The 55,618-nt window shown below is 52.6% G+C and carries 65 protein-coding genes and 4 tRNA genes (2 of these 69 cut by a window edge); 21 read left to right on the top strand and 48 right to left on the bottom strand.

The features are described from left to right. The 4 genes from AV656_RS11750 to AV656_RS11765 form a co-directional block, all read right to left on the bottom strand. Positions 1-238, bottom strand: partial view of a GNAT family N-acetyltransferase gene (locus AV656_RS11750; protein ID WP_063182186.1) — the beginning only. Its footprint begins 272 nt before the window's first position; only the first 238 of its 510 coding nucleotides appear in the window; its start codon is at positions 236-238; the stop codon falls past the left edge of the window. 102 nt (positions 239-340) lie between these two features. Then, a complete protein-coding gene (locus tag AV656_RS11755) occupies positions 341-1,192 on the bottom strand; it encodes an MBL fold metallo-hydrolase (protein WP_063182188.1) in 852 nt (283 codons plus the stop codon). 160 nt (positions 1,193-1,352) lie between these two features. Then, positions 1,353-1,892, bottom strand: coding sequence for a GNAT family N-acetyltransferase (locus AV656_RS11760; protein WP_063182190.1), 540 nt, complete (start codon positions 1,890-1,892; stop codon positions 1,353-1,355). A 183-nt stretch (positions 1,893-2,075) separates the two neighbouring features. Continuing rightward, positions 2,076-2,321, bottom strand: a complete 246-nt coding sequence (locus AV656_RS11765) for a hypothetical protein (RefSeq protein WP_063182192.1) — start codon at positions 2,319-2,321, stop codon at positions 2,076-2,078. A gap of 131 nt (positions 2,322-2,452) precedes the next feature. Here AV656_RS11765 and AV656_RS11770 point away from each other — a divergent pair, with 131 nt between their 5' ends. Next, positions 2,453-2,773, top strand: coding sequence for a hypothetical protein (locus AV656_RS11770; RefSeq protein ID WP_063182194.1), 321 nt, complete (start codon positions 2,453-2,455; stop codon positions 2,771-2,773). Between the two features lie 425 nt (positions 2,774-3,198). Here the strand turns inward: AV656_RS11770 and AV656_RS11775 are convergent, their stop codons facing one another. Beyond that, the gene (locus AV656_RS11775) at positions 3,199-3,516 is read right to left on the bottom strand and encodes a hypothetical protein (RefSeq protein WP_063182196.1); all 318 of its coding nucleotides are present in this window, start codon (positions 3,514-3,516) and stop codon (positions 3,199-3,201) included. Positions 3,517-3,814: 298 nt separating this feature from the next. On the opposite strand from AV656_RS11775, the gene AV656_RS11780 reads away from it, so the two are divergent. Next, positions 3,815-4,192, top strand: a complete 378-nt coding sequence (locus AV656_RS11780) for a VOC family protein (RefSeq protein ID WP_231877277.1) — start codon at positions 3,815-3,817, stop codon at positions 4,190-4,192. 91 nt (positions 4,193-4,283) lie between these two features. Continuing rightward, positions 4,284-4,643 (top strand): VOC family protein, encoded by a 360-nt coding sequence (locus AV656_RS11785; RefSeq protein WP_063182200.1) that lies wholly within the window; start codon positions 4,284-4,286, stop codon positions 4,641-4,643. Positions 4,644-4,748: 105 nt separating this feature from the next. On the opposite strand, the gene AV656_RS11790 is transcribed toward AV656_RS11785, so the two are convergent. The 3 genes from AV656_RS11790 to AV656_RS11800 all read right to left on the bottom strand — a co-directional run bounded on the left by AV656_RS11790 (position 4,749) and on the right by AV656_RS11800 (position 7,956). Then, on the bottom strand, positions 4,749-5,591 hold the full coding sequence (locus tag AV656_RS11790; protein WP_231877279.1) for an alpha/beta fold hydrolase: 843 nt from the start codon (positions 5,589-5,591) through the stop codon (positions 4,749-4,751). A 74-nt stretch (positions 5,592-5,665) separates the two neighbouring features. Then, complete coding sequence (locus tag AV656_RS11795) at positions 5,666-6,691, bottom strand: catechol 2,3-dioxygenase (protein WP_063182202.1); 1,026 nt, start codon at positions 6,689-6,691, stop codon at positions 5,666-5,668. A 59-nt stretch (positions 6,692-6,750) separates the two neighbouring features. Beyond that, positions 6,751-7,956, bottom strand: coding sequence for an acyl-CoA dehydrogenase (locus AV656_RS11800; RefSeq protein ID WP_063182203.1), 1,206 nt, complete (start codon positions 7,954-7,956; stop codon positions 6,751-6,753). A 222-nt stretch (positions 7,957-8,178) separates the two neighbouring features. On the opposite strand from AV656_RS11800, the gene AV656_RS11805 reads away from it, so the two are divergent. Continuing rightward, the gene (locus tag AV656_RS11805; protein ID WP_063182205.1) at positions 8,179-8,745 is read left to right on the top strand and encodes a hypothetical protein; all 567 of its coding nucleotides are present in this window, start codon (positions 8,179-8,181) and stop codon (positions 8,743-8,745) included. A gap of 202 nt (positions 8,746-8,947) precedes the next feature. Here the strand turns inward: AV656_RS11805 and AV656_RS16165 are convergent, their stop codons facing one another. After that, positions 8,948-9,058: a YjcZ family sporulation protein gene (locus AV656_RS16165; RefSeq protein WP_082818730.1), complete on the bottom strand. Its 111-nt coding sequence runs from the start codon at positions 9,056-9,058 to the stop codon at positions 8,948-8,950. A 299-nt stretch (positions 9,059-9,357) separates the two neighbouring features. Between AV656_RS16165 and AV656_RS11810 the strand changes: the two genes are divergently transcribed. Further along, positions 9,358-9,747 carry a DUF1259 domain-containing protein gene (locus AV656_RS11810; RefSeq protein WP_231877281.1) on the top strand — a complete coding sequence of 130 codons (390 nt, stop codon included), beginning with the start codon at positions 9,358-9,360 and terminating at the stop codon, positions 9,745-9,747. 45 nt (positions 9,748-9,792) lie between these two features. Here the strand turns inward: AV656_RS11810 and AV656_RS11815 are convergent, their stop codons facing one another. The 4 genes from AV656_RS11815 to AV656_RS11830 are packed head-to-tail and all read right to left on the bottom strand — an operon-like array spanning position 9,793 to position 11,563. Next, a complete protein-coding gene (locus AV656_RS11815; RefSeq protein ID WP_063182209.1) occupies positions 9,793-10,275 on the bottom strand; it encodes a DinB family protein in 483 nt (160 codons plus the stop codon). A 57-nt stretch (positions 10,276-10,332) separates the two neighbouring features. After that, positions 10,333-10,542, bottom strand: a complete 210-nt coding sequence (locus AV656_RS11820; protein ID WP_063182211.1) for a helix-turn-helix domain-containing protein — start codon at positions 10,540-10,542, stop codon at positions 10,333-10,335. A 14-nt stretch (positions 10,543-10,556) separates the two neighbouring features. Next, on the bottom strand, positions 10,557-11,048 hold the full coding sequence (locus tag AV656_RS11825; RefSeq protein WP_063182213.1) for a DUF2975 domain-containing protein: 492 nt from the start codon (positions 11,046-11,048) through the stop codon (positions 10,557-10,559). 35 nt (positions 11,049-11,083) lie between these two features. Further along, the gene (locus AV656_RS11830; RefSeq protein ID WP_063182215.1) at positions 11,084-11,563 is read right to left on the bottom strand and encodes a DUF2975 domain-containing protein; all 480 of its coding nucleotides are present in this window, start codon (positions 11,561-11,563) and stop codon (positions 11,084-11,086) included. Positions 11,564-11,890: 327 nt separating this feature from the next. Between AV656_RS11830 and AV656_RS11835 the strand changes: the two genes are divergently transcribed. The 5 genes from AV656_RS11835 (at position 11,891) to AV656_RS11860 (ending at position 15,734) form a co-directional block, all read left to right on the top strand. Next, positions 11,891-13,099, top strand: coding sequence for an MFS transporter (locus AV656_RS11835; RefSeq protein ID WP_063182217.1), 1,209 nt, complete (start codon positions 11,891-11,893; stop codon positions 13,097-13,099). Positions 13,100-13,132: 33 nt separating this feature from the next. Further along, positions 13,133-13,570, top strand: coding sequence for a GNAT family N-acetyltransferase (locus AV656_RS11840; protein WP_063182218.1), 438 nt, complete (start codon positions 13,133-13,135; stop codon positions 13,568-13,570). Positions 13,571-13,589: 19 nt separating this feature from the next. Next, positions 13,590-14,342, top strand: coding sequence for a class I SAM-dependent methyltransferase (locus AV656_RS11845; RefSeq protein ID WP_063182220.1), 753 nt, complete (start codon positions 13,590-13,592; stop codon positions 14,340-14,342). Continuing rightward, a complete protein-coding gene (locus AV656_RS11850; protein ID WP_063182222.1) occupies positions 14,339-14,707 on the top strand; it encodes a hypothetical protein in 369 nt (122 codons plus the stop codon). The genes AV656_RS11845 and AV656_RS11850 overlap by 4 nt, the downstream gene beginning before the upstream one ends. 787 nt (positions 14,708-15,494) lie before the next feature. Beyond that, positions 15,495-15,734 (top strand): hypothetical protein, encoded by a 240-nt coding sequence (locus tag AV656_RS11860; protein ID WP_063182227.1) that lies wholly within the window; start codon positions 15,495-15,497, stop codon positions 15,732-15,734. A gap of 79 nt (positions 15,735-15,813) precedes the next feature. Here the strand turns inward: AV656_RS11860 and AV656_RS11865 are convergent, their stop codons facing one another. The 3 genes from AV656_RS11865 to AV656_RS11875 form a co-directional block, all read right to left on the bottom strand. Continuing rightward, positions 15,814-16,557 carry a class I SAM-dependent methyltransferase gene (locus AV656_RS11865; protein WP_063182229.1) on the bottom strand — a complete coding sequence of 248 codons (744 nt, stop codon included), beginning with the start codon at positions 16,555-16,557 and terminating at the stop codon, positions 15,814-15,816. Between the two features lie 134 nt (positions 16,558-16,691). Then, a complete protein-coding gene (uvsE, locus tag AV656_RS11870; RefSeq protein ID WP_063182231.1) occupies positions 16,692-17,591 on the bottom strand; it encodes a UV DNA damage repair endonuclease UvsE in 900 nt (299 codons plus the stop codon). Positions 17,592-17,737: 146 nt separating this feature from the next. Further along, positions 17,738-18,130, bottom strand: coding sequence for a DUF5412 domain-containing protein (locus tag AV656_RS11875; protein ID WP_063182234.1), 393 nt, complete (start codon positions 18,128-18,130; stop codon positions 17,738-17,740). 356 nt (positions 18,131-18,486) lie between these two features. Here AV656_RS11875 and AV656_RS11880 point away from each other — a divergent pair, with 356 nt between their 5' ends. Together AV656_RS11880 and AV656_RS11885 are read left to right on the top strand one after the other, a co-directional pair. Then, positions 18,487-18,927: a YtoQ family protein gene (locus tag AV656_RS11880; protein ID WP_063182236.1), complete on the top strand. Its 441-nt coding sequence runs from the start codon at positions 18,487-18,489 to the stop codon at positions 18,925-18,927. Between the two features lie 140 nt (positions 18,928-19,067). Then, positions 19,068-19,565 carry a GNAT family N-acetyltransferase gene (locus AV656_RS11885; protein WP_063182239.1) on the top strand — a complete coding sequence of 166 codons (498 nt, stop codon included), beginning with the start codon at positions 19,068-19,070 and terminating at the stop codon, positions 19,563-19,565. A gap of 215 nt (positions 19,566-19,780) precedes the next feature. Here AV656_RS11885 and AV656_RS11890 read toward each other — a convergent pair whose 3' ends face one another. Continuing rightward, positions 19,781-21,388: an L-lactate permease gene (locus AV656_RS11890; protein ID WP_063182241.1), complete on the bottom strand. Its 1,608-nt coding sequence runs from the start codon at positions 21,386-21,388 to the stop codon at positions 19,781-19,783. A 30-nt stretch (positions 21,389-21,418) separates the two neighbouring features. Then, a complete protein-coding gene (gene ggt, locus AV656_RS11895; RefSeq protein ID WP_063182243.1) occupies positions 21,419-23,068 on the bottom strand; it encodes a gamma-glutamyltransferase in 1,650 nt (549 codons plus the stop codon). 226 nt (positions 23,069-23,294) lie between these two features. On the opposite strand from ggt, the gene AV656_RS16695 reads away from it, so the two are divergent. Then, a complete protein-coding gene (locus AV656_RS16695; RefSeq protein ID WP_269447389.1) occupies positions 23,295-23,417 on the top strand; it encodes a hypothetical protein in 123 nt (40 codons plus the stop codon). 48 nt (positions 23,418-23,465) lie between these two features. Here AV656_RS16695 and AV656_RS11900 read toward each other — a convergent pair whose 3' ends face one another. Together AV656_RS11900 and AV656_RS11905 are read right to left on the bottom strand one after the other, a co-directional pair. Continuing rightward, positions 23,466-23,993, bottom strand: coding sequence for a GNAT family N-acetyltransferase (locus AV656_RS11900; RefSeq protein ID WP_063182244.1), 528 nt, complete (start codon positions 23,991-23,993; stop codon positions 23,466-23,468). Next, positions 23,990-24,400, bottom strand: a complete 411-nt coding sequence (locus AV656_RS11905) for an HIT family protein (RefSeq protein ID WP_063182245.1) — start codon at positions 24,398-24,400, stop codon at positions 23,990-23,992. Before AV656_RS11905 ends, AV656_RS11900 begins: the two co-directional genes overlap by 4 nt. 226 nt (positions 24,401-24,626) lie before the next feature. Between AV656_RS11905 and AV656_RS11910 the strand changes: the two genes are divergently transcribed. Further along, positions 24,627-25,067 carry a hypothetical protein gene (locus AV656_RS11910; RefSeq protein ID WP_063182246.1) on the top strand — a complete coding sequence of 147 codons (441 nt, stop codon included), beginning with the start codon at positions 24,627-24,629 and terminating at the stop codon, positions 25,065-25,067. A gap of 4 nt (positions 25,068-25,071) precedes the next feature. Here the strand turns inward: AV656_RS11910 and AV656_RS11915 are convergent, their stop codons facing one another. Genes AV656_RS11915 through AV656_RS11925 form a run of 3 tightly spaced genes read right to left on the bottom strand, consistent with a single transcriptional unit; the run spans position 25,072 to position 27,432 of the window. Next, on the bottom strand, positions 25,072-25,902 hold the full coding sequence (locus AV656_RS11915; protein ID WP_063182247.1) for a GNAT family N-acetyltransferase: 831 nt from the start codon (positions 25,900-25,902) through the stop codon (positions 25,072-25,074). A 29-nt stretch (positions 25,903-25,931) separates the two neighbouring features. Continuing rightward, the gene (locus AV656_RS11920; protein ID WP_063182249.1) at positions 25,932-26,552 is read right to left on the bottom strand and encodes an HAD family hydrolase; all 621 of its coding nucleotides are present in this window, start codon (positions 26,550-26,552) and stop codon (positions 25,932-25,934) included. Between the two features lie 13 nt (positions 26,553-26,565). Then, positions 26,566-27,432 (bottom strand): hypothetical protein, encoded by an 867-nt coding sequence (locus AV656_RS11925; RefSeq protein ID WP_063182251.1) that lies wholly within the window; start codon positions 27,430-27,432, stop codon positions 26,566-26,568. A gap of 137 nt (positions 27,433-27,569) precedes the next feature. On the opposite strand from AV656_RS11925, the gene AV656_RS11930 reads away from it, so the two are divergent. Continuing rightward, entirely contained in the window at positions 27,570-28,037 is a 468-nt protein-coding gene (locus AV656_RS11930) for a hypothetical protein (protein WP_063182253.1), read from the top strand. Here AV656_RS11930 and AV656_RS11935 read toward each other — a convergent pair. From AV656_RS11935 to cdaA, 8 genes are all read right to left on the bottom strand, one after another. After that, positions 27,999-28,415, bottom strand: a complete 417-nt coding sequence (locus AV656_RS11935) for a VOC family protein (RefSeq protein WP_063182255.1) — start codon at positions 28,413-28,415, stop codon at positions 27,999-28,001. The genes AV656_RS11930 and AV656_RS11935 overlap by 39 nt on opposite strands. 107 nt (positions 28,416-28,522) lie before the next feature. After that, a complete protein-coding gene (locus AV656_RS11940; RefSeq protein WP_063182991.1) occupies positions 28,523-31,615 on the bottom strand; it encodes an MMPL family transporter in 3,093 nt (1,030 codons plus the stop codon). A gap of 98 nt (positions 31,616-31,713) precedes the next feature. Beyond that, positions 31,714-32,280, bottom strand: coding sequence for a TetR/AcrR family transcriptional regulator (locus AV656_RS11945; RefSeq protein WP_063182257.1), 567 nt, complete (start codon positions 32,278-32,280; stop codon positions 31,714-31,716). A 148-nt stretch (positions 32,281-32,428) separates the two neighbouring features. Further along, on the bottom strand, positions 32,429-33,346 hold the full coding sequence (locus AV656_RS11950; protein ID WP_063182259.1) for a pseudouridine-5'-phosphate glycosidase: 918 nt from the start codon (positions 33,344-33,346) through the stop codon (positions 32,429-32,431). Beyond that, complete coding sequence (locus AV656_RS11955) at positions 33,343-34,437, bottom strand: carbohydrate kinase (RefSeq protein WP_063182261.1); 1,095 nt, start codon at positions 34,435-34,437, stop codon at positions 33,343-33,345. The genes AV656_RS11950 and AV656_RS11955 overlap by 4 nt, the downstream gene beginning before the upstream one ends. Positions 34,438-34,730: 293 nt before the next feature. Continuing rightward, positions 34,731-36,083 (bottom strand): phosphoglucosamine mutase, encoded by a 1,353-nt coding sequence (gene glmM, locus AV656_RS11960; RefSeq protein WP_063182263.1) that lies wholly within the window; start codon positions 36,081-36,083, stop codon positions 34,731-34,733. Between the two features lie 38 nt (positions 36,084-36,121). Beyond that, a complete protein-coding gene (locus AV656_RS11965) occupies positions 36,122-37,519 on the bottom strand; it encodes a YbbR-like domain-containing protein (RefSeq protein WP_082818733.1) in 1,398 nt (465 codons plus the stop codon). Next, complete coding sequence (cdaA, locus tag AV656_RS11970) at positions 37,512-38,348, bottom strand: diadenylate cyclase CdaA (RefSeq protein WP_063182993.1); 837 nt, start codon at positions 38,346-38,348, stop codon at positions 37,512-37,514. The genes AV656_RS11965 and cdaA overlap by 8 nt, the downstream gene beginning before the upstream one ends. 325 nt (positions 38,349-38,673) lie before the next feature. On the opposite strand from cdaA, the gene AV656_RS11975 reads away from it, so the two are divergent. Beyond that, positions 38,674-40,260, top strand: coding sequence for a SulP family inorganic anion transporter (locus AV656_RS11975; protein WP_063182265.1), 1,587 nt, complete (start codon positions 38,674-38,676; stop codon positions 40,258-40,260). Positions 40,261-40,405: 145 nt separating this feature from the next. Here the strand turns inward: AV656_RS11975 and AV656_RS11980 are convergent, their stop codons facing one another. From AV656_RS11980 to rocF, 5 genes are all read right to left on the bottom strand, one after another. Further along, complete coding sequence (locus AV656_RS11980; protein ID WP_063182267.1) at positions 40,406-40,795, bottom strand: hypothetical protein; 390 nt, start codon at positions 40,793-40,795, stop codon at positions 40,406-40,408. Between the two features lie 90 nt (positions 40,796-40,885). Beyond that, positions 40,886-41,293 carry a hypothetical protein gene (locus tag AV656_RS11985; protein WP_063182269.1) on the bottom strand — a complete coding sequence of 136 codons (408 nt, stop codon included), beginning with the start codon at positions 41,291-41,293 and terminating at the stop codon, positions 40,886-40,888. A gap of 246 nt (positions 41,294-41,539) precedes the next feature. Then, positions 41,540-42,181, bottom strand: coding sequence for an anti-sigma factor family protein (locus AV656_RS11990; protein WP_063182270.1), 642 nt, complete (start codon positions 42,179-42,181; stop codon positions 41,540-41,542). A gap of 12 nt (positions 42,182-42,193) precedes the next feature. Further along, positions 42,194-42,757 (bottom strand): RNA polymerase sigma factor SigW, encoded by a 564-nt coding sequence (sigW, locus tag AV656_RS11995; protein ID WP_063182271.1) that lies wholly within the window; start codon positions 42,755-42,757, stop codon positions 42,194-42,196. A gap of 217 nt (positions 42,758-42,974) precedes the next feature. Further along, entirely contained in the window at positions 42,975-43,880 is a 906-nt protein-coding gene (rocF, locus tag AV656_RS12000; RefSeq protein WP_063182272.1) for an arginase, read from the bottom strand. Between the two features lie 155 nt (positions 43,881-44,035). On the opposite strand from rocF, the gene AV656_RS12005 reads away from it, so the two are divergent. Then, the gene (locus AV656_RS12005) at positions 44,036-44,491 is read left to right on the top strand and encodes a VOC family protein (RefSeq protein WP_063182273.1); all 456 of its coding nucleotides are present in this window, start codon (positions 44,036-44,038) and stop codon (positions 44,489-44,491) included. Positions 44,492-44,547: 56 nt separating this feature from the next. On the opposite strand, the gene AV656_RS12010 is transcribed toward AV656_RS12005, so the two are convergent. Continuing rightward, a complete protein-coding gene (locus AV656_RS12010; protein WP_063182274.1) occupies positions 44,548-45,255 on the bottom strand; it encodes a DNA alkylation repair protein in 708 nt (235 codons plus the stop codon). A gap of 107 nt (positions 45,256-45,362) precedes the next feature. Here AV656_RS12010 and AV656_RS16400 point away from each other — a divergent pair, with 107 nt between their 5' ends. After that, positions 45,363-45,518 (top strand): hypothetical protein, encoded by a 156-nt coding sequence (locus AV656_RS16400; protein ID WP_156484859.1) that lies wholly within the window; start codon positions 45,363-45,365, stop codon positions 45,516-45,518. Between the two features lie 45 nt (positions 45,519-45,563). Here AV656_RS16400 and AV656_RS12015 read toward each other — a convergent pair whose 3' ends face one another. Both AV656_RS12015 and codA read right to left on the bottom strand, forming a co-directional pair. After that, entirely contained in the window at positions 45,564-46,139 is a 576-nt protein-coding gene (locus tag AV656_RS12015) for a GNAT family N-acetyltransferase (protein WP_231877283.1), read from the bottom strand. A 27-nt stretch (positions 46,140-46,166) separates the two neighbouring features. After that, positions 46,167-47,426: a cytosine deaminase gene (codA, locus tag AV656_RS12020; RefSeq protein WP_063182276.1), complete on the bottom strand. Its 1,260-nt coding sequence runs from the start codon at positions 47,424-47,426 to the stop codon at positions 46,167-46,169. 167 nt (positions 47,427-47,593) lie between these two features. Here codA and AV656_RS12025 point away from each other — a divergent pair, with 167 nt between their 5' ends. Then, complete coding sequence (locus tag AV656_RS12025; RefSeq protein ID WP_063182278.1) at positions 47,594-48,268, top strand: hypothetical protein; 675 nt, start codon at positions 47,594-47,596, stop codon at positions 48,266-48,268. A 61-nt stretch (positions 48,269-48,329) separates the two neighbouring features. Here the strand turns inward: AV656_RS12025 and AV656_RS12030 are convergent. From AV656_RS12030 to AV656_RS12045, 4 genes are all read right to left on the bottom strand, one after another. Further along, positions 48,330-48,402: transfer RNA gene (locus AV656_RS12030), tRNA-Lys, on the bottom strand. Between the two features lie 15 nt (positions 48,403-48,417). Next, positions 48,418-48,492 (bottom strand) — tRNA-Gln (locus tag AV656_RS12035). A gap of 60 nt (positions 48,493-48,552) precedes the next feature. Next, positions 48,553-48,636: transfer RNA gene (locus tag AV656_RS12040), tRNA-Tyr, on the bottom strand. An 8-nt stretch (positions 48,637-48,644) separates the two neighbouring features. Then, positions 48,645-48,716 (bottom strand) — tRNA-Glu (locus AV656_RS12045). Between the two features lie 346 nt (positions 48,717-49,062). On the opposite strand from AV656_RS12045, the gene AV656_RS12050 reads away from it, so the two are divergent. Both AV656_RS12050 and AV656_RS12055 read left to right on the top strand, forming a co-directional pair. Continuing rightward, entirely contained in the window at positions 49,063-49,665 is a 603-nt protein-coding gene (locus tag AV656_RS12050) for an HD domain-containing protein (RefSeq protein WP_063182280.1), read from the top strand. 53 nt (positions 49,666-49,718) lie between these two features. Further along, positions 49,719-51,467 carry a PD-(D/E)XK nuclease family protein gene (locus tag AV656_RS12055; protein WP_063182282.1) on the top strand — a complete coding sequence of 583 codons (1,749 nt, stop codon included), beginning with the start codon at positions 49,719-49,721 and terminating at the stop codon, positions 51,465-51,467. Positions 51,468-51,632: 165 nt separating this feature from the next. On the opposite strand, the gene AV656_RS12060 is transcribed toward AV656_RS12055, so the two are convergent. From AV656_RS12060 to AV656_RS12080, 5 genes are all read right to left on the bottom strand, one after another. Continuing rightward, positions 51,633-52,445 carry a protein phosphatase 2C domain-containing protein gene (locus tag AV656_RS12060; protein WP_063182284.1) on the bottom strand — a complete coding sequence of 271 codons (813 nt, stop codon included), beginning with the start codon at positions 52,443-52,445 and terminating at the stop codon, positions 51,633-51,635. After that, entirely contained in the window at positions 52,442-52,891 is a 450-nt protein-coding gene (locus AV656_RS12065) for an HIT family protein (RefSeq protein WP_063182286.1), read from the bottom strand. Before AV656_RS12065 ends, AV656_RS12060 begins: the two co-directional genes overlap by 4 nt. Before the next feature lie 237 nt (positions 52,892-53,128). Beyond that, on the bottom strand, positions 53,129-53,794 hold the full coding sequence (locus AV656_RS12070; protein WP_063182288.1) for a methionine ABC transporter permease: 666 nt from the start codon (positions 53,792-53,794) through the stop codon (positions 53,129-53,131). 2 nt (positions 53,795-53,796) lie between these two features. Next, positions 53,797-54,846: a methionine ABC transporter ATP-binding protein gene (locus tag AV656_RS12075; RefSeq protein ID WP_063182290.1), complete on the bottom strand. Its 1,050-nt coding sequence runs from the start codon at positions 54,844-54,846 to the stop codon at positions 53,797-53,799. Positions 54,847-54,857: 11 nt separating this feature from the next. Beyond that, positions 54,858-55,618, bottom strand: the 3' portion of a protein-coding gene (locus tag AV656_RS12080; RefSeq protein WP_063182293.1) for a MetQ/NlpA family ABC transporter substrate-binding protein. 55 nt of this gene lie beyond the right edge of the window; 761 of the gene's 816 nt are visible here — the last part of the coding sequence; its start codon lies off the right edge, out of view — the gene reads right to left on this strand; the stop codon is at positions 54,858-54,860.

The following is a 55,618-nucleotide window of genomic DNA, read 5'->3' on the forward strand; positions in this document are numbered from 1 at the left end:
CTTGACACAATGTAAAGGTACCCACAACCTCTCGATCCCTTCTGACGATGAAGGTTTCTTTTCTCTGGATCGCTTGTCTGATTTCTTCGTCTTCCCCTCCGCCAGCCAGGAACCCCCATTGGTCAACCTTCTGTTCCTGAAGCCATTTCGCAACATCTTTCAATAGACCTATGATTTGGTCTGATTTTCTACTGGTTGCCAGAGAGACTTCATAACCGTTTAAAATAGAGCTTTTCATTTTCTTCACCCCCATTATCAGTTTGTAAAGAGATCATAAGCGCATTAAAAGCCACCCCATTTGTACTTTTAATGAGATGGCTACCTGGATGTCTTATCAAGTTTATAATGATTGGATCATTTGGTCGTTTATGAAAGCTTTTATAAAAAATCGTTCATGATCGTTAGGCTCCCTATTGTGTTTTGCCTTAAAGGACTCTAACGAATCTTTCAGTGAAGTGGACGTTACAACTTCGCTTGCTGTTGTTAACTCTTCCCAATAGATATTCATTTCCTTTAAATCGCATATAGATTCATGGCCAAGCAGGAACGCTTCCGCATCATATTTTTGAATGTCTTTAATCATGAGCATTAGCATGGATTGGTTGTAGTGAAATAAGGAATCCGTAGTGGTTCCATAAGCACCATCACCCAAAAACACAACCTTTTCATCGGGGATATAAATGATTGTGGAGTCATCTGTATGCGTACTATTCATCCTATCCAGGATGCAAACCTTATCCCCCAGATCAATCGTTAAGGTGCGTTCAAAGATGACGTCTGGAGATTTCAACTGAAAACTTTCCCTGTTCGGCACTTCAGTTTGTATGATCTTCATGCACATAGGACTCATCTGATGGGCATTCACATACTTCTGTAGTGAACGATCGTCAAAGGAAAAACGTTGCCACTCTTTAATGATGTCGTTTGTTTGATGATTCACGATGACCGTTGCATCAACAAATTCATTTATTCCCAGGATATGATCCCAATGTGCATGAGTAATGACCACATATTTAACAGGCGGGACATTTAAGTTCTCAACTTCCAATAAAAAGTCCTGGGCATGCTGAGGAGAATTCCCAGAATCGATTACCAGACTACACCGGTTACCACATACCAATCCTAGTGTTGGCCGTTCCCGATCATCTTCATGAGGTAAATAATAAATGGCATCACTATATCTATTTAACATGTTGAATTTCCTCTCTGATTTTACTCATTTCATGGAAGAGAAAATCTACATGTACATTGTCAGACTTTCTCTATTATTATTTCTTCACCATTGGATTGTACCTCCTTGTCGCTTTGGATAAGTTCAACAAATAGAACGTTGTTAGATTTTCATCTTAGCTTTATAATCCAAGTCTGGCACCTACTTCTGCATACTCTATATCTTTTCTTTCTGCATTCCAATTACCCCCTGTTTGTCCGTCCCATATCGCTCCTGTTTCAACGAAACCGACAGACGCAAACAACTTTCGGACGGCTTCGTTTACCATCCAATATGATGTAGCAACTGCATCAGCTTTTCCTTGTGGAAACGACTTTATGTAATCAATTACTTTCATCATTGCTTGTTTGCCAAATCCTTTGCCTTGATGCTTTTTATCAATCATAAATCGATTAAGTCCATAAGTAGATTTATCTCCATATTTTTCACGTAAAAGTGAACCTTCCACCAGTTCGTAAAATCCAATATCGACATATCCTATGACTTCATCATTGTTGCATATAGCGAAGATCATAGGAGGTTTTTCGTCGTTGAGTATCTTTACATAGGCTTTAGCCAAACAATATATGCTGGAATCCACATTTCCTTTCTGCTCGTCTGTTATGCTTAACTTCAACACTGCCTCAAAATTATCATGGGTAATCTTTCTTAATTCAATCATTTTTCTTCCCTACTTTCGAAAATATAGTTTTGTGATGTATAGCTAGTTTTAGTAGTCTTTAATGTATTTTTTCATTGTGCTGTATTGCTTGATGACGTGGCATCACGCTGTGTGTAGGAATCATAGAAATCGTAGACAGCGACACACTGAAAAAGAAAAATAAGACGCTGGAATCCCGAGATTTTATTGTTTAGATTCCTCTTCTTTTTTCCACTTTCTGTACAAATACACTAAATCAACAAGAACGACCAGAGTGGCTATGAGTGGCAGCCACACTTTCATAAACACAGTGTCAAAGATAGGTCGCTCTGACGGAAGCGAAATCGCCCAGTACAGAAACGCCAAAGCTAAAGGGTGGCCCCAAAGAGAGCGGATAAACTTCCCTCTCGCATCCAGCTCCCAATAGAAAATTTTGTACTCCTTCTTCAAGACATCGCCCCCCAAACAAATTTTACCACAATTCAAACAATTTTAATTTGAATTCCCATAAAACTGGATTGGAACATGGATAAATATGTTACGATTAACAGGCGGTTGGAAGCGGAAGGAGGAGGGGAATCGTGAGTGTCACGTTCTTGGTGATCAACTTAGTCGCCGTGTTTCTCGTATCGGCCATGATGGCATATATATTTAGAGGATCGGAAAAAGTGGATCAAGGCCCAGAGTTCTTTTATGCGAAATTAACCTACAGAAGGAAAATGATCCGAACCCTGACCCTCCTTCCGATCTTCATTCTGTTCATGATTGCGGCTTATTATTTTTTCGAATGGAGAGAGGAACCCAGTACACACTTTGGACTTTTCCTCCTTACCCTCCCGTTGATTCAGTTTTTCTACGAATATTATATGTGGAGGAAACATGAATACGAAAAGAAATCATGATCTCATCAGGCATAGGCTTCTCCAACTTTTAAGGGGGAATGATGTTGTCTGATCAAAAGAAGAGACTTTTTAACATTGGCTATTTAGTCTACCTAATCGGGCTGGTCATTGCCTATTTCACCGTTGACCCAAGAAATATCTACGCACCCTTATTCATCCTGACCCTCCTGTTTGGCGCGTTTAATGTGTATCTGTTTTTCAGGAAAGAAAGAGACTAAATTTTATTTATGTCCTACAAAAGACTGCTATTTTGCCGACTTTTTTGCTTCTACTGGTATCCTCTTACTAGTCCTTGATTTGGGGTTATGCCAGCGCCATGAAGGCGTCACTCATCGTGACGAGTTGGAAAACAAGAAAAGTGCTGACGTTGAAAAGAAGTGCATTTTAAAAGAACCCAAATACGGGTTCTTTTTCGTTGATCGGTTTCAGTTAATTCGTTCCACACCTGTTTTTTCTTTATCCGACCAGGAGTAGAGAATCTGCGTTCCATCCTTAAGGTTCACCGCAATATCGTAGTTGAATGGAGGAGTGCCTGCCTTGGACTCAAGAACGATAAATTCCTCGATATCTTCGTCTCGGATTGAATCGTCCGCTCCTACCTCATGCACGACCGCATTCATAAGTTTTCCCTGTTCTATCGCAATCTGTTCGGACTGATTGTTGTAGTGTTGAGCAACACCGACTCCACCGATTGCCAGCAATAATCCTGTGAAGCCGACCATCAGATAGGATTTCTTCACCATCACGCCACCTCCACCCTGAATATTGAAAGCCGGTACAGTTCAGACCGGCTTTCCTTTTAAAAACCCTTTGGATCAAAATTATAGATTAGCTGCCAACAGAAGTCATACTGTTCTTCTTTCACGGATTCTCTAACTGGCCCTCCTCTCCTGAAGGATTACCTATTTACTATAAGCAGGTTTGGTCTCCTTTAGATGTTGCAAAGAGCTGATCTCCCCCAAAAGAGGACTCTATATTGTTGGTATCGAATGATTTTAATATCAACTAACAAAGGTGGTCTAAAATGTGAATAGGGTTTGTGTGATCAGTATCTACGTTCCAGATTTAAACCAAGCAATTGACTTCTACACCAATACTTTAGGCTTTGAAGTGAACAGGCGGTATGGCCCTAAAATTGCATCGCTGATACACGGACAGATTCCCATCATTTTAGAAGAGAATGATCAGACCACCCATAATCAAAATATAAAAACCTCGAGAGTTGTATTAGGTTTGCAAACAGAAAACATTTTTGAAACGGTTAATGCCTTAAAAGAAAAAGATGTAACATTCATAGTAGAAGAACCCACAGATTGTCCTCCAGGGAAATACATTAGTTTCAGTGATCCCTTCGGGAATATTTTAGAATACCTCCAGTTTAGAAATACGGAGCAAGCCAAAGTTCAACAAGAGATTTAACAAAGGCTCCGGCCTAAGCAAGAGAGTCCCACTCCTCTGCCGGCCTAACCTGAGGCTGAAATGACTAGTTGAAACGGAGGCCAATTTTGTTGTGTGGAAACAGATAGAGTGTATCGCCATCTATACAGAGGACATTGAGAAGTCGATTGATTTCTACCAATCACTGGGCTTGACCAAGTCATGGGAAACTTATCAAGATGAACAAGAACAATGGCGTCTTGTAGGGATGACATTTCCTGATGGTAATTCAGAGCTGGTGTTAAAAAACAACCCTGATTTAAACTTTGCCGAAACCGAAATTGTCGTTGAGGATGTCAGGGAGACCTATAAAGCATTAAAAGAAAATCCTGAAGTTCATTGGATTCGCACCCCATTCCCCAACTCATTAGGAGGGCATGTGGCCGTAATGGAAGCCCCTGATCGAAATGTTTTTGTTTTAGTCGGTAAATAATACGGAAGAGCATCACGCCAGGGTCACTGTAATCACCATCTTTTCCGAAAAAAAGACTGCAGACAAGGAGGAAGCCCTCACTTTGTCTGCAGTCTTTATTGTTCCTTATTTACCGTTCACAAACGCCAGAATGTGATTAATGAACGGGTCGGTTTTCTCGATCTGCGTCCAGTGGCCGCACTCGTTGAAGAGGTGGAGTTCGGCGTGAGGCAACAGTTGCACGAGTTTGTAGCTGGTGTCTTCGAACAGGATGACCTGATCGTTCAGCCCGTGGAACAGCAAAGTCTCGGTCTTGATGTTCTTGAGGTCCTCATCCGAGAGTGCGAGCTCATCCACCCGCTGTTGCTGATTCTCATAGAACATGGCGTGGAAGGCTTCTTTTGTTTCCGGCTCCATGCTCGCTTCATAGCGCAGCCGGACGAGTTCTTCGTTCTTTGCCGCGGCCTCGTCATAGGAGAACAGTTCGATCAGATGGCGCATATTTTCGATGCTCGGGTCATATCCCCATACTTTGCTGAGGCCGTAGGAGAGCTTGTGCTTCACCCCCACGGAGCCCATCAGGATCAGTTTTTTGACGAGGTCCGGGCGTCTGTGGGCGATATGAAGCGCCATCGCCCCGCCGAATGAGTTCCCGACAAGATATACGGGACCGTCTGCCACTTCCTCGATAAACCCGATCAGGTGGTTGACCCAGTTATCGAGGGAATACTGGTCCTTCTCCAGCTTACCGGTTTTGCCGAATCCGACGACGTCAGGAGCGAAGACATGCAGGGATTCGCTTAAGCGGGGGATGACCAGCCGCCAGTTGGCATAGGCGGAGACCCCGGGGCCGGAGCCGTGAATGAGAATCATCGTTTCCGTACCCGAGCCCGCTTTGAGATAGTTCGTCTCGATGCCATTGACCTTCATGCGTTTTTCAGTTGCTTTCAGTTCATCAGTTTTGACCAACGAGAACATCCTCCTTCTGCTTTTGTTGCTATGGTTAGTCCACGTTCCTTAGAATTGTGCCTCTTTTAAACCGTTTAGGCGCGGATGTCTTCCGTTTCCTCCTCGATCGGTGCCTGTCCTGCCATGGCCGCCACTTTCTCTTCGCGTACAGGTGTCCCATAGCGGAAGAAGTCAGCAGGCAGCTCTGACGCACCGTGCCAGATGATGGCTTTCTGGAGGTCTTCGCCTTTCCACTCGACTGTTTTCCAGTCAGGGTCGAAGATGAGATAGCCAGCATCGCCGAACAGTTCCACCCGGTTGCCGCCCGGTTCACAGACGTAGAGGCAGGAAGCTTGGGAGACGCCGTGCTTGAGAGGGCCCACTTCGATCTCGAATCCGCGTTCGATGAGCAGGTCTGAGACGTCCGTCAGCGACTGCGGATAGCCGTACCAGTAGCAGATGTGGTGGAGGCGGCCTTTTTCGCCGAGCGCATCCCCCATCACCGCGATGTCATGTGCGAGGTTTGTGACACTCGTCCATGCCGCGATGTCGTTATTGTCTTCATCGAGGATCCGCTCGTTGACTTTGAAGCCGAGCAGCGCTTCCAGGAATTCAACGGTTTCGCGCGGGTTGCTGGCCAGCAGGTTGATGTGGTCCAGCCGGCGGACCGGCACGCCGATGTTCGGGCGGCGCTGCGGACGGTTCAAGAGCTTTGTCTTCTCTTCTTCAGGCGCTTCATAGTATTCCACTTCATAGAAGATCTCCATAAGGTGGCCGTCCGGCGACTTGAACTGGTAGGCCGGCCCGTGGCCGATGTCCCCGTCAATCCAGCCGATGCCATATCCCTTCTCTTCGAGTTCCTTCACCCGGCGCTCCAGCGCATTCGGTGAAGTCGCACGTAAGGACAGGTGGCCAAGGCCTGCTTCGTGGTGGTCCGTGATCTTCAGCGTGTTGTGGTAGTGATCCTCGTAGGCACGCATGTAGACGGACTTCCCTTCGCGCGCCGCCACGCTCATCCCGAGAATCTCTCTGAAGAACACCACGGACTCCTCGATTTTCGGGCTGTAGATCTCCAGGTGCGCCAGTTGCGCGACATCAAACAATGGTTCTTCTCGCTTCATGTGAACTCCCCCTATTTTGGTTGATTGGATTCTGATCAGGATGTTGCTGAAGTTGCGAATTACCACATCGGGTGGCCGTCAAAGCCGAGAATCGTCTTGCCGTAGCCGACCATGGCATCTTCATACAGGTGGGTCGGATGGGCGGCGACGGCGATCAGGTCGCGGACAAACCGTTCGGACTGGCCTTCCCTGTAGAGCGCGTTACCGCCGAGGTTGATAATAATGCGGGTCGCCAGTTCCGCGGAGTTTTTCGCGACATATCCACGCATGGCGAAGAGCTGTTCACGCTCTTCCTCTTCGAGGACACGGGTGCCCTCCTCCCGGTAGCCCTGAAGCTTCTCGAGGATTTCGTCCGCGATGTTCTTGAGCGCATTGAATTCCATCTTGATCTCACCGATGTTCCGCTGGCCGCTGCTTCCGTCTTTCTCGTTTTTCTTATTGTTGTAAATCCGGACGCGGCCTTTCGTCTTCTCGATGTAGTCATCGACCAGGCGGTTCAGGCCGCCGATGGCCACCTGCGCGAATCCGGACAGGAAGTAGGCGAGATAAGGGACGTTGAAGATCTGGTAGTCCGGCTCATAGTTGCCGTCCGGAGCGGTCGCGCCCTGGACAACCCGGCTGATCGGGAAGACCATGTGCGGCGCCACATAGGCTTTATCCAGTTTGACGGCGTTGCTGCCGGTTCCCCGGAGGCCGAGCGTATCCCAGTTCTCGATGATTTCCGAGTCGTCTTTGTGAACGATGAACAAACTCAGTTCGGGCTGTTCCCCGTCCCGCATCTTGTGGATGGCACCGAGGGCAATCCAGTCGCACCAGAGCACGCCGCTGCAGAAGTTCCACGTTCCGCTGACGATGTACCCTTCCCCGTCATCCGCGTCCTCGACCTGCCCGACCGGCGCGAACACGTCCGCCATGAGTTCCCCTCTGCCGAAGAGCTTGTCCCGGCCCTCTTTCGGGAGAAATGCCGGCCATGTTTCATGGATGATCGCGAAGTAGGTGATCCATGCGGCAGGCACGCTGTGGTAGGCGACTGTCCGAATGATGTCTCCGAACGTCTTGAAGTCCACTTCCTGGCCGCCATAGGTTTTTGGCCGCATCAGCAGATGGAATTCTGCTTCTTTCATTTTCTCTATGACAACATCGGGCAGTTTACCGTCTTTATCCGACTGCAGGGAATGCTGTTCCGCCAACTCACCGAGTTCTTTCGCTCTGCGCAATAGCTCTTCACGTTCCAAGGGCTTCTGAAGTACATTGGGTTGTCTCATACGTTCCCTCCTTATTTGTAAGCGCTATCAATCGAATAGCTTATGTCATAGTATAGGTTCCGTCCGGGGGTGCGTGTACCTACGTGTTGTACCAATATTCCGATTATTTTCACACGAAATGTACTAAAGCAGTCAGTGACACGGTCTCGTTCATCCATGTATAATCCCCTGCCGAATCTCCCACACTAGGTTCATCTCAGAATCTATTGGAGGAGATCATTTATGACTGTCCAACTGCCGCCGATCCGGAAGGCTGCCGTATATGTCCGTTCCACCTACTGGGGGCGTGCGCCGCTCCATGCTTCTTCCGACGACAACGAAGAGCTCCTCCTCCGCGTGGTCGAGGGGCATTGCGATTATGACTTGTTTTACGAGGCCAGCAGCTACAAGCGGAACGAAGCTGCGATGGAACTGCTGCGGTGGGCCGACATGGGCGAGTTTGACGCGATCGTCACGCGGCACATCCACTCGTTTGGCCTTGGCATCAAGTTCGACTGGGACACGATGATGGGCCTGATGATGGCCCGGGGTATCCGGATCATCACGCCGGAGAAGGTGTATTCGAGAGAAAACCGGAACGACATGACCTACCTGGAATTCATGATGCGAGCGCTACGGGACGAATACGAAATCAAGTTCGGGGCGGAATGGGATCGTGTGACAATGAGCTACCGGCTCATGAAGACGCCGGTGGAGCTCATGAGCTTCTTCGAACAGCCATCCGGTCCGCAGGTGATCGAGTTTCCGAGGGTATCCGGGCGGGATCAACTGCCGGGAGAGCCTTCTTAATTCCCGGGTCGCGGTTTCGTCATACTGGTTTGCAATCTCGTCATTCCCGGCTTCAATTTCGCCATTCGAGCTTACAAGTTCGTCAATCGGGCGAGTGATTTCATCATTCGCGTCACCGGTTTCGTTATTCGATCTCACCAATACCAAAGGGACCATCCGTAGCGGATGGTCCAGGGGGTTTATGCCGGCCGGCCCTCATTCATTAGTAGATGTACGCTACCCCGACGATGATCAGCAGGATGAAGAGGACGACGATCAAGGCGAATCCGCCGCCGTAGTTGGAACCTCCGCCGTAGTTGGAACCTCCGCTCATGTGACCACCTCCCTTCTCTCCCGTATCGTATGCGCGGGAGGAGGGGGGCTGTGGGCTGGATGGTCCCTTTTCTGATTTGCTATATAACGGGCGAGTTGTTCACACTCGGCCGCTGAAGTACACATTGACCCCGGTAGATTACCCATTACTCTTTCATGCTGAAGAACCGGTTAATAAAAGCCCGTAAGTGATAGACCTATTCACTCACTTTTATCCTACATAAGCTACGCATAGGGTTGGCCAGCGCCACCCCAGAAAAAAGAGAAGGAGGTTGAAACAATATGTCAAGATCAAGGTCAATGTGTCAACGACTTGCAGACATTATAGGCGGAGAAGTGGTCACGGACCGTCCCGTTTGTGTGGTCATGAGACTTCGGGACGATATTAGGGCTACGATTCTGGGCCGTCGCACTCGCTCTCCACTGGCCCTTCCGTTTATGCTGTCCTTTGAGGAGAATGGTCTGAACCTCGGTGAGACCGTGATTCTCCAGAGAGAGATCAACCCAATGATGAGAGCCTTACAAAAAAGAGGGATTATCGTGACAGCCGTCCATAACCACTGGCTGTTCGAAGAGCCCCGCCTCATGTATATGCACTGGGAAAATGTCGGGATGAGTCCATCCGAGTTTGCCAGAAGAAGTATTGAAGCCGCAGAAGAAGCGGGACTCTTCCGAGATGATCACTATTGATTTAAAAATGCGCACAGCCTCCAGGGGCTGTGCGCATTCCAATTCTTATGACTCATAAGATACGAATGGTTTCAGTGTTCGTCCGGCATAATGCGCGGAGACCGGGGTTAGATCCAGTTCCCTTGCCCAGACCGAAAGCTGGCCAATGTGATGGATCTCATGTGCGATGAGGTGATGCAGGACCTCGCCCACTGTAAATTTTTCATCATCCCACGGAACACGCACCGCATCCGTTGCTCTTCCCTCTCTATTTTCCTTCAGAAATTCAATAACTTCACTCCTGCATCGGTCAGATAGGGACTGTACTTTCTCAAGTGAATCGTAACCTGCATAGTCGAATACGATATCTTCCTTGCCCTGAATTCCGCGGATCCAACTGTACTCGACGTCAATGATATGAAACAGCGTCTTTAAGAAACTTCCTACCCCGCCGGTCCTGAATCTGATCAGCTCTTCTTCAGGGAGCTGGCTGCACCAGGCAAACCATTCGTCTCTTACCTGCCAGTTATATTCAAAGAAAGGGATCATGTGGATACGCTCCTGTTTTAATGTGTCGTGAACGTACCCCTTCGACCCTGCTGCAGGCTATTCCTCTTCCCGGTACTCCAAAATATCCCCCGGCTGGCAGTCGAGCGCTTTGCAGATGGCTTCCAGTGTCGAGAACCGGACGGCCTTGGCCTTGCCGTTTTTCAGGATGGACAGGTTGGCCATCGTGACGCCGACTTTTTCGGAGAGCTCGGTGACGCTCATTTTTCGCTTGGCGAGCATGACGTCGAGATTGATGATGATTGGCATATGTCTCCCCCTCCTCAGACCGTCAGTTCGTTTTCTTGTTTGATGTCGATTGCCTGTTTCAGCAGCCGCTGGAGCACCGCGGCGAAGACGGCGATCACGAGTGACGCGCTGACGATGACCAGGCCGATCAGGGCAAGACCCGGGGCGTCATCCCATTCGGCGATCATGAAGATGAACGGCAGCGCAATCGTATAAAGACCGCTGATCGTGAAGGCGTAGTTGCGAATTTTCTTCAGCGACACGACCGACAGATCCGAAAACGCTTCGTTGCGGTCGATGTAGCCCAGGAGCTTCAATGCCTGGTAAAGGGCCATATAGAACGGGATAGCCGAAATGTACATGATGGCCATCAGGCCGAGGACGATCGAAGGCAGCTGCATCCCCTCGCCGATATACCCCATTGCTTCCAGGACAATCTTCGGAAGGATCAGTACCGCAATCAGGAGCACCGGGATGCCCATCACGATGACGGCGAGTTTCAAAAGTAATGTAGAACCTTTTTTCATATCGTACACCTCGTTTCATGTTGATGGTCTTACATTCAGACCGTGAATTCATTTTCCACCCGGATGGAGATAGCCTGTTTCAGAAGATGCCCGAGCACCGCTGCAAAAACAGCGATCACAATTGACAGACCGACGACAGCCATGCCGATGACGGAGAGGCCCGGGGCATCTTCCATCCGGGCAATGGCGGCGAATACGGGAAGGCCCAGCGCAAACAGGACGGCGACACTGACAGCACAGCGTCTGATGTTCCTGAGCGCGCGGATGGCCAACTCCGAGAATGCCTCTCTGCGGTCGATCAGGACTAACAGACGCCACGTTTCACGCAGTGCCGTGAAATAAGGCACTGATGATCCGGACAATACGGCAAACAATCCCCATACCACAAACGGCAGCGGCTCCCCGCGAATCAGGGCAAGCGACACTTCAACGCCGAGCTGGAGGACGACAGCGAGTACCGGCAGGCCCATCACCACCAAAGTGAGCTTCAGGAATAACGTGGATCCCCTCTTCATCAAGCGCACCTCTTTCCATTGATTCTTCTCGATTATAGATAAATGTATATCGAATATCAATAAATAATGATTGGAAAACGAAAAACTTTTTTCTCCCCACAAGAAAACGTGCTACACCACGAGCGGGCAGCAGCACGTTTCAGGCTAACTATCGAGTTTACACATTGCGCCACCGAGTGTTCACGTTGGAGCCCTGAGATTACACATTCAGCTCGTGAGTGTTCACGTTGATTAACCCCGTGCACAAATCGCAACAATATTCTCTCCATTTCCTCCTTTCTTTGCAGTATAGTGGAATTAACAGGTTTTCCCTTGGGAGGGATGCGGATGAGGCGGAGTACGCTGTACGGATTGCTGATCGGGGGCATCGGGGTATCTCAGTTCGGCAACTGGATTTATCTGATCGCGCTGAATCTGCTCGTGTTTGATATGACCGGTTCGGCGGCCGCAGTCGCACTCCTTTATGTCATCGGGCCTTCAGCTCGAGTGGTCATGAGTCTGTTCGCGGGATCGGTGATTGACCGCTCCGACAAGAAGCGGCTCATGATCGCCTCCGACGTCATCCGGGGCGTACTCGTCTGCATGATGCCGTTCGCCGGGTCGATTTGGCTTGTCTACCTGCTGGTCTTTCTGACCAACGCGACCGGGACATTTTTCGGTCCGAGTTCAACGTTCGTCATCACGAAACTGGTCCCTGACAATGAACGCAAGCGGTTTAATTCATTCATGGGGATGATGAATTCCGGTGCGTTCCTGATCGGTCCGGCCCTTGCCGGCGTGCTTATCCTGACAGTCGGCACGACATGGACAGTCTTCCTGAACAGCGCCACATTCTTCCTTTGTGCCGTGGCCATCGCGCTTCTGCCCGTGCCCAAGGAAACCGGTGCCCCGTCCGGGCGGTTCGGATGGCGGATGCTCCGGGATGATTTTGGTGAAGTCGCACGCTTTATCCGGTCGGAGCCGTTTTTCTTCCGCATTTATCTGATATTCCAGACCGCTCTTATGTTGGCATTCGCACTGGACTCCCAGGAAGTGACGTTCATCAAGCAGGACCTCGCACTCGATGACCAGAAATACGGGCTGCTCGTGAGCACCGCGGGGGCCGGGTCGCTCATCGGGGCATCGCTTTCCGCTGCATTTGCAAAAAAGCTGTCCCTGCAGGCCTATCTTGGGTTCGGGACGGTGCTGACAATGGCGGCGTATGCGGCATTCTATAGCTCAGCCGGACTTTATACCGCAATGATTGCCTTTATCCTGCTCGGCATCTTCATGGCCTTTAGCAACGCGGGCTACGACACGTTTTATCAGCGGAATGTGCCAACTGCTCTCATGGGCCGAGTAGGCAGCCTCGCAGCGATCTTCCAGAACGTCCTGCAGATTCTCTTCACCCTTCTTCTCGGTATGCTTGCGGAATGGTTCAGCGTGCAGGGGGCAACAATCGGCTTTGCCCTGCTGGCAATCGTGCTTGCCGGTATCCTGTCCATATCGGTGTTTGACCGGAAGAAGGCCGGATACTTTGAGGCGGAAACCGCGTAATCGAAATGAATCAACACCAAAGGGGATGCAGACATGGAGACATTAATCATTAAAGAACTCGAGTCAACCGATGACCTGCTGGCCGCTTTTCCTGTCATGAAGCAATTGCGGACACATCTCGATGAAACCACCTACCTTGACCTTGTTAAAGAAGCACAGGAAAAGGACAGCTACAGGATGTTGGCTCTTCAGGACGGCAACGAAATCATTTCAGTGATTGGCTTTAAACCGATGATTACCCTTTACTACGGCAGATTTGTCTGGGTGTGCGACCTGGTCACCGATCACAACCGCCGCTCCGGCGGATACGGTCAAAAGCTGCTGGATTATGTTCACGGCTGGGCGAAGAAGAACGGCTACACGAGCGTCGCCCTCTCCTCGGGACTCCAGCGGGAGGATGCACACCGTTTCTATGAAGATAAGATGGAGTATGACCGGGTCAGTTACGTGTTCAGGAAGGCACTAGACTGAGGAATAAAGGAGGAACAGTATGAGAACCGCAGATAATCTGGAGAAATACGAAGACCCCGCCGGCTATGATGAGCGGTATGGCGGGTTCGATGCGGACCTCCGTCTGATTCAGGATTGGTTGCCCGCCCCCGGCTCGGCGGTCATCGATCTCGCCTGCGGCACGGGACGGATCACCCTTCCGCTCGCAGAGGCCGGATATGAGGTGACCGGCGTCGACTTACATGAGGGAATGCTCGCGCGTGCGCGGGAAAAAGCTGCGCAACAAGGTCTCTCCGTCCGCTTCCTCCAGCAGGATTGCCGTGCGCTTGACCTCCCCGTTTCCGCTCCCCTCGTTGTCATGGCGGGTAACTCATTCCAGCACTTCCTGACGAATGAGGACCAGGACCGGTTGCTAGAAAGTGTCCGGCGACATCTCAAGCAGGGCGGACGGTTCATCTTCGATACGCGGAACCCCGTGTTCGCGGAACTCGCCGAACCTGACCGGTATGAAGAGATTGTGGACACCGGTGGGCGCCAGATTCGCGAGGAGCATACCGAGACATATGAACCTGTCACGCAGATCCTTCATTGCACGACGGAGCGATTTGCCGAAGACGGGACCCCGCTCGGCCAGGACGGCATCTTGCTCCGCTATACGTATCCGCTCGAACTGCGGCGGCTCCTTCGGCAGCACGGCTTCCAACTGGAAAACATGTACGGTGACTGGAGCGGGCAATCTTTTGAAGCGGAAAGCGGCCAGATGGTGTGTGTCTGCTGGGGAGATGAGCGATGATCATTACCGCCAATCAATGGAAAATCACTCTCGAGCTTCTGTTTTACCTGTCAGCGGTCGCTACGATTGTCTCGGTGTTTGAGCGTCCTTCAGAGTGGGATGCCATTTTTGTGTGGCTCGGCATCGGCATTATCCGGGAAATTATCAACAAGACGATTGGAAAAGACCTCAAAACCGTCTTTGACCACAAAGTCTTCAAATTTTTGGACACTGTCTTGCTGGGTGTACTAGTGGTCGGGGTGTACTGGAACTACCGGGATCTCGGAATCCTTATTTCGACCGGAATCACTGCGCTCCTCACTCTATTAACTTTTCTATTTCGCTTATTTAAGCGGGACGATCCGGCCAGTGAGGATAAGTTTTAAGCTCTGACATCTTGAACACTGATATCTATGTAGGAGGTGAAAAAGTTGAGTAAGGGGCAGCGTTCACTCTTTATTTTTCCGCTCCTTTACTTTTTCCTCGTAACTGTAAGACAGCAGTTTCAGATGGGACTGTCCACCTTGGCAAAAACCTGCCATCTTAATCATTTCTTCAGTCATGCTGCTCCTAGGAATACTCCTATACAACTGGGCTAGTAAGCCGCACCAATGGGGAACCCATAACAGATGAAGAAAATAGACAAGAGGACAGGCAGCCCCTGTCCTCTGTTCTATTCGTCCCACTCTAAGTTTTCTCTCATTAAGGAAATAGGAGAGGGGAAGGAACAGAAGTTGCTACTAATTTTGATCCCTCTTTCTACTTAAATATATAATACTGAATACCGCACTCAAATAAATAATACTCCCCATAAAAGTCATAACGCGATTACCTTGTTCTCCCAATTTATTGCTCGTTATAACTACCATAAAAGCACCAATTACTGTTAAAATTAACAAAAAAACATTTTTCATCATACCAATCCACATTTCAATTATTTTTTTGTAATTACATAATTCTTCTATTGTCTTAAAGAAGATGGGAAGAAAATCTAGTAATAGAGAGGTCTTTATTGTAATCATTCAATTTCAGCATTTAAATTCCTGCCTGCCCAATTGTATGCGGTCCGAATAGGTACGGGAACTTCATCCAACTTAAATGCTACCCTTGGATGTACAACTCCGGTCAATGTTATCATTGCAGTACATCAATTGTTCTTTGGAGGCGAGTGACATGGACAAGCAAGGCCAGGAAAAGTTCATGAGTTTCATCTTGGAGCGGGTACAGGAAGGCAAGGAAGATGAGGCAAAGGCCATTCTGACGGAAAATTTCCGGAAGCAGGATGAGGGCACGTTCTCACAGCAGGAGATCCAGGAGTTCATCCCGAAGATGATCAGCCTCATCAAGCCGGACCGGTTGGATGAAGTACAAGCCGTCGTAAGGAAATTCTCCGGGGATTTTGGCAACAGATGACGTTTGCCCCGTACAGTCCACTGTATGGGTTTCTTCTAATCCTAATCATCAAAAAAACGACCCATTGCAGGTCGTTTTTTCATTTTTCCCCGATGATTAAAAACCGTTTTGAATTTGTCCGGATCCCCTTGTCAGTTCGGTTCGCTTCAATAAAATCATTCAAGATTTTATTGTCATTTTGATCCCGGCCGAAGTCCGGAACAATTGGTGTGTGCTTCAGCAAAAAAAGAAGATCTTCGGATCTTTGATAGTACTCGGTTGCATCATATTCAAATGCCTGAACATGCGAAAAACCTGCTTCATCCAGTTCCCGTATGTATCTTTCCTTCAATGCTCCATCTTCTTCATTGATGGATTGTCCTCGACCAAACGCTTTTTTGATATTCAACTTATCTGATTCACCCACCTGCTGTGTCATAAACCGTCCACTGGTCTTTAAAATCCTAAATACTTCTTTAGAGGAGAATGGAGCGTGACGGCTTGTCACGATATCAAAAAAACCATCCGGGAATCGCAGTTCGTCAGCACGCATTTGAAAGAACCTGACGTTAGACACAGTTGAATTCTTAAGGTTCATTTCGGCTTTCTTAATCATTTCATTGGATAAGTCAATTCCTATTGTGAAAAGCAGTGAAGTTGAAAGCTGCAACAAATTTTCACCACCGCCAGTGCCGATGTCCAACAACACCCCCGTATTGTTACATCTGCTTTTCACCTCTTCATAAAAATCCCATTCAACACCCTCAGATAAAACCTTCAAATCACTAAAATCCCAACCATTTACCTTTCCGACTTTGTCGTAAAAACTCTCATCACGACTCATCTGTATACCCCCTTCACATATAACCCTCCCGCTTCCCTTCTATCATACGGTTCAACAGATCCCTCCACCACTTTGAGGGAGGCAATTCGACAACCTAAAAGGACCATCGAAACCGATGGTCCCTTCGTTCACTCCTACGGCTCGTCCACCTGCATCCCCCGCTCCTTCAGCATCTCAAGCACCTCGAGCGCCGCCTGCTCCTTCATTTTCGCCTCGACCATGATGTCTACGTCCTTCCCGTCCAGTTCGGCGAGCAGCCAGTCGAGGTCTTCGGGCAGAATATAGTTGTGGTGCGGACGGTCGTCAGGGCGGTCACGGCCGGAGCTGATGTGGATTTTCGGGATGCCGACCGGCTCCCACGTTTTCCAGACACGCGGAAGCAACGCGTCAAGGGGCTCGTCCGCCGGATGGCAGCGGTGGTGGTGGATGTCGAAGCAGGCGGGGATGCCGGCCGCTTCGCATACATAGAGGACGTCAGCTAAATTGTATGTCCGGTCGTCATTCTCGTACCGCAGTTTGGTGCGGATCCAGTCCGGGAGCCGTTCCGTCTCCTCGATGAGCCGCTTGAGTGCAGCTCCCGGGTTGCCATACTTCCCGCCGAGATGCAGGATCATGTCCTCGGCCCCGGTCAGTTCCATAAGGGTGGCGTGATGCTCGAGGTCCTCATGTGTCTTTTTGACAATGTCCGGGTTCGGCGAGCTCAGTACCGAATACTGGCCCGGGTGCATCGAGATCCGGAGACCGAAGCGGTCGCGGAGAGACTTGATCTCCGCGCAGACCTCTCGAACATCGGGATCATTCGCCCAGTCCCAGGTATTCACCGGGTGCGTCGCAAGGACGATGAGGTCACTGCTCAGCCGGTAAAACCCGATGCCGTTCACGATGTTCCATCCGATGATCTTCTTCGTCTGACGCAGGTTCTCAAGCGTCAGCTGTTTCAGTGTGTGCTCGCCTTCCCGCTCCGCCGTCGCCACCCGGCATGTGCGGAAACCGCCTTTTAATGTTGTATTAATGCAGGCATAGCCGACTTTCATCCTATTGTCCTCCCGTCCGTTCCTCCGTCTCTTGAATATCTTTACCCCATTCATGGAGTTTTACCGTGGGACGGCGAATCTTTTCAAGGAAGGAAGGGGCAGGCTGACATCACGTTGCTTTTTAGTGTTTATCTCTTCCATGCCGATCATTGATTTCTATAATCAAATCGGTCATGCGGCACATTTAATGAATGCCCATTGATCACTACCGTGTCCGAGTCTGTCCAAACAATCGATGCGGTTTCTTCCCGGCCATCCCAATAAATCGTTTTGGTTTTATTCTCTTTCTCATTAAAGACCAGCTCTCCCCGAATGGCATACGGTGTCGTTGCCCCGTCGTTTGTTATGTACGCTTTAAGCGTGTACGTTCCATCTGGCGAAGTCTCCTCTGTCAGGTATTTCCCCGAAGGAAGCCTGTCCATGTCAAAGAACAGCCAATACACACCGTAGGCAGCCATTCCCACAAACAGCAGTACGATGCCCCCAACAATCTTCAGCACTTTATTAAGTTCATTACCCCTCAGGGATTCTGATCTCATATAACCCTCACACTTCCGTCCTCTTAATACCATTACTTGTTCAATTTCCGATTTGCTCTTATACCACCAAGGATTAAAAGTGCTCCTACGATGAAGAAGACAAACCCTCTGGAAAATCCTAAAATTATAAAGATGATTCCAAGCAGCAGAAAGCTTGCCACAACTGGATTGTTATAGTTGATTTTATTCAAAGCACTTCCTCCAAACTGATGATTCTCCCCTCTGACCGTTTTTAATAAATATTGCTGTCCGATGTGACAGGTTGCGTGTCAGACTGTGTCTGGTTCCATTTTAGCAATTGTGCGGCGACTCATGATACAATGAAGCAGACTGAATTTTCTGCGGAGGCGATAGATATGCGTTTGACTGTTTATTTGGCCGGGGAAATCCATTCATCCTGGCGAGATGAAATCAAAGAGAAAGCGGCTGCCCTGAAACTGCCGATCGACTTTGTCGGACCGCAGGAGAACCATGACCGCTCCGACAACATCGGTGAAGAGATCATCGGCGAACAGCCGGGGCCGTTCTACAAGGACTGGGCGGCATCGAGCTTCAACAACCTGCGCACCGAAGTGCTGATGCAGAAGGCCGACCTCGTTATTGCCCTGTTCGGCGAGAAATACAAGCAGTGGAACACCGCAATGGACGCAAGTGCTGCCGTTGCACTCGGCAAGCCGCTCATCCTTATCCGTCCGGAGCAGCATATCCATGCGCTGAAGGAGCTTTCCCGCAAGGCAAGCGCCACCGTGGAAGACTGCGACCAGGCAATCAAGGCACTGAAGTACATCTTTGACTGAGCGAAGGTCGCCCACTATGGAGAATGAAAACAAATCACTCAGCCCCGCTGACATCTACACCGGCTACTACATCTTCTTTGGTGCTGTGGCGGGAGCGGTACTCGGTCTGTTGGCTTATGTGAAAGACTGGTTGTGATGAAATGAAGGTGCGGGAAGCTGTCTCGGCTGATGCGGCGGGTCTTGCGGAGACGATCGCCAGCGCAGAAGAATCCGGGATGATGCTGTTCGGGCCTGGCGAGCGCCGGCTCTCTCCGGATCAGGTGGAGCAGATGATCGTGAATTTCCTGGGGGACTCCGCTTCCGCCTTGTTCGTCGCGGAAGACACCGGCGGAATCACTGGCTACCTGATTGCACGCGGCGATGACACCGGCCGCACCCGCCACCGCGCCTATGTCGTCATCGGCGTCCATCACCGTGCCCGAGGCAAAGGTGTCGGCACCGCACTTTTCCGAAGGCTCGAAGATTGGGCTCGCGAACGCGGACTCCGGCGCCTAGAGCTGACCGTGATGACAGAAAATGATGCTGCCGTTGCCCTCTACCGGAAGATGGGATTCGAAGTGGAAGGCGTGAAGCGTGACTCGCTCGTCGTCGACGGCAGGTACGCGGATGAATATTACATGGCGAAGATCATTGAATGAGGAAAGCCGTCCGGCAGGTGCCGGACGGCTTCTTTAATGTTGTCTCCAATTTCGTCGTTCCGGACGACAGGTTCGTCATTCGCTTTAAAGACGGCTGTGAATGGCGAAATAATTAGGGCGAATGACGAGATTGGACCTCTGAATGATGTGACCTAATACCTGAATGCCGAAATCGGCAAGTCCCGCTGTCAGCCTCATCGGAATGACGAAATGATTCATCCGATGAAGTGCAACAAGACAGTCACGCCCGACACACAGACACCGGCAATCAGTGCGAATACGAGTGTAACTTTGTACACTTCGGATTCCTTTCCTTGAGAACCCGTCGTGCTCGTTCCCAGTACGACATTGGCAGGAGCGATGACATTGCCGATGGAACCGCCCGTTCCCTGTGCAGCAATGACGAGCGGAAGGGATAAGTCATCCATCGAATCCACGACGGCTCCGTGCAGCGGAGCAAACAGAACGTTGGATGACGTGCTCGATGAGGTCATAAACGCCCCCATCATCCCGATCACGTTCGCGAGAGCCGCATAAACCGCCGGCGTTGATACTTCTGCGATCCCAAGTGCGAGCACACCTGTCTGGCCAGAGCTTTCCATGATCATCGTCATCGTCAGGAAGCCGGTAATCGCAAGAGATGCCCCTAAAGCATTGCCCTTGATTCCTTCCCAGACATTTTTCAGCGTGTCATCCCGGTGCAGGCCCAAGTGTTTGTACCAGAAGAAGGCGAAAACTGCAGACAACAGCAGGTAGAATCCCGGATGGGTAAATGGAGCGATCGGGGAATACGATTCTTCTGCTTCCACTTCAAACCCATAGCCTGTGTCCACCGCCGGAAAAGAAAAGCCGAATTGGACCTGGTCCAAGAAGCTTTGGATCGGCTGGATGCCGAGAAAAACGACGCTGACTACCGTCAGGAAGTAATAGGGCATGAAGGCCTGATGCAGGGAAATATCCGGCTTTTCTTCTTCCTCGGAGCCAGATTCCTCCATAATCTCTGTCTCTTCTTCCGTCTCGGATTTCTCACTGTACTTCTCCCGTTTTGCCAGCAGGAACAGTGCACCCAGAGCCAGTATTCCGGGTATGAAGGCGCTCAATTCAGCATTGAAGCTGACAATTGCCAGCTGTCCGCCTCCATGGATCAGCGAGATCACCAGTACCGCAAGAAGACCTTCCTTGACCCCTTCCCACCGGGCAAACAGCCAGCAGATCATCAGGCCGGCCAGCAGGTTCGGAATCCATAAGAGGATGGCCGTATAAAGGAGCGTCGCAGTCGTATTCTCGATCTCAACTGCGCTCAAGGTCGCAATCCAGCCGACACCAAGTGTGCCAAACATATTGGCCCACGCATGCCCGATCAACGGGATGATCACTGCCGGGATCGGATTAACTCCAATTCCGACAAGAAGCGGTGCGACCACGGCGATCGGAACACCGAATCCGGCCACCCCCTGCAGGAAAGACGCAAACACCCAGCCAAAGCCGAGCACAAGGAACAGTTTATTCTCACTATGATTCTGAATTTCTTCCCGGATGACTTTAAATGATCCGGATTCATCGGTGATATGGTAAAGCATCAATGCAAACCATACGACCAGCAGTATGAAAAAGGCTTCCCACAGTCCTTTGCCGAATCCGACCGCAATGTTGTCCAGCGGCGCCTCGAACATGAAGTAGCTGATGGCTGCTGCAATCGCCATGGCGATCCAGCCGGAAGTGCCGCCTGACCATTTTAAGACGATCATCATGACAAGCAGCAGGATCAGCGGGGAAATCGCCAGTGACCAATGCAGGATATCGACCGGCAAGTTATTGTCCATTATTCATCCCTCCATTGCAGTGAAACTTACTTACCAGCATAAGGCGATTCCGTCCCCACGCGGATCCGCTCCTGCACTATAAATCCCGGTTTTCGGGTCAATCAGGATGCCCTGTGCATGTCCCATAACCTGATCAAAGTTGTCGACCACTTCCACCTCGTGTCCGCGGCCTTTCAATTCTTCGATCACGTCATCCGGGACTCTCCCCTCCAGCTTCAGCGTGGAACTGTCCGCTCCCCACGTTCTTCCATACAGCCAACGCGGTGCTTCAATGGCCTGCTGCATGTCATAGCCGAAATCGATGACTCTGGTCAGCATGGCACACTGGGTCTGGGGCTGCCCTTCCCCGCCCATCGAACCGAACAGCATGAACGGTTTGCCATCCTTTAGCGCCATTCCGGGGATAATGGTGTGGAATGTGCGCTTGTTCGGTTCCAATGAATTGGGGTGTGACGCTTCCAGGCTAAAGTGGGACCCGCGATTATGTATCAAGAAACCGCAGCCCTCCGGCATGAATCCGGATCCGAATTCATGGTAGATGCTCTGAATCAGCGAGATGCAGTTGCCTTCCCGGTCCGCCACACAGAGGTAGGCGGTATCGCGCCCCGGTTTGACATCCGGCAAGTCTTCCAGAGTCTCTGTTGGAAAGGCTTCTTCCCATGAGAAACGTTGATTGACTTCTGCCGAGAACGATTTGGACAGGAGCCGTTCATAGGGGAGGTCGATGGTTTCCGGATCGGTCACCCATTCATCCCTGTAACGGAACTTCAGCTTGGCAGTTTCGGCCAGCAGATGATAATAATCCGCGCTTCCGTCTTGAATCGATTGGAGGTCGTATTTCTCCAGCATGTTCAGCATCATCAAAACGGCAATGCCCTGGGTGTTCAGTTTAACCTGGAAGATATCGTATCCCCTATACGTCGCGGATAAAGGTTCGTCCCACTCAGACGTATGCTTTTCGAAATCTTCCCTGGTCAGCAAACCACCGTACTCTTCCATCGCCTTGATGATCTTGTCTGTGATGGCACCATTGTAAAATGCCTCTTTCCCGTAACGTTGGATCTGTTTTAAAGACCACGCCAAATCAGGCTGAACGAGCTGTTCACCGGGTGAAAGTGGCTGGCCATCTTTTAAATACACCTTTCCCGCTGTCGCAAATTCTCTTAATAAATCAACCTTGTCGGCGATGTAACCGCTCAATTTATCCGTAACCGGAAAACCCTCTTCGGCATAATGAATGGCGTCTTCAAAAAGGGTGGGCCAATCCAGTTTTCCGTACTCATAATGGAGAGCCCACCATCCATCAACCGCCCCGGGAACTGTAATGGCCGCCAAAGGCCCGCGTTCCGGAATGTTGCCATAGTCATTCTCTTTGTAAACGTCCCGGCTCACCCTGTTTCCGGCCCTGCCGCTGCCATTCAGCGATTTGACCTCCCCCTCATTCCGGTCCCGGACCAACGCAAAGAGGTCTCCGCCCAGTCCGGCCATATGCGGGAGTACTACGCAGAGGACGGCATTGGCCGCAATGGCGGCATCCACCGCGTGGCCGCCACGCCTGAGGATATTCTCTCCCGTCTGTGTCGCCAGATAATGGGGCGAAGCAACCGCTCCATTCGTACCACGCGCAACAGGCCTGCCTGTCTCGAATAAAGTCCTATTTTTCTCTACTTTCTCCGGCAAATTACCCCTCCTTATAATTCTTCCTCTAGTTCCTCCTTCCCCCGAGAATTCCGACAAAACTGAAAGAAGTGACATTTAGGTGAACAACTAGCAATATGTCTGGACATTCACCGGGCACAAAAAAACCGCCACGGATGGCGGCATCAATGCTGGTCTTATAGGCGGCTGCTCAAGAAAAACGGCGATACTGTTGCTGGGGGGCCGGACCTTCTGGGTTATGCAAACGTTGGCTTTTATTAAAGATAAGGAAGCCGTCAGGCAAGTGCCGGACGGCCTTTCAATGCTGATCTTCGATTTCGTCATTCCGGACGACAGTTTCGTCATTTGCTTCAAAGACGGTCGCGAATGACGAAATTAATCGGAGGAATGATGAGATTGAGCCGCGGAATGACGAAACCTAAAGCCCGATTGATGAAATCGGAGGGGGATCATCTGTTCCAAAACTCTCACGGCTCAGCGAATAAATCACCTGCTCCTCCCCGAACCGCTCCACCCGTCTTTCCTCTTTCATTCCAATCCGCTCCAGCAATCGGCGGGAAGCCGTGTTGGCGGCCTGAGTTTCTGCGAGCAGCCGTTCCTGCCTCAGGTCACGGAAAGCATGCAGGATGACTTCCTTTGCCGTCTCGGTTCCGAAGCCCCTGCCCCAGTACTCGGGCATGAGCTGATAGGAAATTTCCAGCGCCTCCCCGTCATGGTGAATGTCCAGCGAAATGGTACCGAGAAATGCCCCGTCGTCCTGTTTCCGGATCATCCAGCAACTTTCAGGGTTCTTGAGCATATCCGCGAATGCCCGCTCCACTTGGGCGCCTGTCCTTGTTCCGCCCAGAAAGGCGCGGACCTTCTCGTTCCCATAGAGCAATTGGACGTCATTCAGGTCACCCGCAGCCGGAGGCTCCAATACACAACGTTCGGTTTGCAGTCTCATTCCTGCATCGCTCCTCTGATCTTCTTCTCCAGGAAGTCAAAATTGACTGAAGCCAAGTCAATCTCCGGCTCCGTCCATCCGAAACCGTCTCCTTTGTACCGGGGAACAATGTGCATATGATAATGCTCCACATCTTTGAACGCCCCGTTATTCTGCATGACGGTGATGCCGTCTGTTCCAAAGGCTGACTCAATCGCTCGCGTAGCTTTCTGTGCAGCCAGGATCACCGCCTTCAGGCTTTCCGGATCCACATCGGTGAATTCCTGCGCATGCCGTTTGGGCACGACGAGGACATGGCCCGGATTGATCGGAAACTTATCAAGGAAACAGCAGACGAGGTCGTCCTCATAGATGATGTGCGCCTCCGCTATCCTATTAATGATGTCGCAAAAGATACAGGACGACATGGGCTTTCCCCTTCCCAACTCGTTGTTCTCCGATTTCGTCATTCCCTCTGATAACGGCTGTGAATGACGAGACTGAGCCTCTGAGTGACGAAACCTAAAGCCCGAATCACGAAATCGGCGGTTACCGCAGAATTGCTGTAACTGCTGCCCGGAAGGTTGACTGCTCTCCGATTAACATCTATCCGCTTATCCTGTACAATTGGAGAAAGATGGGAGGTGACCAGGGATGAAACAGAAATGGGTGTGGCACGGCATCGGAGCCGGAATCATCAGCGGCATTGTGCTGGGGGCGTTTTTGTGGGCGGTTGAAGAACAGAGCGGCCGGCGTGTGTATACGCTCCTCATGAATGTCGACTATATACCGGTCGTGAACGCGGTCACCTATCCCGCTCCGATTGAATTCCTCTTCCACCTGATCGTCTCGGTCATTCTCTCGACTGTCCTTTTATGGCTCGTCAGACGGTTGCGGATGCTCGGTTCCCGCATCATCGTCTGGCTTATCACTGTGAATGCCCTGGTCGGTGTCCTGATCTGGCCGGTCACTTCTTTGTCGGAGCGTACACCGGCACCCGACGACTGGGCGTCCTTCGCCTGGTGGCTCGCGGGACATGCCCTATATGGAACAGTACTTGGCTGGATCTTCTGCGATACAGAAGATCAATCCTGACCGATCACTCAAACATAAATTCATATCCCTTATAGTCGAATGCATTTCTGAACCCCAGCTTCTCCGCGACGGCCACCGAAGGGGTGTTTGACTCCATACAGTCCCAATACGGGAGAAGACCGCGCTCCAGACAATCTTCCGCGAAAGCAAGCGCTGCATGCTGTGCAAGCTTCTTGCCCTGGTGCTCCTTCAGTGTCTCGATATCCACACAGTGGACATGATCCACGACAAATCCGGAAAAACAGACACTGACCACCTGACTTTTATAAACCGCACAATAACCGATACCCGTATTCAAGAAGGCCTCCGGTGACGGCCAGAACTCGAGTATTTTGGAATGCAGAAACCCGATGTTGCTGATCGATTGATTCCTGTTGTTGTAGAGCGGCCGGTCGATTTTTTCGATTTTGTACCCTTCTTCAAGAGGATGTTCCAAACCGGAAATAAAGTCATCTTTATGTAAGGTATAGACCTTCTGATTCCAGGTCCCTAACTTCCTGGATTCAAACACCTTTTCAATCGTCTGATCCCACTTGGGGTGGTTCCCGACCCCTTCAAACCAAGCCAGTCCCACCTTCTCCGCCTCCGGCTTTATCACGGTATCGATGAAATGATGGATCTCAGCATTGAACCCTTCATTTTTTTCATCCCCAATAAACAAAAATCCATCGTTGTTGCCCAGCCAGATCAGCCCGGAAGCAGGAGACTCCACATCATCCACAAATATCCGCCCCGGATTTACCCCTTCAACGATCGCTTGCGCTTCCAGCTGACCCTGCTTATTCAACAAACCCCTGCACTTCTTAAATTCGGCTCGTTTTAATTCTGTAATCATTGGTTCACCCCCTTGCATACCGCTCCCTCTTATCCCAGTATGTCTAAGATATCCTGGGGTTTCTCAAAGTTGTATGTTGCGGATATCTTCTCCGGATGTTTGCAGCCCCATAATGCCACTCCGAAGTCGATCCCCGCATCTCTTGCACATTCATAGTCGTAAACCGTATCCCCGATATAGATGGAGGTTTCCGGGTCTGCTCCAGATATCTCCAGAAACTTTAATAAGGGGTCCGGGTTGGGTTTGTGTTTTTCTGTGTCATCGGCAGAGACCGTGTAGGTCATATAATCCGAAAGCCCGAACGGTTCAAAGTCATCTATAATTTCCTGATTCGTCTTTGACGTCACGATTCCCTGAACCAGGTTTCTGTTCTCTAAGGTCTCCATTACTTCTTTCATGCCGTCAAAGACCTTAATCTCATGAAAGAAGTCTTTCATGAAATGATTCCAGCGCTCGTTTGCGTGATCAATATCCTGGATATTCAGCTTTGGCAGTGAACTGGAGCCGGGAATCCCGAGAACAAAAGTCAGATCTTCAAGCTGCACCTGTTTGCCGTAGTCCTCTTTCAGCATTTTCTGAAGTGAGCCCAACACTGCTTTTTCCGTATCAATCAGTGTTCCATCAACGTCGAAAATAATGGTTTTGTACACTCGATCCATCTCCTTATCGCTGTTTATTCGGCTCAAACGGGCTCTCGGAGAACCGTTCCGGCAGCGGCTGGTCCACGCCATATCTGGCAAACTCGGTGTCCTGATCCGGATATTGCGCCTCTACAAGCTGAAGCGTTTCTTCAAGCACTTCCCGAAGACTCCCGGCCGCCACGGTTGGTGACTCCCGATACATTTCCCTTAGCCGCCACTCCAGGTTCTCCGGCTTGACCGGCAGCTCATGAAGACGCTTGAACATCCATTTATAAGTCGGGAAGTAGGAGCCGTTCAGCGCGAGCAGGACGATAAAGAGGCTGGAATGGATGTTGCTCAGGATGTTGAAGAAAGCCGCCGGGTTGTTGCGGTGGGCTGCGAAGTGGAGCTGGCGCAGGTGGAAGTGCGGAAGGTACTCGCCCAGGAAGCGGCGGGCCAGTTCATCCGGGTACTGCTCTGTCCTTGCCTGCCACACCTGTACCAGATCCTCACCGTAAAGAGGGATGCCGGTGCGCACCGTATCGACCACATTGTTGTCCCCGAGATCCGTGCTGAAGCTCTTCAGCACCCGCTCCATGACCTCTTCTTCCACTGACACCGATTTGTGCCACAGGTCCACCGGGAAGTTTCCAATTTCGAGGGCGCTCTCGTGACCATGGTCGATCATTGGATACCGATGGACAGCCCCCAGTTCCCCGGCGATGGCCCGTTTTTCCTCCGTGCCCGGCGGCCGGTCCCAGTAGGCGATCAGTTCCAGGTCCGAATACACGTCAGAATATCCGCGTGCCGCGGAGCCGCCGACCATTACCGCCCGGATGCCGGTTTTCTTTCTCAGTTTCTCTGTGAGCATTCGCGCGGCATCCAGTCTCCATTCCGTCTGGTGGTCCATCCTCCCCAACTCCCTTCACTTCTTGCCTCTCACTTTACCAATCTGTGGATTCGCTGTCATTCTTCGTCCGGGATTCCGTTTGCCCGTCCCGAACCGGGGAATAGAAAACTATTCTTAAGATTCCGGGGTGACAGACAATGAAAAAGGTCGGAATGCTTGCGCTCATCGGTTTTATCGCGGGTTTGGTAATGATTGCGGTCATGAAGGTGATTCAATGGGTGACCGGGAGCCCCGCGTATGTGCTTCTGTTCAACTTTGACTACATACCGGTCGTGAACACATGGGAGCCCGTCTGGCTGGTCGGGTTCATGTTCCACAACATCACCTGCATCGCGAGCGTGGTCGTGCTGTATTACATGCTAAGGCCGTTCGGAATGGAAAATCAGATCGCACCGTATATCGCGGTCTATTCGATCGGCGGCGGACTGCTGTTTTCACTTACCGCGCTGTCCGAGCAGCCGCCGGACTTCTCAGACGGCGAGGCATGGATCTGGTGGACGCTCGGCCACGCCGTGTTCGGCTGGGCAGTCGGCGGGCTCATCAAGCGTTGGATCAGTTCCTCGGGTTTAAGGCGTAAGGAATTTGTCTCTATAAACCGGGCTTAGTTCACTCCATACATCGAACCGGTTGCCATCCGGGTCGGCAAACACGAAATTCCGCCCGGCGTGGCCCCGGTCTTCGATGTCGCCGACATTGACTCCTTTAACCCTGAATTCCCCATGGACGGATTCAAGTGCCTCCAGGCCATCCACCTCAAAGGTTAGCGAAAAGCGCTCCGCGCCATGGATATCGGTGAAATTCGAACGCTCGCCTTCTGCTGCTTTTACTAGAAAGAAGCTTTGGCCTGCAAGATTAATGATCGCTTTGTCCTCATCCCGGTAACTGACTTCCGCATCCAAATGCTCCGCGTACCATCCGGCCGACCGGTCCACATCCGATACGGGAACGTAGACGGTCCCGACTCTCAACAACTTTCCGCTCATCGATATCCCTCCTGAAAGCTTGTTCAGTTAACATTCTCTTTCCCGTCCCGGTTCTCCTTCAGACAGCAAGAAGCCTCCAAACCATGATTGGTTCGGAGGCTTCTTTTTTAATTCTCCACTTTCGTCCTGTTCGACAATGCGATCAGTGCCGGTAGCAGGATCGGCATCATGATGAAGGCCAGGAGGACAAGCCCGACGATGACGACCATCGCGACCTGGATGAGCGTCAGGATGCCTGACGGAATCAGTGCGGCGAACGTGCCGCCAAGGATGATCGCGGCCGAGATGACGACGCTCCCGATGTGGCGGGCGGCGTCGACGATCGCAGTCTTCGGATCGCCCCCGGTCTCCTTATAGCGCATCATGAGGAAGATGCTGTAGTCAACGCCCAGCGCGACGATCATGATGAAGCTGAAGAACGGCACGTTCCAGCCTAGTTCGCCCATGCCGAGGAACCAGTTGCTCAGCAACTCGGTCGCACCGAGCGCCGTGAAGTACGACAGAATGAGCGAAATGATGATGAAGACCGGCTGGAGAATGGAGCGCGTGATCAAGATCAGCACGATTGCGATGCCGATCAGCATGATCGCTGCCGTCCGGCTAAAGTCACCCGCCGACATCTCCTGCAGGTCAGCGTTCTGTGAAGACTTGCCGCCGACGGCCAGTTCCGCATCCGCCAGTTCCGTGCCCTTCACCGCCGACTGTGCCTGGTCACGGACCACCTGGACGACATCCATCGCTTCCGCGGAAAACGGATTGACGTCGAGGATGACCGTCATCTGTGCGGTCTTCCGGTCAGGTGACATATACATGTCGATTGCCTCCTGGAAGTCCTCACCTTCAAGGACGTCTTGCGGAACGTAGAACGTGCCGGAAGCTTCGGAGTCGCTCAGGCCGCCGAGGAAGCTCTGCGCCTCTTCAAGCCCTTCGCTGATCTGACCGAGGCCTTCTGTGCTTGCCGCGAGGCCGGATTGAAGCTGGCCCATCTTTTCCTGAAGGTCGGAAAGCCCCGCCATCAGCTGCCTCTGTCCGTCATTGACCGTATCGAGCCCGGTCGCGAGCCCGCCGGATTCCTGCTGGATCCGTCCGGCACCGGTTGCCCCCTCATTCAGGCCCGATTCCAGTTCAGAGGCACCCGACTGAAGCTGGCCGACTCCTGTCTGCAGGGTGCCCAGGCCGTCTTCCACGGACTGGAGCGAGGCGTTCGCTTCGCGGAACTTGGCAAGCACGCCCTCATACTGCGGCGTCATCTCGTCCAGTTGGGCGGTCAGGCCGGCGAGCTGTTCCTGTGCCGCTTTGGCCGTCCCGAGCGCCTGCCGGACATTCGGGTCCTGTGCCATGTCCGGATTGCTTTCGATCAGTGCGTTGAGCGAGGTCTCGATCTGTCCGAACGCTCCCTGGGCACCGGTCACCGCCTCGCGGATGCCGTTGAAGGACTGCGTGAACGAGCCGAGACCCGATTCGATCGCTGTGTAGCCGTCATGAAGTTCGGCAACTCCATTTTGAAGGGTCCGGACATTTTCATTGACCGAGGCAAGTCCCTGCCGGATATCTCCGGCACCGGCAGCCCCGTCCTGCATGCCGGACGTTACCTGGCCGAGGGCATCCTGAAGGGAAGCGGCGCCTCTCCTCAATTCGCCGGTGCCGTCAATCAGGCGCTGGACATTGGAGAGGTCGGTGCTGCTTCCGCCGACGACCTGCCCTTCCGCATCCGTCAGTCCGCGACGAAGTTCTTCGACGCCCGACTTCGCATCGCCGATACCGCTGTTGAGTGTCCTCGACTGGTCGTCGATATAAAGTTCCCCGATACGTTCGCCGGCCGGACGGGTCGGCGCGAGAACCTCGGAGACACCATCGACCTTTCCGAGCTTGGCGGCCAGTTCATCCAGCGTCTTCAGCGCTTCCTGCGAATCCATCGGTTCATCCGTCTGGATCATCACAGTCGCGGGAGATGAAAAGCCGGGTTCGAAGTGCTTTTCAATCACATTGATGCCCTGCTTGGACTCGTATTTGTCGTCCACTTCATACAGGTCGTTGTAGTTCAGCGTCCCGTCATGCAGAAGGATGAACGGCACGCAGACAGCAAGTGTGAACAGCAGCGCGAGAAACGGCCGGAGCACCGACTGTCTGGACAGGAAATGCCAGAGCCTGCTGTCGCCGTGCCCTTCGAACGTCTTCGACGGCCAGAACATCTTACGCCCGAGCAAAGCCATGAAGAACGGATTCAGCGTCATGAGGACGAGCAGCAGCACTGCGACACCGATGCCGATTGCAGACGTCGACTGATACAGCGAGAACTCGGCAAGCGCGAGCACCGCTACACCGATCATGACCGCGACGCCGCTGTAGAGAACGGTCTTGCCGGCAGTCCGGTACGTTTCAATAAGGGCGGCGACCTTGCTTTCCTGGCAGCTCAGTTCTTCTTTGAAGCGCGTGAACAGCAGAATGTTGTAGTCGGTCCCGATTCCAAACAGGATGACGACGAGGAACACCTGCGTGAAGTTGGAAAACGGAAAGTCCCATTTGTCGACCATCTGCGTGACGACGCCGAGCGAGACGAGGTACGACACTCCGACGCCAAGCAGCGAGATAAACGGCACGACCGGGGAGCGGAACACCGCGATCAGGATCAGCACGATAAAGACGACCGCAATCAGCTCAGTCTTTTTCACGCCATCTTGCGTCGAGCTCGAAAAGTCATCGGAAATCAGACCGGCGCCGGTCAGGTACGTGTCGATTCCTTTCGCCTTCACCGCTTCCCCAATGTCTTTCCGGACGTCCTTCAGCTCACCCTGCGCCTGGTCGACCGAGATCTGTGTCAGGTAAGTCGTCCCGTCTTCGGACACAAGCTGGGCCTCCGCCTGCTCGCTGTCAAATGGCGTCAGGAGATCCGTGATTCCGAGTGTCTTCCGGTCTGATTCCAGTCCCTCAATGACGGACCGGATCTCCTCGACCTGGGTTTCGGTCAGTACCTCATCATTGCCGCTGTTAAAGATGGCAATCAGCTCATACCGGTCCCCATCGCCGCTCAGGTCTTTCGCCATCTCATCCGCAACGACGCTCTGGAATGAGTCGGGAATCGAGACCTGACCTTTTTCCCGTACCAGCTGTTCCATGTCCGGCATAGTGACGACGGCCAGCACCGTGGCCGCCAGCCAGAGCACGAGCGCCGTGATTCTTGCTGTCTTTGATTTCATCATCGGATCACCTTTCATTATCAGCATGAGGAATGAATGTTCATTCCGTTCATTGCGAGTTCCGGAATGAAGATTCATTCCGCTTTGCCCGGGAAGAACCGTCAGCTCTCGCTGACGGCGTCCCAGCAGCTATTTTCGATGCCGGACAGCAGTTCATCGGCCGGCTCAAGCGTCCCGTCTTCGAACATGCGGGACAGATGGAAAATCGTCCCGTATACGATTGCAATAAAAGCCTGCGATGGCAAATCGCGCAGCAGCCCGGCTTTCTTTCCCTCATCGAGATGGCTTTCGATAAAGTCCATGAAACCTTCGAAATCTGCCTTGCTCTGCTCATCTAGAAAATAGGCATTCGCCGTTGCATTGATGAACCGGAAAGCTTCCGGATTCTCCCGGGAATAGCGGATCAGCCGGTAAAACACATGGCGAAACTTCTGCCGGAAATCCTCCTGCTCCGGGAAGCCGTCCCTGAGCGTGGCCGCAAACCGGGCCACAGATCCACGGAACAGCTCGTTAACCAGCTTCTGCTTGTTCTCAAAATAACGGTAGATCGTCCCCGCACCAACCCTTGCCTCTTCGGCGATCATCGGCACCGTCGTCCCGTCATACCCGCGCTCGGCAAACAGTTTCTGCGCGGCTCTCAGTATTGTTTCATGCTTACTCTCCGCCACTGGATCCCTCCTGTTCCCCCCGGTCAACCGAGACCGGAATGAACGTTCATTCCTACATTATAGTCCGCATCTCTCAAATTGCAAGTGCATGATGCTTTTTTGTTCATAAGAAGAAAAAGCCGCCTATTCCAGGCGGCTTTTCAAACAATCAGCTGTTCAGTTTGTTGTAGGCAACTGCAATTCCCGTGCCGACTTTTGCGTTGTGCTTCACAAGCGCGATGTTGGCGACCAGGCTCTTGCCTTCGGTGAGTTCCTTCACTTTGCCGAGGAGGAACGGAGTCGTCTCCTTGCCGGAAATGCCGTTCTCTTGCGCTTCCTTCAGGGCGTTCTCGATGATGCCGTTGATGAATGCCGGGTCGAGCTCATCCTCTTCCGGAATCGGGTTCGCGATGACCGCGCCGCCTTCCAGGCCGAGGTCCCACTTCGCCTTCAGCATGCCGGCCACTTCTTCCGCGCTGTCCGTGCTGATGCTGAGCGGGAAGCCGCTCTTGCGCGTGAAGAATGCCGGAAGCTCGTCCGTGCCGTAGCCGACGACAGGAACACCCTTCGTCTCAAGGTATTCGAGCGTAAGGCCGATGTCGAGGATCGACTTGGCGCCTGCGCAGACGACGGCGACATTCGTCTTCCCGAGTTCGTCGAGGTCTGCGGAGATGTCCATCGTCGTTTCCGCTCCGCGGTGTACGCCGCCGATGCCGCCGGTGACAAACACCCGGATGCCGGCAAGGTCCGCGCAGATCATCGTCGCTGCGACTGTTGTCGCGCCGAGCTGCTTCGTTGCAAGCAGGTAGCCGATGTCGCGGCGGGATGCCTTTGCGACATTGTCCGCATTGCCGAACATTTCAAGCTCCTTATCGGACAGGCCAATCTTGATCTTGCCGTCAATCAGAGCCATCGTCGCAGGGACGGCGCCGCCATCGCGGACAATCTGCTCAACTTCGCGGGCGGTCTGTACGTTCTGCGGGTATGGCATGCCGTGGGAGATGATTGTCGACTCAAGCGCCACGATCGGCTTGCCTGCTTCAATCGCTTCTTGTACTTCCTTGGAAAATTCGAGATATTGTTTCATCGGAGTTCCTCCATTTCAGTTTTAAGTTGTTCAGCGGACAGCTCCGGCCGCACCGTCGCGCCCGAAGCGAGTGTTTTCGCCGCATTTACAAGTCCGCAGCGGATTTTCTCATCAAAATCGAGACCTGACAGGTGTCCGTGAAGTACACCCGATACGAACGCATCGCCCGCACCGGTTACGTCTTCCACATGGATATCGCTGATCGCAGGATAGTGACGGATCCCGTCCCTGTTCCCTGCCATGACGCCCCTTGCACCTGACGTCACGACCGCGTTTTCGACCCCTTTGTCCAATAAGAACCGAACCGCTTCTTTCCAGGAAGACTCGTCTTCCACCGGGACACCGGTATAGGTTTCCGTTTCATCCCGGTTGCAGACAAGCCAGGTGATGCCTTTCAGATCGTCCGGCATCCGGTCCATCTTCGGCGAGGACACCGGGACGACCGCAAGTTCCGTTCCGCTCTGGCGGGACAGTTCCTGCACATGGGCGACCGTCTCCTTCGGACAGTTCAGGTCAATCACGGCAAGAGCCGACCGTGTGAGGACCGATGCATGGGCGTCGATATAGTCCGGCGACAGGTCGTCATAGATGTCCATATCCGCCATGGCAACGACCATTTCGCCGTCCGGATTCAGGACAGCGGAGTACGAGCCCGTTGTCCTGCCCGGCAGCAGCGCCACATCGGTCAGCTCCACATGGGACGAGGTCGCCTGCTCGATGCGCTGCCAGTCGGCATCATTGCCCGCCACCGTCAGAAGGCTCACCGGATGGCCGAGCCGTCCGATGTTTTCCGCGACATTGCGTGCGACGCCGCCGACCGACGAAGTCACCGTGGACGGGTTTGATGTTCCTGCCTGCGCAGATGCATTGAGGTGGAACTTCCGGTCGACATTCGCCCCGCCGATCGCGACGACATGGTTATCGTCTGCGAGAATATAGGCCCGCCCCCGGATGACTCCGCGCCGCATCAGTCCGGAAATCAGGTTTGCCAGTGCCGGCCGTGAGATGCCGAGCGTTTCCGCCATCTCCTGCTGGGAGAGGTACGGATTACGCCGGATCAGTTCTACGATGGCCGCTTCTTTCTCATTCATCCCCGGCACTCCTTCCCCTAACATTTGTTTCGATTATAAACTTTTGATTAATAACCGTCAACTGTTTGTATTTTATACAAATGTTTAAACACGACAAGCCCGGCTGCATCATCTTTCCCCTACTTGCTGTAAAAAAACCGTCCGGTTCATTCAGAGGGACGGTCTTTCCCTAATGACCAGGCCTGTGATATCGACCAGCCTGTGCTCTCCGAATGCGCAGCAAACAAACGTCTCCCAATTCCCCGGAATCAAAAATCCGCCCGGAATTCATTCCGGACGGATCGATTATTCACTTAAGCTTCCAAGCCCATTTCCGTACGGACGACTTCCGCGATGCGGTTCACGTAGCTGGCGGCTTCTTCCTCGGACTGTGCTTCGACCATGACGCGCACGAGCGGCTCGGTACCAGATGGACGAACGAGGACGCGGCCGTTGCCCGCCATGTCCTTCTCCACTTCCGAGATGACGGCGGCAACTTTGGCGTTGTCCGTGACGGCATGCTTGTCGGTGACGCGGACGTTCACGAGTTCCTGAGGGAACATCTGGACGTCCGACGCGAGGTCGGACAGCGTCCGGCCGGTCATCTTCAGGACATTGACCAGCTGGAGCGCAGTCAGCAGGCCGTCGCCTGTCGTGTTGTAGTCGAGCATGATAATGTGGCCGGATTGCTCACCGCCCAGGTTGTAGCCGTTCTTTTTCATCTCTTCTACGACATAGCGGTCGCCGACGGCTGTCTTGACGCTATCCATATCATAGTCACCGATCGCTTTGTAGAAGCCGAGGTTGCTCATGATGGTGGAGACGACCGTATTCTTGTCTAGCCGGCCTTCGTCTTTCAGGTGGCGCGCCAGAATGAACAGGATCTGGTCGCCATTGACGATTTCGCCGTTTTCATCGACAGCGATCAGGCGGTCGCCGTCACCGTCGAAGGCAAGGCCGATGTCGGCACCTTTGTCCCCCACAAAATCGGATAGCACCTCGGGATGGGTCGAGCCGCAGCCATCATTGATGTTCAGGCCGTTCGGCGAGGAGCCCATCGACGAGATGTCCGCGTCCAGGTCGGCGAACAGATGGGTCGCAAGGGACGACGTTGCGCCGTGTGCGCAGTCAAGCGCAACATGGATGCCGGTGAAGTCCTCGTCGACCGTCTGCTTGAGGTACTGGATATACTTCTGTCCGCCCTCCTTGTAATCGGTGACTGTGCCAAGAGCGGCACCGGTCGGGCGCGGCAGTTCGTCGGTTTCCTTGTCCAGCAGCTCTTCGATCTCCGCTTCCTGCTCGTCGCTCAGCTTGTAGCCGTCGCCGCCGAAGAATTTGATGCCGTTGTCTTCCACCGGGTTGTGCGATGCAGAGATCATGACACCGGCATCCGCGCTCATGGCGCGGGTCAGGTAGGCGACGCCCGGCGTGCTGATGACGCCGAGCAGCATGACGTCCGCCCCGATCGACAAAAGACCCGCGACGAGCGCGTTCTCGAGCATATGACCGGAGATCCGGGTGTCGCGGCCGATCAGGACCTGCGGCTTGCCGGATGCATGTTGCGTGAGGATATATCCGCCGTAGCGGCCGAGCTTGAATGCGAGTTCCGGTGTCAGGCCTTCATTGGCGACACCGCGCACCCCGTCTGTTCCGAAGTATTTTCCCATCATGACTCTCTCCTTCACTGTTGACGTTCATTTATGTTTCAGGCGGCAGCGATGCGGACCGTGACCCGTCCCGGAGCCGGTTCGGCTTTGATGCCGGATGGCCCGTCCACATGCACCACGAGTGATGCTTCTCCTTCACTGATGCCGCCCGCATTGACAAATAGCTTAAAATCGCCGGATTGGGCGCTTTCCACTTCACTTTTCGGACCCCGGATCTTGAGGGAGAGCGACCCGTCCGGCTGGATGACCTCTCCGGTCTGCCCTTCCTCAAGACCCCGGACTTCTACCGCAAGTCCGTCGAGGGTGCCGGATGTCTCTTCATCGGCAGCTTCGCTGTCTCCTGTGCCGGATTCGTTGCTCTGGGCCTGGGCGGTATCCTCGCTGCCGGATGATCCGGCAGCCGGGTTTTCCGCGTCGGCCGCTTCCTCCGACGGTTCGGCCTCGGCCACCTGTTCTTCATCGTCTTCGGTCGCTTCCGCCGTTTCCTCGTCATTATCGTTGACCGTCGCACGGACGTCCACATCGATCGATCCCGGAGACACCTTGGTGACCCCGGCCGGTTTCTTGAGTTCCACGGTCACTTTCCCGCTTGCTGTTACTTTCGAAACATCGACTGAGACCGGAAGCTCGCCGATCTCATCCAACACATTCCTCGGGCCAAACAGCTTGACGGTTTCTGTTGCCGTATTGATGGATTCGATGGTGACGCCTTCCTTCGGTGTGCCGGATTGCTCCAGCGAGACCGGCACTGAACGGGAGTACTCGGAAATGTCCGCCTTGACCGTTACTTCGGCCGGCTCGATGATGACGTTCATTTTATTCAGGTCGCGGTCGAGCACGCGAACGCTTGCCTTCTGTTCGATTGACTCGTCCACGCCCGGGTCGGTCGTGACCGACGCCTTGACAAAGCTGATGGACTCGATGACGCTCTTGGCACCTGTGACCATGACGGTCGACGGCTCCGCCTCAAGCGAGTTGATGACATGGTTTTCCGCGAGCAACCGCTCGTTCATCTCCGGATCCACCCGGAATTCCCGGCTGATCCGCTCTTCGATGACGACTTCGACTGTTTCAGGATCAATCGAAACATCAAGCTTTTCCGACAGATTCTCCGTGTACACCCTGACTTCATGGGAGCCCATTGTGAGCGCGCGGAGGTCGACGAACACCGTGAAGTCCTTGAGTGTCCTGGTCGTCCGGACGAGATTGCCGGGCCCTTCGATGGTGACGCTGACCGTCTCGGGTGCTCCCGTGACGACCGTATTTTCATCATCATAATACACTTCAAGCGGCACATCCTGCAGGACGGCGATATCCAGCCCGCCTGCGGCGCGGCTTCCCTGCTCCTCATCCGACTGCACGACGAGGAACATCAGGCCGGCGAAGAACAGGGCGATGCCGCGGATAAACCACGGATTATCCATGAACTTATCCATTCTTCTTCCCTCCCCGTTTCCGCTTCGAGGCGGCCTGCGGCTCAGGCGCCGGGCCGAACCACATCTTCCGGAGCAATGTTTCGAACTCCTCAGGCGGCAGGTTGCGGTGAAGGTCCCCGTTGCGCGTCAGGCTGACCGCACCGGTTTCCTCGGAGACGACGATCGTGATGGCGTCGGTCACCTCGCTCAGGCCGAGCGCTGCGCGGTGGCGCGTGCCGAGCTCTTTTGAGATAAACGGGCTTTCCGACAGCGGCAGGTAGCAGGCCGCTGCCGCGATGCGCTCCTGCTGGACGATGACCGCCCCGTCATGGAGCGGCGTATTCGGGATGAAAATGTTGATGAGGAGCTCCGACGTCAGATTGGAATGCATCGGGATTCCGGTCTCGATATACTCCGACAGCCCTGTCTCCCGCTCGATCGAGATCAGCGCGCCGATGCGCCGCTTCGCCATATAGCCGACAGATTTCGTGACGGCTTCGACGAGGCGGTCCCGCTCCTCTTCCTCCGCCATGCTGCTCCGGGCAAACAGCTTCCCTCGCCCGATCTGCTCAAGCGCTCGCCTGAGCTCAGGCTGGAAGATGATGATGACCGCGAGGAACCCCCACGTCAGCACCTGTTCCATGATCCAGTACATGGTCGTCAGGCCCAGCTGTTTCGTGACGAACCAGGCGATGACGACAACGAACACGCCTTTCAGCAGCTGTACGGCCTTCGTGCCCTTGATGATGGTAATCAGTTTATAAAGAACGTACCAGACCAGAAGAATGTCCAGGATATTCACCAGGACTTCCACCCAGGTCAGGTCCGTAAAACGCTCAAAGAACGCCACAGGCATCCCCGCCTTTTCTTAACACTTGCATATCGAATAGTATACCATAACGGGCCGTATCCCCGCTCGGCTGAGGGAGACTTTTGGCGGCACGAATTGGTTTCCCGGAGACTGGCGGTACCGGCCGGATTCCGGTCGTGCCGGTGAGAACGGATCAGTGTCCTGGCGATCAGTGTGGTTCGTTGCTACGGATATTGTCAGTAAAACTATTTTCCTATAACAATATTTCATATTCCCTCATTTTGACTTATAATTATCGATAGAGGGGACCGGGTATTTTTTCTTACTTCCCGGTCCGCATCAACATCATGGAGTGTGAGTGAACATGAGGAATTTGGGCCGTTTCGAGTCACTGAATGGCCGGACGGCAAGGAAGGACATCCTCGCCGGCATCACGGTCGGGATTGTCGCCATCCCGCTCGGCATGGCTTTCGCAATCGCATCGGGTGTGAAGCCTGAATACGGCATTTACACGACTGTGATCGCCGGGCTGCTTGTGGCACTTCTCGGCGGTTCCCGCTTCCAGATCGCGGGCCCTACGGGTGCGTTCATCCCGATTCTGCTCGCCATCGTCCTGGAATACGGTTATGAGGATCTGCTTGTTGCAGGCTTCATGGCCGGTGTGTTCCTCGTCATCATGTCGTTTCTTAAGATCGGGGACCTGATCCATTTCGTCCCGAGGGCAGTGACAATCGGCTTCACCGCCGGGATTGCCGTTACGATCTTTACCGGCCAGATCGGCAACTTCCTTGGCCTCGAGGGCGTGGAGCGGCGGGAATTCTTCCACGAGAACATGTGGGAAATTCTCCGTAACATCGGCACATTCAACGGGTATGCGTTTCTGACGGCGGCAATCGGGCTTGCCGTGATCCTCCTCCTGCCCCGGATTGCGCCGCGTGTCCCGCTATTCCTCGCTGCACTTCTCATTCCGACACTTGTGTCGGTGCTTTTCTATCCGGGCCAGCTCCCGACGATCGGGACAGCCTACGGCGGCATCCCGCAGCAGCTGCCGGAGTTCCGCCTTCCTGAAATCACGGGCGGCAAGATCCTCGAGCTGTGGCAGCCGGCGCTCATCATTGCAGCACTCGGTGCGATTGAATCGCTGCTGTCCGCGGTCGTCGCCGATAACATGGCCGGCGGCAAAAAGTCATCTTCCAACCGCGAGCTGTTCGGGCAGGGCGTCGCCAACATGGCCGTACCGCTGTTCGGAGGTATCCCTGCGACCGGCGCCATCGCCCGCACCGCGACGAACATCCGGGCGGGGGCCATCAGCCCGTTGTCCGGTGTCGTGCAGAGCCTATTCGTCCTGCTCGTCCTGCTCATGTTCGCGCCTTTCGCCTCGCATGTGCCGCTCGCCAGCATGGCGCCGATCCTCATGCTGGTCGCATGGAACATGAGCGGTTTGCGGTCATTCATTAAGATTTCCCACCTGAAGTCCGGAGACTCGGCCGTCCTGTGGGTGACGTTCCTCCTGACCGTCTTCGTCAACCTGACCGTCGGCGTCGAGGTCGGCTTCCTCCTTGCCGTCCTGGTCTTCCTGAAAAAGATGAGCGGCAAACTGAAGCTGCAACCGGGCGAAGCCACGGCCGATGATTACATCTATAGCGGAATTCCGAAAGATTCGGTGTTCCGAACCGTACGGATCGACGGTCCGCTCTTTTTCGGGACCGCCCAGCAGTTCGAGCGTGAAATCGAAAAACAGCTCGAGAAACCCGCAGACGCCCTCATGCTCCGGCTCCAGGGACTTTCCGCACTGGATGCCGGAGGCGTCGCGGCCCTGTCACTTGCCCACGACCTCGCAGACCGCCAGGGAATCCGGCTTCTCTTCCAGGGAATCCCCGAAGAGAAAAAGATCCTGCTGAGAAAAAGCGGCCTGTATGAGAAGGTCGGAGCGGAGAATATGGTGAAATGAAACAATCCGCCGTCCCGGAATGGGGCGGCGGATTGTTTGGTGTGTGAGGTTCGGTCCTGGGTGCCTGGTCTTTCGTTGTCTCCGCCCGGACTCTCACCGGACGTGCCTGGTCTTTCATTGTCTCCGCTTGGACTCTCACGGGACATTAAAGCCAGTTTCTATGGTTGCCGGATTTTTTTCTATCAGACCGATGGTGATCGTCCCTTTTTCCATCATGTCCGGGGAATTCAAATAACTTCGGCTTATGATCGGAATTTGAATGATGTTTTTTCCTTCTTTTATCCCGGTCGATCAGTTCATCGAGCTTCCGGAGACCTTTTTCCAGTTCTGCATCAGAAAGCTCTCCCTTGGCAAACAAGCTGCAGAGCATCCCGAAAGCGATTGATTTTGTATCGATATCAATATTGACGGTCAGATCTACATCGGAATTGCCGCTGTGGCCCACGACTGTTTTGGAAAAGTTTTCAACCTTCTCTCGCTTGTCAAACTTATTTTCCCGCTTATCAAACTTACTCTCTCTATGTGATCTCTCCATGCCCATCCTCCCTCCTCACCTCATGATCAGAATTAAAGAAAGAGGGTACTAGGAGCTGACTAGTACCCTTCCATGTCCTGAAAGGTATTTTTAGAATTCGATGCGCTGATCCTGGTCGGAATCGACGTCCGAATCAGACTCGGCACGGGAACGTACTCTTGCCCTGGAGTCAGTGTCGACGTCTACGTCAATATCGACTCTGGCATTACCGCTGTTGCTGACACGGGCTCTTGCAACGTTGGTGTTCCGGTCGCTCAGACGGACATCGGTATCATTGTCCGCATCTGCCCGGGAACGGGAGCGTGCTTCGTTGTCCAGGTCGATGTCTACATTCACCTCATTGTCGCCGAAGCGATTTCTGCGGCGATTCCGATCCTCATCAAAGGACGATTCAACGTCAAAGAACGAACGATGTTTGCGCCGGTCACGGTCACGACGTCTTTTCCGGTCATGGTCCCGATCTCCGAAGAAGGAGTCGTTTCTCCAAACTTTGCTCATGATTTCCCCTCCTTTCCCAGTGCTTCTGTAATATATTCATCAGGGGAAGTCTAACTTTGGACAAATGCCTTTAACGCTTAAATTCAATGAATGGGTCAATTCCAAAAAGATATTACCCAGTCTGGGATGCTGTCTCTATTCCCTATTCCAAAGGACAAGCGCTGTCGGCTCGTACCGGTTCTCATCCTGATAGAAAATGAAAAAACGGGATTGGAAGATGTACTCTTCCAATCCCGTTTGGTTCTTTTATTCGTCTTCCTGATTTTTCGGGCCCTCGAAGACGGAGAGCCCTTCTTTGACGCCGGACTTGATCGTGTACCAGAGCCACTCAAAAGCCTGGTCGATTTCCTCGATCTGGCCGGTGACGACGGCCGTGGAGGCCATGTATTTGGAGCCGTTGATGACGGTGACGTCACCCTCGACTTCCCCTTCAATATGCAGCTCTCCATTTCTCACAAAGAGGTCGCCTTCAACCTTCTCGCCTTCGGGAACGATGACTTTGTTCCCTTCGACGACAAGGTTCGGCTGGGTGGACACGGCCAGCTGCTGGTCGGATGTATTAAAATTCGAGAACAGGGCGAGCCCGGCGAGGAGCATGAACATGGCCGCAGCGGCGAGCATCGGATGGCGGCCGAACCAGCGGCGCAAGCCTGCACTCTGACGCTCCTTCGGCAGCGATGCCATAATGCGATCGCTAAGCCCTTCGGGTGCCTCGACGTGTGCTGCGCTTTTCAGGAATGCGACCGAACGGCTGAGCTGGTCCATATGTTCCTGGCAGTCCGGACATTTTTCGAGATGCTCTTTCAGAATCTGCTCGTCCCGGCGGGTGATTTCCCCGTCCAGATAATCATGCATGTACTGGACAATTTCTTCCGGACACGGTTTCATCCCGATTCCCTCCTACAACTTCTTCATTTGTTTCCTAAGGGCTTCTCGGCCCCTATGTATGCGCGTCTTTACTGTGCCCAGCGGAAGCTCAAGGATTTCGCTGATCTCCTGGAGCGGCAGTTCTTCGATGTAACGGAGCACGATCGCCGACCGGTATTTGTCCGGAAGGCGGCTGATTTCATACTGCACGCGCTCCTGCTGTTCCATCTTCTCGACTTCCTCTTCCGGCAGCGGCGAATCATGGGCGAGGCTGGAGTAATGATCCAGTCCGTCGGTCCCGGGCACCGGTGCATCCAGGAACGTATCCGGCTTTTTCTTGCGGATCCGGTCGATGCAGAGGTTGGTCGCGATACGGTACAGCCACGTTGAGAACTTTCGCTTCTGGTCGAAGGTGTGCAGGTTGATGTACGCCCTGATAAACGCTTCCTGCGCGATATCCTCGGCTTCATGCCGATTGCCCAGCATCCGATAGCATACTTGGTATAGCCGGTTCTGATAGAGGGAAACGATTTCTTCGAACGCCGACTGGTCCCCCTTCAGGACTTGTTTGATTCGTTTTTTGACGATGTCTTCCATTGTTCTCGATTTCCCCCCGCTTCATGCGGCTAGTTGGTATACGGACGGGCAAACCAAAGGGTTTCACTTTTTCCGTGAAAAAGTTTGAATTCAGATTACCCTTTTTGGCCGTACGGCTACGATTCCACATATTGTCTACATTGTATCAAAGGAAAATCTAAAAATCTTGAAAAACCAAAAAACCGATTCCCAGGGTCGGGAACCGGTCAAAATGCCTTTAAATCAAGGTTTCGCCGAACAATGAGCCCATCAGGCCGACGGCAACGTCTGCTGTTTTATTGCGCTCATCAAGAATTGGATTCACCTCGACAAATTCGGCCGATGTGATGCGGCCGGTTGAATGGAGCATCTCCATTGCCAGGTGGCTTTCCCGGTAGCTGAGGCCGCCCTGTACCGGTGTGCCGACGCCCGGCGTATACAGCGGATCGAGTCCGTCCAGGTCGAGCGACAGGTGAACGCCGTCCACGCCCCGCTCTTCCAGATAGCTGATGGCGTCCTGCATGATCTCGGTCATGCCGTCCCGGTCGATTTCATGCATCGTGTACACCCGGATGCCCTTTTCCCTGACGAGTTCGCGCTCTCCCGGATCGATCGAGCGTGCGCCGATGACAACAATGTTTTCCGGCTTCACCTTCGGACCGCCGCCGATTGAAGTGAGGTCCGAGTGGCCGAGACCCATCGCTACGGCCAGCGGCATCCCGTGGATGTTCCCGGACGGAGAGGTTTCCGCTGTGTTCAGGTCGGTATGTGCGTCATACCAGATCACCCCGAGGTTGCTGTAGTGTTCGTTCAGCCCGGCAAGTGTGCCGATTGCAATGCTGTGGTCACCGCCAAGGACCAGCGGGAATCGCCCGTCGCGGACCGTCTCAGATACCTTCCCGGCGAGCTTCCGGTTCCCTTCGGTGACCGCTTTCAGGTTCTTCAGGTTCGTGCCCGACACTTCGCGCGGTGCATCCATGTCGACCGGGATATCCCCTTCATCCCTTACGCTATGCCCGAGTGCCTCGATCCGCTCCACGACGCCCGCATAGCGGATTGCACTCGGCCCCATGTCGACCCCGCGCCGGCTCTGGCCGAAATCCGCCGGAACCCCGATAATGGAAATTTCTTTGTGACTGTTCATGCTGCCATCCCCCTTTTCCGATCTTGGCTACTATTATGAATCGAAATAGGCAGATGGCTCAACCGGACAAAGATTAGGATATTTATTCATCGGAAGAGTCTGTCTGTTCCGCTATAATGGCCGTATACCGCATGGAACAAGGGGGATATTTCAAGATGATCATGGGGCTGTATGAGGCTCATCTGCCGGTCAGAGACCTGGAACGATCGCTGAAGTTTTACACCGGCCTAGGGCTTGAAGTTGCGCACACCCACGGGGAGAATCTGGCTTTTCTGTGGATCGAGAAAGACAAAAGCTGGCTCGGGCTATGGCAAAGCGACAAGGTTGAATTGGACTATCATCCATCTATTCGTCACATCGCCTTTCAGGTGTCCCTCGAAGGATTAAAAGATGCTGTCAGCTGGCTCAGGGACAGGGGATACGAGCCGCGGGAAGCATTCGGATTCGAGCCGGACGAACCCTTCGTCATGCCGCAGCAAGACTATGCACATGCCAAAATTCATTTTAACGACCCGGACGGAAACAGCCTGGAGTTCATCTGCAAGATGAACAACCCCAACAAGCTGACAGAACGGATGACACTTAGCCAATGGGAGAAACTGAACGCATAATCATACCCGGACAGAGGAAGAAACGTTCTTCCCCGATCCGGGTTCGTTGTTTTCGTTCAGCACCGGACGTATCTGCGCTTGAACCCGAGCCGTCCCTTGTCCAGGTCTTTACGGATATTGTCGTAGGCATTCAGGAAGCTGCTTTTCTTGTTCGGCCGCTTCATCTCGACAGTACCGACTTCCCGTGCGGTCGCGAGCGCCTCTTCACTGAGCGGACTGTAAGAGATTCCTACTGTATAAAGGAAGTTGTTCATTGCTGATTTTGTTCGCTCCGGAGCGTCATGGATGCCATTTTTCACGGCCTCCAGCATACCGGAAAGCTTGCTCTCGGAGAATTCATGGTCCGGGCGGCTGCCGAGCAGCCAGCAATAGCAGCTCCAGCCCGCCGACATCCTCAGCTCCTCGCCGCTCGCGATCCATTTGTCGGCGATGTCCTGTGCCAAAGGAGACTCTGACAGGGTGACGGCCACCACGTAATCGGACAGCATATAGAAATATGCCCCGTCCATCCATCTGTCAAAATCGGCTTCCGTCATGGCTTTCGGGTCTGCGGTGATTCCCGCGAAATACATGGCGTCATAATTGCCCGTCGCGTAAAGTTCCTCCGCCAGGGGCTGGTTGATCTTGATTTGCCTCGACATCGGCCTCATCGCACCTGTGGCGACGCCAAACAGCGGCTCATGCGCGCCGTTGGATAGGTAAATCTTTTTCATCCGTTCTTTGCCCATGGATTCTAGTTCCTGCATGACAGATTGAACATCCATTGTGAATGACTTCCTTCCGGCTTTTTGATAGCTCCCGTGTTTCCGGTCTTTTCCATATTCTTTTTATAGGTTAAGCTATAAACAACATGATAGAGGAGATGGGAGCATTGACCAACCTTGGCGACCTTGTAGTGACCATTTTTTATCTGGCGGTTGCAGCAGTCATCATCACCGCTGTTGTCCTGTTCAGCCGCTCCCACAGAAAGCAGAAAGAGCAATTGGACAGAATCGAGGATCAGTTGAATCATCTAATAAAGAAATAAAGCCGGCATGCCTCCTGTAACGGGCGGTATGCCGGCTTGTATTCTTTAATCCCTGTCCATCAGCCGCTCCAGGTGCAGTTTTACTTCCGGCCATTCGCGGTCGATGATCGAGTAGAGGTGGACGTCGCGCGGTTTGCCGTTGGAGCGGATGCGTTCGTTCCGCATGACGCCTTCCTGCTTGGCGCCGATCCGCCCGAGTGCTTTCTGTGATCGCACATTCTCCGAATCGGTCTTGAATTGGACCCGGATCATGTCCATTTCTTCAAAGCAGCGGCGGAGCAACAGATACTTCGACGTGGTGTTCACGTGAGTCCGCTGGTATGCCTTGCCGTAGAATGTGGACCCGATTTCGCACAGCTTGTTGAATGGGTCGATGCCGAAAATCCGGGTCGTCCCCATCATGACTCCCGTGCCTGCCTCTTCCACCGCAAACGCCAAACAGCTGTCACCGGTCTCCATTGCGACAATCCCTGTTTCAAGCCACTGGTCAAAACGCTCTTTCGTCTCGACCTGGTTCAGCATAAAGAAGAAAATATCGGGTGAATACAGTTCCCAGAGCGCATCGAAATCTCCGCGCTCCAGCGGCCGGAGCCTGACACCATTCATCTCGAGGACCGGCACGGGCCCACCTCCCTGTTTAAATCAGGTTTACGCTTGTGTCCGGAACGTCGTCTCTGTCACTGCCGGCTGTGTCTCCGTGATCACTTCGCCGTTGCGGACCGACAGGAGTACCGGCGCCTGTGTGCGGACCGCCTCATACTCCGAGTCGGCATCGATGACGATCAGGTTGGCCGGATTGCCTTCCTTCACACCGTATTCGTCGTCACCGAGATGGAGGGCCTTGGCCCCGTTGACACTGATCAGGTCGAGCGCCTTCACGATATGCGCATAGTCGGTCATGTGGCAGGCGTGCAGACCTGCATCGACCACACTCATCAGTTCACCGTTGCCGAGCGGGTACCAAGGGTCCACGATTGAGTCGAGCCCGAAACAGACATTGATGTCTTCCGCGAGCATCTCCTTGACCCTTGTCAATCCGCGGCGCACCGGATGTGCGTCAAAACGGCCCTGCAGATGCAGGTTCGCCTTCGGCAGCGAAACGAAATGGATACCTGCTTTTTTCAGCGTCTGGAACAGCTTATAGGTATAGGCATTGCTGTAGGAAGCCATCGCAGTCGTGTGGCTCGCCGTCACCCGGTCGCCCATGCCCCTGCGGAGTGCCTCTCCCGCCAGCACTTCCAGGTAGCGCGACTGGTCATCGTCAATTTCATCGCAATGGATGTCGACCAGCTTGTCGTACTCCTGCGCAAGGTCCAGCGCGCGGATGACCGATTTGACGCCCTCTTCCCGGGTGAGCTCATAGTGCGGGATGCCGCCGATGACGTCCGCTCCCATCTCGATCGCCCGGATCAGCAGCTCTTCGCCGTCCGGCTTCGTGTAGAGCCCTTCCTGAGGAAACGCCACTAGCTGCAGGTCCACCCACGGCTTTACTTCCTCTTTTACTTCAAGCAGTGCTTCCATGCCCTTCAGTGTCGGGTCGCTGACATCGACGTGCGTACGGACGTGCTGGATGCCGTTTTTCACCTGTAGTTCGATCGCCCGGAGCGCGCGCTTTTTCAGGTCATCTTTTGTTTCATTCAATAGCTGTTTGCGCTCCGCCCAGATCTCGATCCCTTCAAAGACCGACCCCGACTTACTCCACCTTGGTGTGCCTGCTGTGAATACGTAGTCCAGATGAATATGCGGCTCCACGTAAGGCGGCAGGACCAATTTGCCTTCCAGGTCTCTAACATCCTTGTCTGACACGTCTGCCTCGCCGGCAGCGGTCACCGACCGGATCCGGCCATCCTCAATATCGATCTTCCATAGGCCTTCAAGGCCGTACAGTTTCGCGTTATTCAGAATCAACGTCGAATCCTCCTCTCGATTTTTCCATGTCTATTATATCAATCTCCGTCATGGAATCCCGCCGGACCGCACTTCGGCAGCCCTCCCCATAAAGTGGCAGTCATACCCCTCTGTTTAACGGGTATAGAGGTGGGGTAGATACCTCGGACGGAAAGGCGGAGATGCCGATGTTCGGCCTTAACGATTTAATATCATTGGTCATTTCGGCATTTATCATCCTGCCGGTCGTCATTTTTATGCGAGAGCTCGGCTATGTGATCATGAGCGCGATCTTCGGCGTGGTGAACCCTCGCCTCACGATCGGGTCCGGACCGCGCTTATTCAAGTTCTGGATTTTTGATGTCCGGAAGTATTACCACCTTTACAGCTGGTACTCTTATGATGACCTAAAACGGAAAGGTAAATTCGCTTACGTGCTCATCTATGCGGGACCGATCCTGATCAACCTGGTTCCTGCACTGATTCTGAACGCGTTAATCGCAAACGATATTGTCACTGAATACGAGACTTTCTGGAACCGGTTCCTGTTTTATCAGTTCTATTACGTGCTGTTCGACATCGTACCGATGAAAACAATTAACGGCATGCCGAACAACGGCATGATCATCTATGAGATGCTCCGCTACGGCAAGCGTGTCGATTACAACAATGAGCCGTTTATCCCCTCCACCTCAGAGGTTGAGGAGGAGTACCGGCATGAGATGGAGGAACTCGAGGAGCAGGTGGAGGAGATGGAAGAAGCGGCTGAGGATATGAAAGAAACCTCCGGGAACAAGGGAACCAGACATGAAGACGACGTAGACGAGAAGGATCGCGAAGAGCGGACGACGGGCGGGTGGTAAGACGATACGATATGAAGGCAAACGAAAAAACGCCTTCCCGATGCCGGGAAGGCGTTCCGTATGAGCCATGCAGGGCTCGAACCTGCGACCCTCTGATTAAAAGTCAGATGCTCTACCAACTGAGCTAATGGCTCATGAAAATAAAAAAATGGCTGGGGTAGCTGGATTCGAACCAACGAATGACGGAGTCAAAGTCCGTTGCCTTACCGCTTGGCTATACCCCAACGCTATGAAGTGTTGCCTTTTTAATGTTACCCGGGAACGGGAATTTTAAACATAAAAAGTGGTGGAGGGGGGCAGATTCGAACTGCCGAACCCGAAGGAGCGGATTTACAGTCCGCCGCGTTTAGCCACTTCGCTACCCCTCCGTAATATATGACCCCTACGGGATTCGAACCCGTGTTACCGCCGTGAAAGGGCGGTGTCTTAACCGCTTGACCAAGGGGCCGTGTCTCAATCGGACAACGTTTATATTAGCAAAGAAAAACTGCCCATGCAACCCATTTTTTGAAGTCGGAATATTTATTTTTGAAAGGTGTCGATAAAGGGCGATTTTGGTGGAATCAGCTCAAGGGTTTGCGGAAGATTGAGCACCGTTTGTGGTGGTTAACACAACGTTTTGCTTTTATAACGCAACATTTCATAGTCATAAAGCAACGTTCACACACCGAACCGCTATTCGGTACCTTTCCCCTTCACGCCGGAAATTTTCCGCAAAGCCCTTCCCTGATGTTTCCATCTTATCCTTCCCGTGATGATAGAATAAAGTGAACTGCTTGCAAGGGGGAGATCGGATGAATTTGGCTTTATACGAGGCGGCTCTGGAACGGATCAGCGGGCTTTTCGGCGAGGATGCGACCGGGCACGATGTCCACCACACGCTCCGGGTATATCGGATGGCGATGCGGCTCGCGGAAGCGGAAGGCGCTGACCGGGAACTTGCGGGGCTCGCCGCGATGCTCCACGACGCGGACGATCCGAAGCTTTTCGATAGCGGGGACGGCCTGCCGAATGCACGGGCATTCATGAAGGAGCAAAGGATCGCGCCTGCCCGTGCGGAGGCAGTCTGCACGATCATCAGTGAAGTCTCCTTCAGTAAGAATGGAGCCAAGCGACCGTCGACGATTGAGGGAATGGTTGTCCAGGATGCCGACCGGCTTGATGCAATCGGCGCCATCGGAATCGCCCGCACATTCGCCTTCGGCGGCCACCGCGGCCAGGCGATCCATGACCCGAACCGCACGTCCGGCACCTCCATCGCCCACTTTCATGAAAAGTTGCTGAAGCTGAAAGATCTGATGAACACGGATGAAGCCAGGCGGATCGCGGAAGAAAGGCACCGGTTTATGGAGGCGTTTTTGCTGGAATTCCGGGAGGAGTGGGATGGCACCCGCTGATTCCTCCCCTTCTTCGCGACCAACAAATGCCATTAATTGAGGAGCCATGAGCCATGACCCAACATTCACATCAAGTCCTCGCCCTGATGGAGGACGCTGATTTCACTGTATTGGATGATCACTTCAACCGCTTCAACCCATTTAAAATTCTCCAGGTCGATAACTATGAAATCCGCCATTCCAATGTGCTTGGCTGGCTGATGGACCCGGCCGGGAATCACAACCTGGGCCCTTACTTCGCGAAAAAGATGATCACTAAAGTGTTTACGAACCCGGCGAATACAGAAGACGAAGACAAGCTGTCCAATTACAATGTCCTGGAGATATCCAGCCATCCCTACCATGACCTCACCGTTTACAAGGAGCTGCAGACTTCCAACCGGAAGAGGATCGACCTGTTTGCCGTATCTGATCTCCATAAAATCGTCCTGCTGATTGAAAACAAGTATTGGTCCGGCGAATCGGAAGGCCAGCTTGAGGAGTATATTGAATACGCCAGATCGGTCTATGAAGAATATAAGATCATCCCGATTTTCCTGACCCTCCAGGACGAGGAACCGACGCACGAAGATTATCTGATGCTCGGCTATTCGGATATACTCGCGATTCTGGAGCAGCTCCTTGAAACGCGGAAGGAGTATATGAACGCGCACATACATAGTTTCATTTCGTATTACACCGACATCCTGGAAGATCAGCTTGTCGAGAATGAAAAACTGAACGCCATCGGGATGGACCTTTACAGAAATCATAAGGAAGCAGTTGACCTCTTGCATTCGCTCCGGCTAACTCCTGTTGAAAAGGAAGATATCCTGCTCAGCACCTATCGGCGGCATAAGGAAACCATTGATTTCATCAAGAGTGTCGGGGACAGCATCCTGAAAGAGGCGTTCCTGAAGTTCGCCCGAAAACACAAGTGGCCAGAACACCTATACACAGCCCATTTCCGGACACCCAATTTCCTTGAACCGGTATGGTTTGACCACTACGGGGAAAACGACCTGCGGAAAAACTGGTGGATGAACAGAGGATTGATCGCCTGGTTTGAAAGAGCTGGCGACCGGCTCAAATTGAGAGTGGAGGTCGGCCCGCTCGAACACGAACTGCGCGTCAGGCTGCTTCGTGGCCTGGCCGCCAGGGGCCTGGATATCAAGGAACAGGCTTTCGAGGAAAGCAGTCAGTACACCCGCATCTATATGGATGCCGACGCACCCGAATCCTGGGAAGACGTCAGCGATCTCGCTCGGATCATGGAACGTCTTTATCAGAAAGAAGCTTTCCAATCCTTACTTCGCCTCGCCAACGATGCGGTGATCAACGGCGAAGTTGTTGTACAGAACAGGGTTGCAGACGGGACGCCTTTAGAGCAAGCATTCCGGCAGTTTCTCGGGGCCAAGGACATCCTACACTATCAGATCCACCACCGGCTGCCCAACTTCGTCGAATCGGAGTGGACCCGCTTCCCTGACGGCTACTGGCTGACCGAGAAATACTGGCTCGGGTACCCGGTCATCGCCTGGTTCCGGCTGAGGAACTCCACACTTCGCCTGATCATCGAAGTCGGTCCCCTTCCCTCCAGGGAGAGAAACCATTTTCTGTCTCTGCTTGAGGAAGAAGGCGTACAGGTCCGTGCGCTGGCTTACGAAGAAGGAAGGAAATACACCCGGATCTTCTCCCGCGCCGTTCCTGTCGGAAATATCGAGGATGCGAATAAACTGAGAACCGCAATGGTTCAATTGATGGACGGCGCGGAATATGGTGATATGCGTGACCGAATACAACGGGCTATTGGGTCATTATAAGAAGAGGCATCATCCGGAATGTGAACCGGATGATGCCTCTTCATTATGTTGAAAGTGACGAAAGGCGGCTCGAAAGTGAAGAATCATGCCCTGAAAGTGAAGAATCCAGTCTTGAAAGTGAAGAACCATGCCCTGAAAGTGACGAATGATTCCCGCCCCGCCCGATCACCTCTTATGCAAATCACTTGGCTGAGCAGCATCCCGGGTCACCTTGATGTCCCACGTAATGATTGTCGTGCTGTCTCTGACGCCGTTTTGCCGGATGGTTTCCAATATGGAATGGACGGCATCAGCAGCCGGAACTCCCCCATCAAACGCCTGATCGATTCGGACAGGATCGAAGAAAGGAGCACCTGGGCATTCGACCAGGCCGTCGGTCGTCAGGAACAGCCGGTTTTCGCCTTTCCGGAGCTCTCTCGTGCCAATCGTGTAACAGGGTGCTTCCTGCGCGAATGTGTTTACTTGGCCGATCCATTCATAGAATTGCCGCTGGTTGATCTGATATTGCCCCATACGTGCAAGCTCCGGATGAAATAGGTAAAGCAGGCAGTCTCCGACGGACAGCCACCATACAAACCGCCCTTTTCTTGCTGCGATCAGGCATGCGGTTTCCCCTTTGACCTTCCGGCAGGTGGCCAGAAACTCATCGGACATGAACATGTCCAGTATTTTTTCTTCCAGCCCTCTGAATGCATCATATACTTCCGGCAATGCGAGCAGCCGTCTGATGGCAACTTCCTCTTGACCGAACAATTCCAGGACGGCCCCGGCACTCTCGGCTGAATAGTGGGCATCCAGAACCACCGCGAGTTCCCAGCCCTCCTCCCGGCTGAACCAGACCAGACATCCGTCTTCATTCTTTGATTGACCGGCAGTTGAATTTCCGCCGTACCGCCCCACCACGATATGATTCAATTGAAGAACGTCCGGCTGGCCGACAAAGTCATCCTGGCTGCCTACCCAGTTAAACGAAGTCATACGGGGTTTTTCTCCATGTAATCTTTCAGTCGTACGCAAAGGCGGACTACCTCTTCGTTATCCCCCATCGGTGCGCCTTCCCAGTCGTAGACTTCAGATGGCCCCCAATATTCCCGCGGCGTGCCCGGATAACGTGCCACCAGATGCATATGAAGATGAGGAACTGCATTGCCTGAGACGAATGAATAGATGTGCTCGGCGTTTTCCGATTCCTTCAGGGCTTTGCTCACCCGGGCCATCGCGATCCCGAACGCCTTGGCCTCATCAAGAGTCAGGTCGGCCAGCGTAGGGACATGCCGCTTTAGATCGACCATGATGTGTCCCAGGTAGTTCGGCTGGCCGCCCCTGTCGATATGCCCGATGTACACATGCTCATCTTCATAAATCACCGCTCCGGACGTTTCAATGTTCCCTGCGTGTTTGTCGCAGATAAAGCATTCCCCCATCTTCCCTGCCCCCTTATTAGTAGTACGGGTATCCTTCTTTGTATGAGCGTGCATTTCCTTCAATGAATCGAAAAGCCATCATCCGCGGCAGTCGGATGATGGCTTTGATTGATCGAAAGTGACGAATCGCGTCTTGAAAGTGACGAAAGGGGCCGTGAAAGTGATGAATGATCTCTTGAAAGTGACGAATCACTCATCGAAAGTGACGAATGCCCGTCTCGCCGTGTCGGGATTCGATTATCCTGACATCTTCAATTTCTTTGCAAAGTAGTTTCCAAGGGACTGAATAATTTGCACGAGGACGATCAGGATGATGACTGTTCCAAACATAACCGGCATATCCCATTGCTGATAGCCGTATCTGAGTGCGAGGTCGCCCAGTCCACCGGCCCCGATCACACCCGCCATTGCAGTAGCGCCGATCAGACCGATCAAGGCAATGGTCATGCAAAGCAAAATTCCAGGCCGTGCCTCCCTGATCATGATCCTCAAAATGATTTGAAAACGGGAAGCCCCCATCCCTCTGTACGCCTCGATAATTCCATAATTGACTTCCAGGAAAGCCGTTTCAACGAGTCTGGCAATGTATGGGGCAATATAGACGATGAGCGGTACGATGGCCCCCCGGATCCCGATGGACGTCCCGACAATCAGCTCCGTAAACGGGATAATGGCAAGCATTAGAATAATAAATGGCAGCGATCGGATAATGTTGACGATGGTGTTTAATAATTGGAAGATCCACTTATTGGGATATAAATGATTCGGCCTCGTCACAACGAGCAATACCCCAAGAGGAATTCCTATGACGGTCGCAATGACCAATGAAACAATGACCATGACAAGCGTCTCGTATAAAGAGATGCCAAACAGCGGAGCCAGCTCATCCATTCGATCCAACATGGCTATACCAATACCTCCTTAGGTTTCCCGCTGATTTCCCTGATGACTTCCACACGGTATACCTTTTCTTCGAGGTAAGAGATGGCCTGCTTTAATTTGTCGGCATCACCGGAAAGATGTACGAACAAAATGCCCAAAGGTGTTCCTTTCAAATACGTGATGGAGCCATGAACAATATTGGAAGTGACGGAATAGCTGGAGGCCACCTCACTCAAAACAGGATCTAGAGCCGTATCTCCCCGGAAAGCCAACCGAAGAATATAAGATGGCTCATCTCCTTGTAACGCAGTCAGCATATCCTCTGTAATCATGTTTTCGTAGACGTTCCCTACAAAATGATTGGTTGTTTCTTGCACCGGATTGCTGAAGATATCGAGTACTGTCCCCTGTTCAATGATTTCTCCCTTTTCCATGACAGCCACTCGGTCACATACTTTTTTGATGACTTCCATCTCATGGGTAATCAAAACAATGGTCAAACCGAGCTTTTTATTAATATCCAGCAGCAATTTCAATATGGAATCCGTCGTTTTTGGATCTAAAGCAGACGTTGCCTCATCGCACAGAAGGATATCCGGATCCATCGCCAACGCCCGGGCAATCCCGACGCGCTGTTTTTGCCCCCCCGAAAGATTGGCCGGATATTGGTCCGCCTTATCTTCCAGGCCAACAAGCAACAGCAAGTCCTTAACCTTTTTATTGATCTCCTGTTTCGGGACACCATTCATCCGCAAGATCTCAGCTACATTATCAAACACGTTATAGGAGGAGAGTAAGTGGAATTGCTGAAAAATGATGCCGATCTTTTTCCTGACATTCCGCAATTCCCTTTCCTTTAGAGTCAGTAAATCCTTCCCGTTAATCGATACCTCGCCGGATGTCGGTTCTTCAAGAAGATTAATGATCCGGAGCAGCGTGCTTTTGCCCGCTCCGCTAAACCCGATAATCCCGAAGATTTCCCCTTCCTTAACCTCAATATTGATGTTTTTCAAGGCTTCGACTTTTGTTTTCCGGTCATAAAAAGTCTTGGTGATGTTCTTCAGTTCAATCATTGTCATCCCCCTTACTCATCCTGGAAAGGGTCATCTGTCACAACAATTACACCTTCATATCTCTCTTCTATGAACGCCTTCACTGCTTCCGAATGATACAGTTCCGTTATTCTTTTATAATCCGGGTTCTCTTTGTCTTCTTCCCTTGAAGCCACAACCATTGGAAATTCCATGCCGGTTTCCAAATAGATGGCTTCTTCCAATGGATTGATCCCCTGATCGATCGCATGTGTGCTTGCCACGACGCCCGCATCAATGCTGCCCAGCGTACGCAGCATGAGTGGCCCTTCTATTTCCATGAACTCGAATTTTTTCGGATTCTCTTTAATATCATTTAATTTTGGAAGTCCGTCTGTCTCCTCTACTTGAAGCAATTCGACCTCTTCGTATAAAAGGAGAGAGCGGCCAATATTCACGGGATCGTTTACAATCCCTAATGTTGACCCCTCAGGTATTTCATCAATACTTTCATACTTTTCCGAGTAGATCCCATACGTACTATTGTAAGTTGTTCCTACCGCCGCGAGAGAATCATTACGATCTTCTATATAATTCTCCAGGAACTGTTTTGTCTGGAACATGTTCAGATCCAGCTCGCCGCTGCTTAAAGTCCGATTCGGTGTGATATAGTCATTAAATTTAACTACTTTTAATTCGATGCCTTCCTTTGCGGCTTCTTCCTTCACAATTTCTGTGATTTCTTCCGGAGGTCCTCCGGTTACTCCGATTTTTATCGTCCGATCTCCACCGTCTTCGGAAGCATTTGAACTTG

The organism is Bhargavaea cecembensis, assembly GCF_001619585.1.
Taxonomy (GTDB): domain Bacteria; phylum Bacillota; class Bacilli; order Bacillales_A; family Planococcaceae; genus Bhargavaea; species Bhargavaea cecembensis_A.

Coding starts and splice junctions, on each gene's coding strand:
- AV656_RS11755 (WP_063182188.1), bottom strand. CDS start 1,192: ATGTTAAATAGATATAGTGATGCCATTTATTATTTACCTCATGAAGAT.
- AV656_RS11760 (WP_063182190.1), bottom strand. CDS start 1,892: ATGATTGAATTAAGAAAGATTACCCATGATAATTTTGAGGCAGTGTTG.
- AV656_RS11775 (WP_063182196.1), bottom strand. CDS start 3,516: ATGGTGAAGAAATCCTATCTGATGGTCGGCTTCACAGGATTATTGCTG.
- AV656_RS11795 (WP_063182202.1), bottom strand. CDS start 6,691: ATGAAGCGAGAAGAACCATTGTTTGATGTCGCGCAACTGGCGCACCTG.
- AV656_RS11800 (WP_063182203.1), bottom strand. CDS start 7,956: ATGAGACAACCCAATGTACTTCAGAAGCCCTTGGAACGTGAAGAGCTA.
- AV656_RS11805 (WP_063182205.1), top strand. CDS start 8,179: ATGACTGTCCAACTGCCGCCGATCCGGAAGGCTGCCGTATATGTCCGT.
- AV656_RS16165 (WP_082818730.1), bottom strand. CDS start 9,058: ATGAGCGGAGGTTCCAACTACGGCGGAGGTTCCAACTACGGCGGCGGA.
- AV656_RS11810 (WP_231877281.1), top strand. CDS start 9,358: ATGTGTCAACGACTTGCAGACATTATAGGCGGAGAAGTGGTCACGGAC.
- AV656_RS11815 (WP_063182209.1), bottom strand. CDS start 10,275: ATGATCCCTTTCTTTGAATATAACTGGCAGGTAAGAGACGAATGGTTT.
- AV656_RS11820 (WP_063182211.1), bottom strand. CDS start 10,542: ATGCCAATCATCATCAATCTCGACGTCATGCTCGCCAAGCGAAAAATG.
- AV656_RS11825 (WP_063182213.1), bottom strand. CDS start 11,048: ATGAAAAAAGGTTCTACATTACTTTTGAAACTCGCCGTCATCGTGATG.
- AV656_RS11830 (WP_063182215.1), bottom strand. CDS start 11,563: ATGAAGAGGGGATCCACGTTATTCCTGAAGCTCACTTTGGTGGTGATG.
- AV656_RS11835 (WP_063182217.1), top strand. CDS start 11,891: ATGAGGCGGAGTACGCTGTACGGATTGCTGATCGGGGGCATCGGGGTA.
- AV656_RS11840 (WP_063182218.1), top strand. CDS start 13,133: ATGGAGACATTAATCATTAAAGAACTCGAGTCAACCGATGACCTGCTG.
- AV656_RS11845 (WP_063182220.1), top strand. CDS start 13,590: ATGAGAACCGCAGATAATCTGGAGAAATACGAAGACCCCGCCGGCTAT.
- AV656_RS11850 (WP_063182222.1), top strand. CDS start 14,339: ATGATCATTACCGCCAATCAATGGAAAATCACTCTCGAGCTTCTGTTT.
- AV656_RS11860 (WP_063182227.1), top strand. CDS start 15,495: ATGGACAAGCAAGGCCAGGAAAAGTTCATGAGTTTCATCTTGGAGCGG.
- AV656_RS11865 (WP_063182229.1), bottom strand. CDS start 16,557: ATGAGTCGTGATGAGAGTTTTTACGACAAAGTCGGAAAGGTAAATGGT.
- uvsE (WP_063182231.1), bottom strand. CDS start 17,591: ATGAAAGTCGGCTATGCCTGCATTAATACAACATTAAAAGGCGGTTTC.
- AV656_RS11875 (WP_063182234.1), bottom strand. CDS start 18,130: ATGAGATCAGAATCCCTGAGGGGTAATGAACTTAATAAAGTGCTGAAG.
- AV656_RS11880 (WP_063182236.1), top strand. CDS start 18,487: ATGCGTTTGACTGTTTATTTGGCCGGGGAAATCCATTCATCCTGGCGA.
- AV656_RS11885 (WP_063182239.1), top strand. CDS start 19,068: ATGAAGGTGCGGGAAGCTGTCTCGGCTGATGCGGCGGGTCTTGCGGAG.
- AV656_RS11890 (WP_063182241.1), bottom strand. CDS start 21,388: ATGGACAATAACTTGCCGGTCGATATCCTGCATTGGTCACTGGCGATT.
- AV656_RS11900 (WP_063182244.1), bottom strand. CDS start 23,993: ATGAGACTGCAAACCGAACGTTGTGTATTGGAGCCTCCGGCTGCGGGT.
- AV656_RS11905 (WP_063182245.1), bottom strand. CDS start 24,400: ATGTCGTCCTGTATCTTTTGCGACATCATTAATAGGATAGCGGAGGCG.
- AV656_RS11910 (WP_063182246.1), top strand. CDS start 24,627: ATGAAACAGAAATGGGTGTGGCACGGCATCGGAGCCGGAATCATCAGC.
- AV656_RS11915 (WP_063182247.1), bottom strand. CDS start 25,902: ATGATTACAGAATTAAAACGAGCCGAATTTAAGAAGTGCAGGGGTTTG.
- AV656_RS11925 (WP_063182251.1), bottom strand. CDS start 27,432: ATGGACCACCAGACGGAATGGAGACTGGATGCCGCGCGAATGCTCACA.
- AV656_RS11930 (WP_063182253.1), top strand. CDS start 27,570: ATGAAAAAGGTCGGAATGCTTGCGCTCATCGGTTTTATCGCGGGTTTG.
- AV656_RS11935 (WP_063182255.1), bottom strand. CDS start 28,415: ATGAGCGGAAAGTTGTTGAGAGTCGGGACCGTCTACGTTCCCGTATCG.
- AV656_RS11940 (WP_063182991.1), bottom strand. CDS start 31,615: ATGATGAAATCAAAGACAGCAAGAATCACGGCGCTCGTGCTCTGGCTG.
- AV656_RS11950 (WP_063182259.1), bottom strand. CDS start 33,346: ATGAAACAATATCTCGAATTTTCCAAGGAAGTACAAGAAGCGATTGAA.
- AV656_RS11955 (WP_063182261.1), bottom strand. CDS start 34,437: ATGAATGAGAAAGAAGCGGCCATCGTAGAACTGATCCGGCGTAATCCG.
- glmM (WP_063182263.1), bottom strand. CDS start 36,083: ATGGGAAAATACTTCGGAACAGACGGGGTGCGCGGTGTCGCCAATGAA.
- AV656_RS11965 (WP_082818733.1), bottom strand. CDS start 37,519: ATGGATAAGTTCATGGATAATCCGTGGTTTATCCGCGGCATCGCCCTG.
- AV656_RS11975 (WP_063182265.1), top strand. CDS start 38,674: ATGAGGAATTTGGGCCGTTTCGAGTCACTGAATGGCCGGACGGCAAGG.
- AV656_RS11980 (WP_063182267.1), bottom strand. CDS start 40,795: ATGGAGAGATCACATAGAGAGAGTAAGTTTGATAAGCGGGAAAATAAG.
- AV656_RS11985 (WP_063182269.1), bottom strand. CDS start 41,293: ATGAGCAAAGTTTGGAGAAACGACTCCTTCTTCGGAGATCGGGACCAT.
- AV656_RS11990 (WP_063182270.1), bottom strand. CDS start 42,181: ATGAAACCGTGTCCGGAAGAAATTGTCCAGTACATGCATGATTATCTG.
- sigW (WP_063182271.1), bottom strand. CDS start 42,757: ATGGAAGACATCGTCAAAAAACGAATCAAACAAGTCCTGAAGGGGGAC.
- rocF (WP_063182272.1), bottom strand. CDS start 43,880: ATGAACAGTCACAAAGAAATTTCCATTATCGGGGTTCCGGCGGATTTC.
- AV656_RS12005 (WP_063182273.1), top strand. CDS start 44,036: ATGATCATGGGGCTGTATGAGGCTCATCTGCCGGTCAGAGACCTGGAA.
- AV656_RS12010 (WP_063182274.1), bottom strand. CDS start 45,255: ATGGATGTTCAATCTGTCATGCAGGAACTAGAATCCATGGGCAAAGAA.
- AV656_RS12025 (WP_063182278.1), top strand. CDS start 47,594: ATGTTCGGCCTTAACGATTTAATATCATTGGTCATTTCGGCATTTATC.
- AV656_RS12050 (WP_063182280.1), top strand. CDS start 49,063: ATGAATTTGGCTTTATACGAGGCGGCTCTGGAACGGATCAGCGGGCTT.
- AV656_RS12055 (WP_063182282.1), top strand. CDS start 49,719: ATGACCCAACATTCACATCAAGTCCTCGCCCTGATGGAGGACGCTGAT.
- AV656_RS12060 (WP_063182284.1), bottom strand. CDS start 52,445: ATGACTTCGTTTAACTGGGTAGGCAGCCAGGATGACTTTGTCGGCCAG.
- AV656_RS12065 (WP_063182286.1), bottom strand. CDS start 52,891: ATGGGGGAATGCTTTATCTGCGACAAACACGCAGGGAACATTGAAACG.
- AV656_RS12070 (WP_063182288.1), bottom strand. CDS start 53,794: ATGTTGGATCGAATGGATGAGCTGGCTCCGCTGTTTGGCATCTCTTTA.
- AV656_RS12075 (WP_063182290.1), bottom strand. CDS start 54,846: ATGATTGAACTGAAGAACATCACCAAGACTTTTTATGACCGGAAAACA.